Source organism: Longispora sp. NPDC051575, from assembly GCF_040681875.1.
Classification (GTDB): Bacteria; Actinomycetota; Actinomycetes; order Mycobacteriales; family Micromonosporaceae; genus Longispora.
Genome location: NZ_JBFAZP010000019.1, coordinates 1 through 55,037 on the forward strand (window position 1 = coordinate 1; position 55,037 = coordinate 55,037).

60 protein-coding genes and 3 pseudogenes are annotated in these 55,037 nt (G+C 68.3%); 27 read left to right on the forward strand and 36 right to left on the reverse strand.

The window, feature by feature from the left end; all coding sequences use genetic code 11:
* Nucleotides 1-977 precede the first annotated feature (977 nt).
* Nucleotides 978-2,102 (reverse strand): serine hydrolase domain-containing protein, encoded by a 1,125-nt coding sequence (locus tag AB0M43_RS37040; RefSeq protein ID WP_363731956.1) that lies wholly within the window; start codon nucleotides 2,100-2,102, stop codon nucleotides 978-980.
* Nucleotides 2,099-2,689 carry a TetR/AcrR family transcriptional regulator gene (locus AB0M43_RS37045; protein ID WP_363731958.1) on the reverse strand — a complete coding sequence of 197 codons (591 nt, stop codon included), beginning with the start codon at nucleotides 2,687-2,689 and terminating at the stop codon, nucleotides 2,099-2,101. Before AB0M43_RS37045 ends, AB0M43_RS37040 begins: the two co-directional genes overlap by 4 nt.
* A gap of 47 nt (nucleotides 2,690-2,736) precedes the next feature.
* Between AB0M43_RS37045 and AB0M43_RS37050 the strand changes: the two genes are divergently transcribed.
* Nucleotides 2,737-3,882 carry a YbfB/YjiJ family MFS transporter gene (locus AB0M43_RS37050; RefSeq protein WP_363731961.1) on the forward strand — a complete coding sequence of 382 codons (1,146 nt, stop codon included), beginning with the start codon at nucleotides 2,737-2,739 and terminating at the stop codon, nucleotides 3,880-3,882.
* Nucleotides 3,883-4,472: 590 nt separating this feature from the next.
* On the opposite strand, the gene AB0M43_RS37055 is transcribed toward AB0M43_RS37050, so the two are convergent.
* From AB0M43_RS37055 to AB0M43_RS37090, 8 genes are all read right to left on the reverse strand, one after another.
* Nucleotides 4,473-4,685, reverse strand: coding sequence for a hypothetical protein (locus AB0M43_RS37055; RefSeq protein WP_363731963.1), 213 nt, complete (start codon nucleotides 4,683-4,685; stop codon nucleotides 4,473-4,475).
* A gap of 166 nt (nucleotides 4,686-4,851) precedes the next feature.
* The gene (locus AB0M43_RS37060) at nucleotides 4,852-8,223 is read right to left on the reverse strand and encodes a trypsin-like peptidase domain-containing protein (protein WP_363731965.1); all 3,372 of its coding nucleotides are present in this window, start codon (nucleotides 8,221-8,223) and stop codon (nucleotides 4,852-4,854) included.
* Nucleotides 8,202-8,555: a CU044_2847 family protein gene (locus AB0M43_RS37065; protein ID WP_363731967.1), complete on the reverse strand. Its 354-nt coding sequence runs from the start codon at nucleotides 8,553-8,555 to the stop codon at nucleotides 8,202-8,204. The genes AB0M43_RS37060 and AB0M43_RS37065 overlap by 22 nt, the downstream gene beginning before the upstream one ends.
* A 640-nt stretch (nucleotides 8,556-9,195) precedes the next feature.
* Nucleotides 9,196-9,732, reverse strand: a complete 537-nt coding sequence (locus tag AB0M43_RS37070) for an SMI1/KNR4 family protein (RefSeq protein WP_363731970.1) — start codon at nucleotides 9,730-9,732, stop codon at nucleotides 9,196-9,198.
* A gap of 789 nt (nucleotides 9,733-10,521) precedes the next feature.
* Nucleotides 10,522-10,953, reverse strand: a complete 432-nt coding sequence (locus AB0M43_RS37075) for a hypothetical protein (RefSeq protein ID WP_363731972.1) — start codon at nucleotides 10,951-10,953, stop codon at nucleotides 10,522-10,524.
* Nucleotides 10,954-11,092: 139 nt separating this feature from the next.
* Complete coding sequence (locus tag AB0M43_RS37080; protein WP_363731975.1) at nucleotides 11,093-11,536, reverse strand: SMI1/KNR4 family protein; 444 nt, start codon at nucleotides 11,534-11,536, stop codon at nucleotides 11,093-11,095.
* Nucleotides 11,533-12,000 (reverse strand): HNH endonuclease, encoded by a 468-nt coding sequence (locus AB0M43_RS37085; RefSeq protein WP_363732079.1) that lies wholly within the window; start codon nucleotides 11,998-12,000, stop codon nucleotides 11,533-11,535. The genes AB0M43_RS37080 and AB0M43_RS37085 overlap by 4 nt, the downstream gene beginning before the upstream one ends.
* Nucleotides 11,997-12,515 (reverse strand): DUF6244 family protein, encoded by a 519-nt coding sequence (locus AB0M43_RS37090; RefSeq protein WP_363731976.1) that lies wholly within the window; start codon nucleotides 12,513-12,515, stop codon nucleotides 11,997-11,999. Before AB0M43_RS37090 ends, AB0M43_RS37085 begins: the two co-directional genes overlap by 4 nt.
* 393 nt (nucleotides 12,516-12,908) lie before the next feature.
* Between AB0M43_RS37090 and AB0M43_RS37095 the strand changes: the two genes are divergently transcribed.
* Nucleotides 12,909-15,452 carry an FtsK/SpoIIIE domain-containing protein gene (locus AB0M43_RS37095; RefSeq protein ID WP_363731978.1) on the forward strand — a complete coding sequence of 848 codons (2,544 nt, stop codon included), beginning with the start codon at nucleotides 12,909-12,911 and terminating at the stop codon, nucleotides 15,450-15,452.
* On the forward strand, nucleotides 15,449-16,078 hold the full coding sequence (locus AB0M43_RS37100) for a hypothetical protein (RefSeq protein WP_363731981.1): 630 nt from the start codon (nucleotides 15,449-15,451) through the stop codon (nucleotides 16,076-16,078). Before AB0M43_RS37095 ends, AB0M43_RS37100 begins: the two co-directional genes overlap by 4 nt.
* A 36-nt stretch (nucleotides 16,079-16,114) precedes the next feature.
* Here AB0M43_RS37100 and AB0M43_RS37105 read toward each other — a convergent pair whose 3' ends face one another.
* Together AB0M43_RS37105 and AB0M43_RS37110 are read right to left on the reverse strand one after the other, a co-directional pair.
* Nucleotides 16,115-17,137 (reverse strand): NUDIX domain-containing protein, encoded by a 1,023-nt coding sequence (locus AB0M43_RS37105; protein WP_363731984.1) that lies wholly within the window; start codon nucleotides 17,135-17,137, stop codon nucleotides 16,115-16,117.
* Nucleotides 17,134-17,376 carry a hypothetical protein gene (locus AB0M43_RS37110; RefSeq protein ID WP_363731987.1) on the reverse strand — a complete coding sequence of 81 codons (243 nt, stop codon included), beginning with the start codon at nucleotides 17,374-17,376 and terminating at the stop codon, nucleotides 17,134-17,136. The genes AB0M43_RS37105 and AB0M43_RS37110 overlap by 4 nt, the downstream gene beginning before the upstream one ends.
* Before the next feature lie 278 nt (nucleotides 17,377-17,654).
* Between AB0M43_RS37110 and AB0M43_RS37115 the strand changes: the two genes are divergently transcribed.
* Nucleotides 17,655-18,344: an NUDIX hydrolase N-terminal domain-containing protein gene (locus AB0M43_RS37115; RefSeq protein WP_363731990.1), complete on the forward strand. Its 690-nt coding sequence runs from the start codon at nucleotides 17,655-17,657 to the stop codon at nucleotides 18,342-18,344.
* 230 nt (nucleotides 18,345-18,574) lie between these two features.
* Here the strand turns inward: AB0M43_RS37115 and AB0M43_RS37120 are convergent, their stop codons facing one another.
* The 4 genes and pseudogenes from AB0M43_RS37120 to AB0M43_RS37135 all read right to left on the reverse strand — a co-directional run.
* Nucleotides 18,575-19,204, reverse strand: coding sequence for a hypothetical protein (locus AB0M43_RS37120; RefSeq protein WP_363731992.1), 630 nt, complete (start codon nucleotides 19,202-19,204; stop codon nucleotides 18,575-18,577).
* Entirely contained in the window at nucleotides 19,201-19,761 is a 561-nt protein-coding gene (locus AB0M43_RS37125; RefSeq protein ID WP_363731994.1) for a CYTH domain-containing protein, read from the reverse strand. Before AB0M43_RS37125 ends, AB0M43_RS37120 begins: the two co-directional genes overlap by 4 nt.
* 9 nt (nucleotides 19,762-19,770) lie before the next feature.
* On the reverse strand, nucleotides 19,771-20,187 hold the full coding sequence (locus tag AB0M43_RS37130; RefSeq protein WP_363732085.1) for a hypothetical protein: 417 nt from the start codon (nucleotides 20,185-20,187) through the stop codon (nucleotides 19,771-19,773).
* Nucleotides 20,188-20,255: 68 nt separating this feature from the next.
* A pseudogene (locus tag AB0M43_RS37135) lies at nucleotides 20,256-20,969 on the reverse strand (radical SAM protein); the annotation flags it as partial.
* A gap of 424 nt (nucleotides 20,970-21,393) precedes the next feature.
* On the opposite strand from AB0M43_RS37135, the gene AB0M43_RS37140 reads away from it, so the two are divergent.
* The 5 genes from AB0M43_RS37140 to AB0M43_RS37160 all read left to right on the forward strand — a co-directional run bounded on the left by AB0M43_RS37140 (nucleotide 21,394) and on the right by AB0M43_RS37160 (nucleotide 26,340).
* Nucleotides 21,394-22,740 carry a helix-turn-helix transcriptional regulator gene (locus AB0M43_RS37140; RefSeq protein WP_363731996.1) on the forward strand — a complete coding sequence of 449 codons (1,347 nt, stop codon included), beginning with the start codon at nucleotides 21,394-21,396 and terminating at the stop codon, nucleotides 22,738-22,740.
* Between the two features lie 18 nt (nucleotides 22,741-22,758).
* Nucleotides 22,759-23,442: a 2'-5' RNA ligase family protein gene (locus AB0M43_RS37145; RefSeq protein WP_363731998.1), complete on the forward strand. Its 684-nt coding sequence runs from the start codon at nucleotides 22,759-22,761 to the stop codon at nucleotides 23,440-23,442.
* A 329-nt stretch (nucleotides 23,443-23,771) separates the two neighbouring features.
* Nucleotides 23,772-24,932 carry a radical SAM protein gene (locus AB0M43_RS37150; protein WP_363732001.1) on the forward strand — a complete coding sequence of 387 codons (1,161 nt, stop codon included), beginning with the start codon at nucleotides 23,772-23,774 and terminating at the stop codon, nucleotides 24,930-24,932.
* Entirely contained in the window at nucleotides 24,929-25,534 is a 606-nt protein-coding gene (gene tmk, locus AB0M43_RS37155) for a dTMP kinase (protein ID WP_363732002.1), read from the forward strand. The genes AB0M43_RS37150 and tmk overlap by 4 nt, the downstream gene beginning before the upstream one ends.
* A gap of 347 nt (nucleotides 25,535-25,881) precedes the next feature.
* On the forward strand, nucleotides 25,882-26,340 hold the full coding sequence (locus AB0M43_RS37160) for a hypothetical protein (protein ID WP_363732005.1): 459 nt from the start codon (nucleotides 25,882-25,884) through the stop codon (nucleotides 26,338-26,340).
* On the opposite strand, the gene AB0M43_RS37165 is transcribed toward AB0M43_RS37160, so the two are convergent.
* The 3 genes from AB0M43_RS37165 to AB0M43_RS37175 form a co-directional block, all read right to left on the reverse strand.
* Nucleotides 26,337-26,891, reverse strand: a complete 555-nt coding sequence (locus AB0M43_RS37165) for a class IV adenylate cyclase (protein ID WP_363732007.1) — start codon at nucleotides 26,889-26,891, stop codon at nucleotides 26,337-26,339. The two genes, AB0M43_RS37160 and AB0M43_RS37165, sit on opposite strands and share 4 nt — an antisense overlap.
* A 90-nt stretch (nucleotides 26,892-26,981) precedes the next feature.
* A complete protein-coding gene (locus AB0M43_RS37170; protein WP_363732081.1) occupies nucleotides 26,982-27,884 on the reverse strand; it encodes a phosphotransferase in 903 nt (300 codons plus the stop codon).
* A complete protein-coding gene (locus tag AB0M43_RS37175) occupies nucleotides 27,884-29,140 on the reverse strand; it encodes a hypothetical protein (protein WP_363732008.1) in 1,257 nt (418 codons plus the stop codon). Before AB0M43_RS37175 ends, AB0M43_RS37170 begins: the two co-directional genes overlap by 1 nt.
* A gap of 515 nt (nucleotides 29,141-29,655) precedes the next feature.
* On the opposite strand from AB0M43_RS37175, the gene AB0M43_RS37180 reads away from it, so the two are divergent.
* The 9 genes from AB0M43_RS37180 (at nucleotide 29,656) to AB0M43_RS37220 (ending at nucleotide 35,610) form a co-directional block, all read left to right on the forward strand.
* Nucleotides 29,656-30,423, forward strand: a complete 768-nt coding sequence (locus AB0M43_RS37180; protein WP_363732010.1) for a GPP34 family phosphoprotein — start codon at nucleotides 29,656-29,658, stop codon at nucleotides 30,421-30,423.
* Nucleotides 30,424-30,466: 43 nt separating this feature from the next.
* Complete coding sequence (locus AB0M43_RS37185; protein WP_363732013.1) at nucleotides 30,467-31,969, forward strand: APC family permease; 1,503 nt, start codon at nucleotides 30,467-30,469, stop codon at nucleotides 31,967-31,969.
* A 34-nt stretch (nucleotides 31,970-32,003) separates the two neighbouring features.
* Nucleotides 32,004-32,630: a GNAT family N-acetyltransferase gene (locus tag AB0M43_RS37190; protein WP_363732015.1), complete on the forward strand. Its 627-nt coding sequence runs from the start codon at nucleotides 32,004-32,006 to the stop codon at nucleotides 32,628-32,630.
* On the forward strand, nucleotides 32,612-32,887 hold the full coding sequence (locus AB0M43_RS37195; RefSeq protein ID WP_363732016.1) for a hypothetical protein: 276 nt from the start codon (nucleotides 32,612-32,614) through the stop codon (nucleotides 32,885-32,887). The genes AB0M43_RS37190 and AB0M43_RS37195 overlap by 19 nt, the downstream gene beginning before the upstream one ends.
* A 9-nt stretch (nucleotides 32,888-32,896) precedes the next feature.
* Nucleotides 32,897-33,496 (forward strand): GGDEF domain-containing protein, encoded by a 600-nt coding sequence (locus tag AB0M43_RS37200; RefSeq protein ID WP_363732018.1) that lies wholly within the window; start codon nucleotides 32,897-32,899, stop codon nucleotides 33,494-33,496.
* Between the two features lie 35 nt (nucleotides 33,497-33,531).
* The gene (locus AB0M43_RS37205) at nucleotides 33,532-33,891 is read left to right on the forward strand and encodes a hypothetical protein (protein ID WP_363732019.1); all 360 of its coding nucleotides are present in this window, start codon (nucleotides 33,532-33,534) and stop codon (nucleotides 33,889-33,891) included.
* Complete coding sequence (locus tag AB0M43_RS37210; protein ID WP_363732021.1) at nucleotides 33,888-34,613, forward strand: hypothetical protein; 726 nt, start codon at nucleotides 33,888-33,890, stop codon at nucleotides 34,611-34,613. Before AB0M43_RS37205 ends, AB0M43_RS37210 begins: the two co-directional genes overlap by 4 nt.
* The gene (locus tag AB0M43_RS37215; RefSeq protein WP_363732023.1) at nucleotides 34,610-34,954 is read left to right on the forward strand and encodes a hypothetical protein; all 345 of its coding nucleotides are present in this window, start codon (nucleotides 34,610-34,612) and stop codon (nucleotides 34,952-34,954) included. The genes AB0M43_RS37210 and AB0M43_RS37215 overlap by 4 nt, the downstream gene beginning before the upstream one ends.
* 62 nt (nucleotides 34,955-35,016) lie before the next feature.
* The gene (locus tag AB0M43_RS37220) at nucleotides 35,017-35,610 is read left to right on the forward strand and encodes a hypothetical protein (RefSeq protein ID WP_363732024.1); all 594 of its coding nucleotides are present in this window, start codon (nucleotides 35,017-35,019) and stop codon (nucleotides 35,608-35,610) included.
* An 85-nt stretch (nucleotides 35,611-35,695) separates the two neighbouring features.
* Here AB0M43_RS37220 and AB0M43_RS37225 read toward each other — a convergent pair whose 3' ends face one another.
* On the reverse strand, nucleotides 35,696-35,926 hold the full coding sequence (locus AB0M43_RS37225) for a hypothetical protein (protein WP_363732026.1): 231 nt from the start codon (nucleotides 35,924-35,926) through the stop codon (nucleotides 35,696-35,698).
* Nucleotides 35,927-36,001: 75 nt separating this feature from the next.
* Here AB0M43_RS37225 and AB0M43_RS37230 point away from each other — a divergent pair, with 75 nt between their 5' ends.
* From AB0M43_RS37230 to AB0M43_RS37260, 7 genes are all read left to right on the forward strand, one after another.
* A complete protein-coding gene (locus AB0M43_RS37230) occupies nucleotides 36,002-36,364 on the forward strand; it encodes a hypothetical protein (RefSeq protein WP_363732028.1) in 363 nt (120 codons plus the stop codon).
* Between the two features lie 4 nt (nucleotides 36,365-36,368).
* On the forward strand, nucleotides 36,369-37,199 hold the full coding sequence (locus AB0M43_RS37235; RefSeq protein WP_363732030.1) for a Scr1 family TA system antitoxin-like transcriptional regulator: 831 nt from the start codon (nucleotides 36,369-36,371) through the stop codon (nucleotides 37,197-37,199).
* A 38-nt stretch (nucleotides 37,200-37,237) separates the two neighbouring features.
* On the forward strand, nucleotides 37,238-37,864 hold the full coding sequence (locus AB0M43_RS37240) for a hypothetical protein (protein WP_363732033.1): 627 nt from the start codon (nucleotides 37,238-37,240) through the stop codon (nucleotides 37,862-37,864).
* Complete coding sequence (locus AB0M43_RS37245; protein WP_363732036.1) at nucleotides 37,861-38,583, forward strand: hypothetical protein; 723 nt, start codon at nucleotides 37,861-37,863, stop codon at nucleotides 38,581-38,583. Before AB0M43_RS37240 ends, AB0M43_RS37245 begins: the two co-directional genes overlap by 4 nt.
* Before the next feature lie 44 nt (nucleotides 38,584-38,627).
* The gene (locus AB0M43_RS37250) at nucleotides 38,628-38,753 is read left to right on the forward strand and encodes a hypothetical protein (protein ID WP_363732039.1); all 126 of its coding nucleotides are present in this window, start codon (nucleotides 38,628-38,630) and stop codon (nucleotides 38,751-38,753) included.
* 334 nt (nucleotides 38,754-39,087) lie between these two features.
* Nucleotides 39,088-39,624 carry a hypothetical protein gene (locus AB0M43_RS37255; RefSeq protein WP_363732042.1) on the forward strand — a complete coding sequence of 179 codons (537 nt, stop codon included), beginning with the start codon at nucleotides 39,088-39,090 and terminating at the stop codon, nucleotides 39,622-39,624.
* Between the two features lie 78 nt (nucleotides 39,625-39,702).
* Complete coding sequence (locus AB0M43_RS37260) at nucleotides 39,703-40,260, forward strand: hypothetical protein (RefSeq protein WP_363732044.1); 558 nt, start codon at nucleotides 39,703-39,705, stop codon at nucleotides 40,258-40,260.
* Between the two features lie 1,255 nt (nucleotides 40,261-41,515).
* Here AB0M43_RS37260 and AB0M43_RS37265 read toward each other — a convergent pair.
* From AB0M43_RS37265 to AB0M43_RS37315, 11 genes and pseudogenes are all read right to left on the reverse strand, one after another.
* Entirely contained in the window at nucleotides 41,516-42,721 is a 1,206-nt protein-coding gene (locus AB0M43_RS37265; RefSeq protein WP_363732045.1) for an ABC transporter permease, read from the reverse strand.
* Nucleotides 42,718-43,383 carry an ABC transporter ATP-binding protein gene (locus AB0M43_RS37270; protein WP_363732047.1) on the reverse strand — a complete coding sequence of 222 codons (666 nt, stop codon included), beginning with the start codon at nucleotides 43,381-43,383 and terminating at the stop codon, nucleotides 42,718-42,720. The genes AB0M43_RS37265 and AB0M43_RS37270 overlap by 4 nt, the downstream gene beginning before the upstream one ends.
* A complete protein-coding gene (locus AB0M43_RS37275) occupies nucleotides 43,380-44,633 on the reverse strand; it encodes a peptidoglycan-binding protein (RefSeq protein WP_363732048.1) in 1,254 nt (417 codons plus the stop codon). Before AB0M43_RS37275 ends, AB0M43_RS37270 begins: the two co-directional genes overlap by 4 nt.
* Nucleotides 44,634-44,638: 5 nt before the next feature.
* Nucleotides 44,639-45,493, reverse strand: a complete 855-nt coding sequence (locus AB0M43_RS37280) for a hypothetical protein (protein ID WP_363732049.1) — start codon at nucleotides 45,491-45,493, stop codon at nucleotides 44,639-44,641.
* Nucleotides 45,494-45,596: 103 nt separating this feature from the next.
* Nucleotides 45,597-46,028, reverse strand: a complete 432-nt coding sequence (locus tag AB0M43_RS37285; RefSeq protein WP_363732052.1) for a hypothetical protein — start codon at nucleotides 46,026-46,028, stop codon at nucleotides 45,597-45,599.
* A gap of 213 nt (nucleotides 46,029-46,241) precedes the next feature.
* A complete protein-coding gene (locus tag AB0M43_RS37290) occupies nucleotides 46,242-46,685 on the reverse strand; it encodes a hypothetical protein (protein WP_363732054.1) in 444 nt (147 codons plus the stop codon).
* A gap of 111 nt (nucleotides 46,686-46,796) precedes the next feature.
* Nucleotides 46,797-47,201: a hypothetical protein gene (locus AB0M43_RS37295; protein WP_363732057.1), complete on the reverse strand. Its 405-nt coding sequence runs from the start codon at nucleotides 47,199-47,201 to the stop codon at nucleotides 46,797-46,799.
* A gap of 371 nt (nucleotides 47,202-47,572) precedes the next feature.
* Nucleotides 47,573-47,785 carry a hypothetical protein gene (locus AB0M43_RS37300; protein WP_363732060.1) on the reverse strand — a complete coding sequence of 71 codons (213 nt, stop codon included), beginning with the start codon at nucleotides 47,783-47,785 and terminating at the stop codon, nucleotides 47,573-47,575.
* Nucleotides 47,782-48,603, reverse strand: coding sequence for a hypothetical protein (locus tag AB0M43_RS37305; RefSeq protein WP_363732083.1), 822 nt, complete (start codon nucleotides 48,601-48,603; stop codon nucleotides 47,782-47,784). The genes AB0M43_RS37300 and AB0M43_RS37305 overlap by 4 nt, the downstream gene beginning before the upstream one ends.
* Nucleotides 48,604-48,651: 48 nt before the next feature.
* Nucleotides 48,652-49,454: pseudogene (locus AB0M43_RS37310) on the reverse strand (error-prone DNA polymerase); the annotation flags it as partial.
* Between the two features lie 27 nt (nucleotides 49,455-49,481).
* A pseudogene (locus AB0M43_RS37315) lies at nucleotides 49,482-49,671 on the reverse strand (transposase); the annotation flags it as partial.
* A gap of 580 nt (nucleotides 49,672-50,251) precedes the next feature.
* Between AB0M43_RS37315 and AB0M43_RS37320 the strand changes: the two are divergent.
* Complete coding sequence (locus tag AB0M43_RS37320; protein WP_363732062.1) at nucleotides 50,252-50,596, forward strand: ankyrin repeat domain-containing protein; 345 nt, start codon at nucleotides 50,252-50,254, stop codon at nucleotides 50,594-50,596.
* A gap of 594 nt (nucleotides 50,597-51,190) precedes the next feature.
* Here the strand turns inward: AB0M43_RS37320 and AB0M43_RS37325 are convergent.
* The 5 genes from AB0M43_RS37325 to AB0M43_RS37345 form a co-directional block, all read right to left on the reverse strand.
* Nucleotides 51,191-51,379, reverse strand: a complete 189-nt coding sequence (locus AB0M43_RS37325; protein ID WP_363732065.1) for a hypothetical protein — start codon at nucleotides 51,377-51,379, stop codon at nucleotides 51,191-51,193.
* A gap of 210 nt (nucleotides 51,380-51,589) precedes the next feature.
* Nucleotides 51,590-52,000 carry an STAS domain-containing protein gene (locus tag AB0M43_RS37330; protein ID WP_363732068.1) on the reverse strand — a complete coding sequence of 137 codons (411 nt, stop codon included), beginning with the start codon at nucleotides 51,998-52,000 and terminating at the stop codon, nucleotides 51,590-51,592.
* A gap of 224 nt (nucleotides 52,001-52,224) precedes the next feature.
* A complete protein-coding gene (locus AB0M43_RS37335; protein ID WP_363732071.1) occupies nucleotides 52,225-52,590 on the reverse strand; it encodes a hypothetical protein in 366 nt (121 codons plus the stop codon).
* Nucleotides 52,591-52,593: 3 nt separating this feature from the next.
* Nucleotides 52,594-52,932 carry a MerR family transcriptional regulator gene (locus AB0M43_RS37340; protein ID WP_363732073.1) on the reverse strand — a complete coding sequence of 113 codons (339 nt, stop codon included), beginning with the start codon at nucleotides 52,930-52,932 and terminating at the stop codon, nucleotides 52,594-52,596.
* Nucleotides 52,933-53,083: 151 nt separating this feature from the next.
* Nucleotides 53,084-53,566, reverse strand: a complete 483-nt coding sequence (locus AB0M43_RS37345) for an Hsp20/alpha crystallin family protein (protein ID WP_363732076.1) — start codon at nucleotides 53,564-53,566, stop codon at nucleotides 53,084-53,086.
* A 406-nt stretch (nucleotides 53,567-53,972) separates the two neighbouring features.
* Between AB0M43_RS37345 and AB0M43_RS37350 the strand changes: the two genes are divergently transcribed.
* A complete protein-coding gene (locus AB0M43_RS37350; RefSeq protein WP_363732078.1) occupies nucleotides 53,973-54,200 on the forward strand; it encodes a hypothetical protein in 228 nt (75 codons plus the stop codon).
* The last annotated feature ends 837 nt before the right edge of the window (nucleotides 54,201-55,037 follow it).

Consider the following 55,037-nt stretch of genomic DNA (forward strand, 5'->3'; position numbering starts at 1 on the left):
ACTCACCCCGATCGAGTTTGAGACACTACACAAGGCCACTCAACCGGCCTGAACACCGCTAACCCCGCGAGTCAACCAAACCGGGGGCAGTCCCCCACGGTAGTTCCACAGACTGTGACCACGGTAGTCACACCACTGGTTCCGCCACGGAACCACCGTAGTCACAATCAGTCCGCCAGCAGGGGCGTCGGTAGTACCGACGTCGGAACTCCACCATTAGAAGAACAACCATCCATCTCGTCACCATCAGCGACCGTCCGCCCCGCAGACGTCCGCCGCGTCGCCGAGGCCACCGGAGCAGACGAGGTCCAGGCCACTGCGATCATCACCAAGATCCGCGACGAGAACCGGATCACCCGCTCACTCACCGCCTACCTGCGCGCCATTCCCGATAGCGACCTACGCCGACACCACACGGTCCTGCACGGCGACGACGACAGCACAGCCGCCTTCGAAATTGAACGCCGCAGAGCCCCCGAATGCGTCCACGGCACCCCCGCCGGCGCGCTCATCCGCCCCACCACCGGACGCGCACTTTGCCCACTTTGCCAACGAGGTCGACCTCCCCTTACACCCGACCGGGGCAAGCCCGCACGACTGACAGAGCGCCACATCCTCTAACCACCAAAGGTTGCTGCCTCGGGGGGTACGCCATCAGTTGGCCCAGAGACGCGCCGAGGCCCGGCGCAGGATGCGGGGAGACGGCGGCAGGGGCGGCCCGGGGTAAGTAGGACGGTGCACTGCCGCCGCATCGCGGCAATGTTGGGTGGCTCCATAGGCGGCGGGGTGAGGTGGTTGTGACGGCGGTATCTGGGCCCATTTGGCATTGATTGCTGGCGCTATTGGTGACGGTCTCGGGTGGCCCCCCGCCGTGTGGTGCGGGGCGCGGTGACGGTGCTATCTGGCCCCGTGGTGAAAGGCGGGCCGCCCGGAGCGCGCCGATCACCAACGCGCTCCAGGAATTGGCCGCGTACCCGTTACAGGGCTAGATGGAGGGCTGCGAGCAGGCCGAGTGGTCGCGGGTCTGGATACGCCGACCGGACCTGGCTCATCACATATGAGAAGCCGACCCGGGCCGCCGGCCAGGCCGCGTGCCGTGAACCGCCGAACCCGGCGTGGCCGAACGCGTCGGGTGCCGGGCCGAAGACGTCCGGGGTGAGCTCGAAGCCGGTCGCGTAAGCGAACTCGCTTCCCCACAGCGCCGATTTCCCGCGCCGCCGCTCCCGGCAACCAGCATCCACGGTGGCCTCCTCGAGGACCCGGACGCCGTCGAGCTCGCCGCCTCGGGCCAGACAGGCGTAGTACCGGGCCAGCGAGCGGGCGGTGCCGAACGCGCCGACGGCGACCATGCCGGCCCGGCGGTACTCGGGGCTGTTCCAGATCTCGGGGGCGCCGTCGAGGACCAGCGGGTTACGGAGCACCGTCGCGAGCAGTTCGTCGTCGGGCGGAGGCAGACCGATCAGCGCACCGGGAGCGGCCGTCATCACCGTGGCGCGGTGGTGCAGCTTGTCGGGGAGTCCGATCCAGACCTCCAGGCCGAGCGGCGCCGCGAACTCCTCTGCGAACAGCTGCGCGACGCCGCGGCCGTCGACCCGCCGGACCAGCTCGTCAACCAGCCAACCGAAGGTAAGCGCGTGGTAGATGAAGGCCGCGCGCGGATCTGCGGTCGGCGGCTGGGCGGCGAGCACGACCGCCATGAACCGAGCGTCGAGCATCTCCGGCACGGAGAACGGTCGAACGATCCCGGGCAACCGGGACTGGTGGGTGAGCACGTCGGCCACTGTGATCCCATGCTTGCCGGCCGCGCCGAACTCCGGCCAGTACCGGGCCACGGGCGCGTCCAGGTCGAGCCTGCCGCGCTCGACCAGCCACAGCACGCAACCGGCTGCCAAACCCTTGGTGCCGGAGAAGATCAGCTGCAGGGTGTCGCGTTGCCAGGGCTCGCTGGGCGAGGCCGTACCGCCCCACAGGTCGACGACCAGTTCGCCGTCGCGGTAGGCGGCGAAGGCGGCGCCGACCTCGCCGTACTCGGTGAAGTTGCGGCCGAACGCCTCGGCCACGGCCTCGAAGCCGGGCGCGCTGAAGCCTTCGATGTCAGTCATGGTTGGCTCTTCTCGGTCGCGTGTAGCAGGGTCAACGCCGCCCGGCCGGCCAGGCGGGCCACTCCGTCGGCGCGGTGGTGATCGGCGACCACGGTGGCGCCTTCCAGCAGGATGAGCAGTTGCCCGCCGAGCTCGCCCGGCTCGGCGACCCCGGCCCGGGCGGCGATGTCGGTGAACATCTCCAGGTAACGGTCAAGGTGCCGGACGGCGACCAGCCGGGCCGGCGGGCTGTGCCGCTGGGTGGCGGCGTTCACGATCGCGCAGCCGCGGAACTCCGGCTGCTCGAACCAGCCACCCAGCGCCTCGAACACGGCGTGCAACTCAGCGGCCGGGTCCGGGGCGGTGGCCACGGCAGTGCTGATCCAGGCGTGCACCCGGTCGCTGCGCGCTTCGAGGACCGCCTGGATCAGGCCGTCCTTGGAGCCGAAGTGCCGGTAGAGGGTCTCCTTGGAGGCGCCGACGGCGGCACACAGCTCGGCGACGCCGACGCCGTCGAGACCACGGCGGTAGAGGAGCTCGGTGGCAGCGGCCAGGATCGCTTCCCGGGTGCGGGCCGGGTCCAGGGCGGTGCCTTTGGTGACGGGCATACTGAGATAGTACCGATCGGTTCGATCTCTTGCTAGGTTCTCGAACCATGATCAAAATTCGCGCCGCACTGCTCTCCCTCGGCCCGGCCTCGGCCGTCGGGCTGGCCCGGTTCAGCTACGGCCTGTTCGTGCCCGCAATGCGCGCGGACCTTGGGTGGAGCCTCGCGAAAGCCGGCAGTCTGACCGCCGCCAACGGGCTCGGCTACCTGGCCGGAGCGGCGCTGACCGGGCTAGTCGTCCGGCGGCTCGGGCCCGGGCGGACGTTTCGGACCGGGATGGTGCTGACCGTCGTCGGACTGGCCGGCGGGGCGCTCGGCGGGTATCCGGGGCTGCTCCTGACCCGGGCACTCGCGGGGATAGCGTGCGCGCTGGTGTTCGTCACCGGGAGCGTGCTCGCCGCCCGGCTCGCCACGGCCGCGGGGTCGGCCGCGCCGATCGCGATCTACTTCGCCGGGGCCGGGCTGGGGGTCGCGGGGTGTGGGGCCGTGTTGCCCGTGCTGCTGGACGGGCACCCTGAACGGTGGCCGGTGGGGTGGCTGGTGCTCGCTGGCGGGGCGGCGCTGGCGACTGTCGGCAGCTGGCGGGTGGCCGGAGCCGGGACCGGTGCGGAAGTCGGGCCGGGCACAGGGTGGCAGGGACTGGGGCGATGGTGGCCGCTCGGGGTGGTGTATCTGCTGTTCGGGGCCGGATACATCGCCTACCTGACGTTCCTGTCGGCCTATCTGGCGGCTCGACAATCGTCCATGGCGGTCCTGGTGGGCGCTTGGGTGCTGCTCGGGGTGGCGGCGGTGTCCGCGCCGGCGGTGTGGAGTCGGCCGCTGGCGGCGTGGCCGGGAGCCCGACCACTGGCCGCGCTGCTCGCGTCGGTCGCCACCGCCGCGGCGCTGCCGCTGGGCTGCCTGTCGGTTCCGACTCTGGCGCTGTCGGCAGCCGGGTTCGGGCTAACCTTCATGATGGTGCCGGCCGGGGTGACCACGCTGCTCCGGGCAGCTGCGCCCGGAAAGGATCCGACCAGCGTGCTCGGCGGGTTGACGGTGCTGTTCGCGACCGGGCAGATGCTCGGGCCGTGGCTGGCCGGGCTGATCGCCGACCAGACCACGCCGGCCGCCGCCCTGGCTTGGACAGCGGTGCTGTGCGGGCTCGCCGCTGGTTGTGCACTATGGACGACGTGTTTGCCGCGCGGGGCCGGATGATCGACTGGGGTTGAAAGTCGGCGGGCAGCCGCCTTCAGTGTGATTGGCGGCCCAAGGAGGAGATGGGGTCAGGACGCGTGGGGCGCGGCATCGAATCTGGCGCAAGTTGCCGCGCGGCGGCTACTGGATTTGAAGGACGACCGGCTTCATATTGGTGATCGCGATACTGGCAACCCCGGATATCAGAACATGCGGAATGGTCAGGCATTCCGACCAGCCTCTTCGTGTACGTGACGTCCAGCGTGAGCTCGGGCATTGATCTTGTCTCGCGCATAACCTTCCATGATCTCTACGTGCGTGATATAGGGGATGTGAGCGGGTTTTGGACGGCAGACGTGTTGTGGACCAGATACGGGTCCAGGAGGTAGTCCTCAGCGGAGGCTGACGATCATGGACGACTCTGTGGCCGGAGGGCGCGGTCTACGAGGAGGCTGACCGCTACCTGCGGCACTACGAGGGCGAGCCGGGCACTCAGCGGACGTACGCCTAACTCCCAGATCCGGCACCTGTTTCTCCACGGCGACGGAACCGAGGGAGAGGGCTGCGCCAGCTGCGCGAAATACGGGTTCGACCCGAACGCCCCGGCCTTCCTATACCTGCTCTACGCGATCAAGATCGGGATCTCGAACAAGCGTGACAACCGACTCGCAGACCACCGCCGCCAGGGATGGCACCTGTGGCACCTCGAAGACGACAGCCCCTGCATCTGGAGAACCGATCAGGGCTACCAGGCACGGCGGATCGAACGGGACATTCTCCGCTGGTGGCGAGACGACCTCGAGGCGCCACCAGCCGTAAGACACGACCAGATGCTGTACGGCGGGTTCACCGAAACGGTTTCGGCCTCGATCGTCCCTCCCGGGCTTGCATCGGCCCGAGTTGCCAACCTGGTCACCGGACTCTGAACCTAACGTCGACGAGCACAACCACCGGTTTGGGTGTCCACGATTGCCCACCGTCACGCCGGCCTCAGTTCGGCCGCGTGCCACGCGCCAGCGGATAGCGGCGGCGCGTCGGATCGCGCCGGGTCTTGAACAGCAGCGCCGCGCGGCGGGGTCCGCGGTGCCCGCGCCGATCGTCGAGCAGAGTCAGCGCCTCCAAGGCGAGGCGGTGGCGGGCAGCGCTGGTGCGAGGATCGTCGGCGATGGTCGCGAGCTGGTCGGCGGCGGACCGGTCGATCCTGGCCTCGGCCATAAGCTGCGCGAGCTGGTCGGCGGCCCAGCCACTGACCCACGGCTCGGATGGCCGGGTGGCGAGGTCCACGAGGTGCTCGACGCCGCAGGAGTCGCCGATGGTGGCCAGGTCGGTGGCGGCGTTCATGGTCGCGAGGCTGTTCCCAGGCTTGGAATTGACGGTTCGGAGGAGTTGCTGGTGGCCCCGGTCGTCGCCGAGCTTGTGCAGCAGCATCGCGGCATCGCGGGCGGCCCCGTAGTAGACGGTCGGCTTGGCGGCGATCTCGGCGAGCCGGTCCAGGCCGCGGGCGTCGCCGCGGTGGGCAAGGGCGGCAGCTGCGGGATGGTGCAGGTCGGTGCCCGCGGCTGGGCTTCGGGATAGTTCGGCCAGCCGATCAGCGGCGGCCGGGTCGTCGCAGTGCACGAGCTTCTCCAGCCATTGGCGCCGGTAGTTGCTGGCGATGTCGTTCTCTTCGATCAGGCCGGCGAGGAGATCGATGGCGCGCCGGTCAGCGAGGTCGGCGAGGTTGGTGGCCGCGCCAGCCCGCCGGTACGCGTTGAGCGCGGGGTCGACGGCCAACTGGGCAAGCAGGTCAAGGCCGCGTGGGTCGCCTACCTTGGCGAGCACCCAGGCGGCGTCTATACGCGTGTCGTCTGCGAAGCCCGGGTTTTCGGCCTGGGCGGCGAGCAGGTCGGCGCTGCCCGGGGCGCGCAGCCAGGCGAGTTCAACCGCCGCGCCGAGGGCCCGCAGGAGGTCGACGCCACGCGGATCGTCCAGGCTCCACAGCTCGCGGGCGGCGTTGACTCGGGTCACGTACGCGAAGCGGGGGTTGGTGGCTATCTCGGCGAGCCGGTCACCACCGCGCGGGTCACCCATCCGGCCGACTGCGGTGGCGGCCGAGTACTGCACACTCCACCAGCCGGGTCGACGCGAGGTCGCAAGGAGAGTCTCGGCGGCCGTGTCGATAACCCGGCGGTCGGTGACTACACCGTCGACTACGAGCGCGGCGATGAACTCGCCTCCCTCCGATCCGCCGCGCCGGGCGACCTTGAGCAGCGCCTCGGTGAGCCCGGGCCGGTCGTGCCAGGTAGCGACAAGGAAGGAGGCGAAGGACATGTCACGGGGGCGCCTCCACCGACTCGCGCGCCCGCCCCACGAGCTAGCCCATTCCATCGCGCGTGCGTCCGGGTACAGCCGCCAGTGAAAGATCGTACGGAACAGCTTGGCGCTACGGCGGCGGTCGGCGGCCAGGTAGGCGGCGGCGAGGAACTCGCCGACGGTCTGGTGGAAGAAAGTAAAGTCGTCGCCGTGCTGCACCATCAGCCCGGTGCGCCGCAGCAAGTCCGCAATCGACGATCGCCAGATCGGCTCCGGCACGTGCGCTGGGCGCAGCCCGCCCGCCCAGCCGGCCAGCAGGTCCAGCGCCGGCGTCAGGTCACCGTCCTGTCGGGCCGATGCCAGCCGCCCGAGCAGCTCGTCGAACTGGTCGGCGAGCTGGCCGGCGGCATCGACCGCCGACCGGCCGTAGCGGTCGAAGGCCCGTTCCAGCTGGGGATGGATGCCTCCGTCTAGGGCGAACCGGCGCTCCCGCAACAGGTCCACGAATGAGCGGTAGGCGCCGGCGCGCCCGTGCGGTAGCTCTCGCTCCGGGCGCAGGGCGAACAACTGGCACAGCATGGCGGCGAGCAGCGGCGTGCGGGCCAGCGAGGCGAGCGACGAGCGGCGGGTCATCTCCGTGAACCGTGCGGCAGACGCGGCCGGGTCGGGCAGTGCGAGGGCGGTGAACCACCCCTCGGCGAACCCGGCCAGCTCGGTGGTTGCCAAGGGCAGCAGCTCGAACCGCGGCCAACGGTACTCGGGCAGTTCGCCATCGGGCAACGGTCGGGTGGCGAGCACGAACCGGTACGGCGAACGGGGGTCCTCGGACAGCGCGGCGAGCTTGCGCACCAGCCCGCGGCGCCGCTCAACGTCGATCACCTCGTCCAGACCGTCCACAAGGACCAGCCACCGCGCGCCGGGGCACGGCTCGGCGGCGAAGAACTCGGCCGGAAAGTCGGTCAGCGACCCGACCGGATCCAGCTCGGCCCGGACGCTCGCGGCGATCGCCTCCGGCACGGGCCGAGCGGCGACCAGGTCGGCGGCGAGCACCCGTACCGGCACCGCATTGCCGGACCGGGCCTCCAGCCAGCCGCGGGCCGCATCCAGCAGCCCGTACCGCAGCAGGCTTGACTTGCCCACGCCGGGGCCACCAACCAGCACACAGTCGCCGTTCTGCGCGAGGATCGCCGCCGCAGGCGCGTCGCCGCCCGCCTTCGACGGGCGCGCCCGCTGCGCGACGTAGACGGCGTCCAGCGGAGGCGGTTCGACACCGGGCACCATTCCCGGGTACGGATGCTGCCGCGCGGCCCGTGACGCGGTCTCCAGAAATGCGCGCAGCCGTGGCCCGGGATACGCCCAGCCGCCGGTGCGCAACTGCCCATCGTCCAGGATGGACAGCCACCCGGCGGTGGCCGCCGCGTCCACCTGCGCGGACCGCACTTGTGCACTGCCGGCGATGATGTCGGTGGCGGAGACCATGTGCGCGCTGCCGCGCTCGTTGGAGTAGACGAGCATCCCGCAGACCGCGCCGCTGCGCTGGTTGAGGACCGGGCTGCCGCTGTATCCGCCGGTCACCGGGGTGCCGGCGACCCGTAACGGATGCCAGTCCCCGTCCTCATGGTGCAGGCGCGACGGACCCTCGTACCGCAATGTCGCCGACTGCCCGGCCCGGAACATCCCACTCGGATGCCCATACGTCAGTAACGGGTCGCCGGTGACCAGCGCCGTGGACAGCAGCGCGTATCCTAGGTCCGCCGCCCCCGGGCAGCGCAGGAACGCCAGGTCCAGGGCAGCCGGCGTGTCGCGCAGGTACCACTCCGGCACGGTCTCGCACTCAAGGTCCCGACCGGCCACGACGAACCGGGCGGACACCCGAGCTGGCAAGTCCTCCCGCCGGTCGGCAAGGACGTGCGCGCAGGTGGCCACGATGCCAGGCGCGACAAGAAAGCCCGTGCCCAGCGACGAGGCACCGCCACCCGCGCCGGGGACCTCCAGGGCAACCGTGGCGGCGCGGAGCAGGCCCTCGTATGCCGCGTTGCCGCCGCCGGCTACTGCTCGGGCTTGGTCCACTCCAGACCCACCTTGAACGTCGAACGGGCTGAGGCCTTTCCGATGACCGCGACGAATGACCCCGACTCGACCGCGAACTCGCAGCCGAACTCCAACGTCACCCGGGAGGCATCCGTACGTTGGAGGCGGCCGGAGAACTGTTCCACGAAATCCGTCAGCCCGGCCACCACGTCGACCAGCGCCGGCCCGCGGGCCGCGATCTCGCGTTCGTCGCCTGGATCGACTGGCCCGCCGATCTGCTGGACGGCAAGATACACCTTGCGCCCACCAAGGCTCACCGGCACCAGGACCCGGTCCTCGCCGCCGCTCGGGCCTAGCTCATTCTCAGACATTGTCGCAGGATATCGCCAACGCCGGGCCGCCTCAAGCGCCGTCGAATGGCTGTTCAGCTGTCGGCGCCACGGCCGCTCCCTTCTTGCTGTCGGTGCGGTCTGAAACAGAATACGTGTGCTGCGATCGGGCCTCGACTACTTGCGGATCATGATCGCCGATGACTCAGGTCTGACTGTCCGCAACGCTCGCTGCAGGGTCATATCCGCTGGGCGGAGTTGGCGGGGCTATTGACGGCGGCGCGGGTGGTTCCTGCTCGCGGTATTGGACGATCACTGCTGGTCCTGCCTGTCCTCCCGGATGACAACGTCTCTCGCGCCGAGGGCGTAGGCGCTCACGTCACAGTGTCGATCGTGAACGACCGCAGAAGTACGCCGGGGAGGTTGGAGTCCAGTTCCGCGATCTTGTTCGCAGGTGCGGGGTGAGCGGTTCGGCGGTATTCGACGATCACTGGTCGTTGCCTCTCGCGATCGCGACGCCACCGGCGTGGCTTGCGGCGTCATGTCGGCGGATGCGAGTTGCATGGTTCGCGGAGGCTTTCGTCCGCGCCGGGTTCGGCACAGGTGCCCAGATGACGTTTTCAATTCTTTGGACAGTCCCGGACCCCGGTCGGCGTGGACGCGACCTGCATCCGTGCCGAGGCTATGAGGCGGGCTGCGTGAGCTGGTGGACGCGGCGCAGAACGGCGTCGCGCATCGAGGCGATGAACTCGCCGAAGTCGGGGTAGCGTTCGATTTCCTCACCGTCGATCCAGGAGACCTGCCCCTGCACGGGGGTGCCGGCGCGTCCGATGACGAACAGGTCCCGCATGCCCTCGCCCGCGCCGACGGGGAGCGCGTCGCCTGGGGGCCAGTCCATGTCGTCGAACACGCCGGTGTCGGTGTAGACGTCCATCAGTTCCGCTGCGACGGCAGCGCTTGCGGACCCTTCGAGTTCGGGCAGGCCGAACAGGTCGGCATCCATGTAGAACTGCGGCCAGCCGTTGGCGTGAAGCAGGAACTGCCGGTAGGCGGACGGCAAAGCACCGTGGACCGTTTCAAAGGCCGCGAGAGCGTCTTCGGTCGCTGCGACCTTGGGTAAAGTGTACGGCTCAAGGTGCTTGGGGTCGGCGTCGTCCAGGGCACTCTTGGCCACGATCGTGTCGCCCAGCAGCGCCTTCCAGCCAATGGATTGGCTCATCGGTGTCCTCCGAGGGTGCTGGTGGTGTTGCTGTGGTTTCGAGTTCGAAATTTTCGGGCGTGTATCCCACAGGGTCTTTACCGGACAGCGACCCGATGAGGCTGTTCACCCGGTTGGTGTGTCGTCCCCAGCCCTCGGGAGGGGCGGCCGTGCCAGACCAGGTGGTATCGGGCAGGTGAGCGGCGACCATCGGGCCGTAGGGTGTGCCGGCTGCGGCGGCGCGGTCGCGTTCTTCGCGCGCCGCGCGGTCCTTCGCGGCTTTCAGGTCCCCCTTTATCGCTTGCCTCCCCGTTGACGACAGAGTACCGGCGGTCTTGGAACGGTTGCTCGCGTCCACGTACTCCTGTGCCTGGGCCACTTCGTCGGCTGTGTAGTGGTTGGGGATCTTGAATTTGACCGGTCCTTGCATAGTGCCAGCCCGGCGCATCTGCGTGCCGTGGCTGACCTTGGGATCTGGTGTGACCGCGGACGCCGGCGTGGTGGTGCTTGAGCCGGCGTCCGCGCTAAGTTTCCCAGAGTCGACGCCTGGGGCATGAGCTTCTGGGCTTTGGTCTTAGCGTTGCGGGCTTGGTTGCGGCCTTCGGTGGCGGCGGTGTTCTTGACCGCCGCCTTGTTGTCTTCGCGCGACCCGCAGTCACGCTCGGACAGGTAGTCGCGACAGGTGCCGGGAAGTAATCGTGCGATGCGGGCTTCAAGCTCGGAGATTCTCTCGGCGGGCACAGGGGGGTTTATGCTCGCGGTAGTCGACGATCACTGCTGGTCCTGCCTGTCCTTCATGATGACAACGCCTCACGCGTCGGGGGCGTAGGCGCCTACGTCGCAGTTGTCGATCGTGAACGACCGCAGCAGTTCCAAGGCGCGGTCGGAGACGACGATCTCGCCCTTGCTGGTCGTGCCGAAGTCGTCCACGCAGGCAGTTCCGGTCGCGATCAGCCAGCGAAACGCCGGAAGGGTCGCGTCTTCCAGGAGTTCATCGGCTTCTGGTGACACGCTCACGTCGACGTGGTCGAAGCGATAGCCGGTGACGTCTGACCGCTCGATGGCGTCGGCGAGACGTTCGCTGGCCAGGTAGCAGGGAAAGCTCTCTAGGAGGTCGTCGCCGAGCCAGTCGGTGAACACGTACTCCAGCACCGAGACGCGTGGCGGGTGCACGGTGGTGTCAATGACGGTGCCGGGGCCGAGTTCTCCGGCGACTTCGGGTTCAAGGAGATGAAACCTCACGGGCTCCCCGTTCCGGCATTTCAGGACGGATCTGCGGGTTGAATCGGTGTCCGTTTCGTGGACCTGCGGCTATTCGGAGTGGTCGTCGAGGAACTCTTCGGGGATGCCAGGACCCGATCCCGCGACGTCGCCTCTTATCTCACTCCTCGAGCTGGAACGGTTGAAGTCGATCCAGGAATTCCTGCCAGGACCGTGCCTTGAAGGTCAGGTTCTCCTCGGTGGGAGTGTCGTCGTCATCTTCGGGTTCACCTTCGTGGTCCCAGAACCAGACGGATCCGTGGTCGGTGCCGCGTAGCGACAGGCAGAACAGGTTTCCGAAAGCGTCGCTGGCAACGGGCACCAGCCAGGTCGGTACCCGCCCTTCGTATACTTCGAGTTTGGCCCAGATGCTGGCGTGGTCTGGTACGTCGCCGACGCCGAAGATCTCCTTGATCGCCTCGTCGTTGCTGGTGAGGCGTCCGCCATCTTGGTGGCGAAGGTAGGCGCGATAGTCCTCGGGCAGCACGCCGGGGAGTTGGGAATCCAGTTCCGCGATCTTGTTCGCTGGCGCGGGGGGAGCGGTTCGGCGGTACTCGACGATCACTGGTCGTTGCCTTTCACGATCGCGACGCCACCGGCGTGACGTACGGCTTCATGAATATCGGTGGGGACGAGCTGCAATGTGCGTCCGTCCTGGTGATGATGCCAGGTGTAGCCATCGGGTGTGTCCTCGATGCCCGCCTTGCGGTTGGCGATCGCGTCGTCTTTGGCCCGATCTCCCGTGAAGGTTGGGTCGAAATCCACTTGCGGGATGCCCACCCACTGGTACGGCGAGAAGTTGGGAAATCCGTCCGGGGTGAAAGTGACGCCGGCGGGGTACTTGGCCGCTAACCGTGGCGTCCAGCGCGGGCCGTCGTACTTGTCGCCCGCGAAGGTAAAGTTCGCGGGCAGTCGACCACTGGGTAGCCGCTGGACTTCGGGCGGGATGACCCGGCCTTTGGAGTCTTTGCGGATCGGCTCGGAGTCTGCGGGCGCGGGCGCGGTGCTGGTGCCTGCGCCCGTGCTCAGTTTCCCAGGGTCGAAGTCTGTGGCATGAGCTCCTGGGCTTTGGTCTTGGCGGTGCGGGCCTGGTTGCGGCCTTCGGTGGCGGTTGTGTTGGCGTTGCCGATGAAGGCCAGGAGCGGGGCGGGGTCTCCGCCGTCGAGGGCTTGTCGGATGACGGGTTCGGTTTCGTCGAGTTCGTCGAAGGCGGCGCTGATGGAGGTGATCGCGGCGTCGATGCTGCCGATGGACGAGGTCAGGCGCGTTTTGACCTCGGCGGGGGTGAGGCCGGGGGATATCTGGCTGACGGGGCCTCGGGAGTCACGTACCGAAGTAATCGCCGCTGCGAACGCGTTCAAAGCGTCATCCAGGCAGGTGATGACGCGGGCCATACTGTTGGCGACCCCACTCAGGCCCATTGCTCGGGCCTGGGCGAACACTTTGTCGGCGTGGTCGCGGGCGCCGGAGACCTGGGTGCGGGCCTGGTCCAGGCCTGTTTCGGCTCCCGTGAGGGCGGTGAGGATCTCGGCGGGTGTGCTCATCGGTGACCTTTCAGGACAGTGACGACAAAGCCCGGCGAGCATAAGGCAAGTTCCACCCTGCCGAAAGACCCCATCACAGCCCGTAAGTGGCCAGGAGTTGATCGACGCGTCCTCGAGGTTTCAGTGCCGATTCCTACCAGTGACGCCAGCACGGCCTGACCTGGCGATCCGCACCCCAAGGTCGGGAGGTGCTACGGCAGGCCCGAGCTGCTTACTCGTTGGGCACGCTACGGCTGTTAGTCACGTTGTGTGGTGACTGCTGACAATTCAGGGCATCGTCGGCTAACCTGCGGCGGACGCGCGTTGAGATACGGGGGGATCGTGGGCAGGGTCGGGCGGCATTTCGAGGCGGCTGTCGAGGCCTACCGGGCGGGCCGCGCGCAAGTGGCCGGGGTGCGGGCTCTGCTCCGCGATCAGGACTCCGAGCGCAGTGTGGACGTGGCGGGGCAGGAGGTCGCGGTGCGGTCTCTGGTCGCGGAGCTGAAGGCCACCGCCGCGTTGACCACCCCGGGCTGGCTCGGGGTGGACGTGCGCAAGCTGACCATCCCGCTGCCCGAACTCGGCACCGCTGGCACGCCTGGTGACGCGGCGGTGCCGTTGCATGTCGCGATCTGCTGGGTGACCGAGGACGACTGGTTCCCGGTGGTGTTGCCGCTGCTCGGCGAGGGTGGCGGGCATCTGGTCATCGATGCGGGCCTTCGTACCCGTGCGGCGGGGTCGCTGGTGCGGGCGGTGTTGACCCGGCTGCTGGGCGCCGTACCCCAGCACCTCCTCGACGTGCGCCTGGTGGACGGGGCGACAGCGGGCGGGGCGTTCACCGGGTTCCGGCAGCTGATCGCCTCCGGCGGGCTGGCCCCGGCCGTGATCGACACCGCTGGACTGGCCGCGGTGTTGGACGAGGCGCAGGAGCATGTCCAGCACGCCCAGGCCATGGCCGCCGCGGGGCGTTTGGAGGAGGTGCCGTTCCTGGTGGTGTGCGGGCAGCTTCCCGACAGTAGGGCGGAGTACGCCCGGGTGCAGGCCCTCGCCCACGCCGGCCCCGCTTCCCGCCTGCACCTGGTCCTGGCCGGCTGGCCGACCGAGGAAGGCCGACCTGTGCTCGACCACGCCTACACCGTCGTCGTGGACGGGCAGTACGCCCACGTCAAGGACCCGGCGGGGCGGCCGGCGGTGCTCCGGCCGAGGCGGGGGATGCAGGTGCGGGTGTCCCTGGACGATGACCCGAACCCCGAAGCCGTGGCGGAGCTGTGCCGTCTGTTGTCGGCGGATGCGAAGGCGGCGGCGACGTTCACGTTCGCCGACCTCATCGGCGACGCCCTGTGGACCGGATCGTCGGCGCGCGGGTTGAGCACCGTGGTCGGGCGGGAGAAGCACACCGAGGTCGAGTTGTCGTTCGATGACGTGACCCCGCACTGGATGATCGCCGGGCGCAGCGGGTCAGGCAAGACGGTGTTCCTCCTCGACGTCCTCTACGGCCTCACCGCCCGCTACTCTCCGGCGGAGTTGGCCCTGTACCTGCTCGACTTCAAAGAAGGCGTGTCGTTCACCGAGTTCACCCCCACGCCGGTCGACCCGTCGTGGATTCCGCACGCCCGCGCGGTGGGGGTGGAGTCTGACCGGGAGTACGGCATCGCCGTCCTGCGTGACCTGGTCGCGGAGATGGGCCGCCGGTCGGTGGCCATGAAACGGTTCGGTGTCACCACCCTGCCCGCCCTCCGCGCGGCGGAACCGGAGGCGGCGTGGCCGCGGGTCGTGGTTGTGATCGACGAGTTTCACGTCCTGCTGTCCGGACCACCCCGCCAGGCCGCGGTGGCGGTCGGGTTGTTGGAGGACCTGGCGCGCAAGGGCCGCTCCTACGGCATCCACCTCGTGCTCGCGTCACAGACCATCAGCGGTGTGGACGCCCTCCTGGGGAAGAAGGACGCGATCTTCGGCCAGTTCCCGCTCCGCGTCGCCCTCGCCGGCGCCACCGGCGTCTTGGACCCGACCAACACAGCCGGTGCCGACCTGACGGTCGGGCAGGCTGTCATCAACGACGCCGCCGGGGCCACTGGTCGGGATCGGATCGTCCGCTTCCCCGACGCCCACGCCTCCCCGACCGCCGTCGCCGACCTGCGGCGCACGCTGTGGTCGATGCGCGAGGCGGGCGACCGGCCGCCGCATGTGTTCTCCGGCTTCGCCGAACAGCACATCACCACCGCCCTGCCCGACATCCCCACCGATCAACGCCGACGTCGGCTCCTGGTCGGCCGGGCCGTGGACATGACCTCCAGCCTCGCCGGCCCGGCCTTGGACGCCACCCCCGGCAGACACCTCGCGGTCATCGGAGCCTCACCCATCGGCGCGGACGTTCTACACGCCACCACCACAGCCCTCGCTCACCAGCATCCACCCGGCACCGTTCGGTTCCTCCTCGCCCCACTCGTCGGCCCCGGTGAAGACCCCGCAGCCGAGCTGACCGCCGCCCTTGACCAGGCCGGCCACCCGCACCAGACGCTCACGGCCGCCGACCTGCCCCGGATCCTCGCCGAGCTGGCCCGGGCCGACGCGCGGGACACCTACCTCGTGCTGTTCGGCGCCGACGCCGCCAGTACCCAACTGGGAGCCCGCGACCCCGACACCCGCCGCACGCCCCTCGACGACCTGCACACCGTGCTCGCGGCCGGCCCTGCCCGGGGTGTGCACGTGCTGGGCTGGTGGCGCGGCGCGAAACGACTCGTCGAGGACCTCGGCGGATCCGGCGGGCGGGACCTCATCGCCTGCCTGCTCGCGCTCAACGTCGGCGCCGACGCCCTCGCCTCGTTCACCGGGGACGTGATGGTCGACTGGCAGCCCCGCCCCAACCGGGGCCTGCTCCTCGACCGGCACGAACACACCAGCCAGCTCATCGTGCCGTTCGTGCGCCCCGGCCGCCACGACCAGGACGGCGCCTGGTGACCTCCCACTCCGCGTACACAGCCCTGGTCCGCCAGCTCGACCAGCAGCTCGCCCGGCAAGCCGATCAGGCGCACGGCGGCGACCACCACACCGCCACCACCGAAGCGGCCCTCACCGACCTCGACCGGCGCCTCGACGCCCACGCCGACAACCTCACCACCACCGCCACCCGGCTAAGACTGCCCGCACCCCGCCTCGAACCCATCGGCCGCGCCGAACCCGCAAACACCGACGCAGGGCTCGCCGCCGCGCGCAGCGCCGAACACGCAGTCACCGTCGAGCTCGACCGGGCCCTGGAGTACGCCGCCCGCCCGCCGCTGCTTCCACACGCCCGCAGCCGCACCCGCGCCGCCGCCATCTACACCGCCACAGCAGCCGCCAGTGCCATCGCCGCATGGACCCTCATCCTCACCGGCGTCGACACATTCACCGCTCTGGCCTGGGGCGGAGCAGGTCTACCCACCCTGGCACTGTTCACCGGCTACCTCGCGCTCGCCTTCGCCTCCCGACCCCGCCTCGGCACCGCAACGAGCGAACGCCACCAGGCGATGGGCGCGGTCCTGTGCTTCGCGGCCCTGCCGGTATCCTACGTGCTGATCATCCTGGTGCGAGGCCTCGCGGACTGAAGCCGCTGGGAGTTCAGGGCTGGCCCGCAGTTCAGGTCACCTGCTTGTGCTGTGCTGGGTGTCTGGGATCTGCGGGAGCCAGCCGACCGCGTCGTCGCGGAAGGACTGGTTGACAGGGACGAGTCGGGGGTCGTGCTGGTCGTCCAGGGCGGTGAGGTTGATGCCGATGAGGGTGTCGCCGTAGTCGTGGGCGGCGAGGTGGCTGCCGCACGTGCCGCAGAATCCTCGGGTGGTCGTGTCCGGGAAGGTGTCGTACCACGTCGGCGCACCGTCCTCGCCGGTCCAGCGCAGCCCGTCCAGTGGGAAGCTGACCCAGGACTGCAGCGGCCCGCCGGCCCGCTTCTGGCAGTGCCCGCAGCTGCACACGTGCGGGTAGTCGGGCTCGCCGCTGACGGTGAACCGGAGTCTCCCGCACAGGCAGCCACCGGCAACGCCATCCGGGCGGAGGCCGGCCGCAGGGCCGGAGCCTGTGGCCGTGATCTTGCGGGTGAAGCGGTGCATGCACGGGTCCAACTGCCCGACGGCGGTGGCCAGGACTTCGTCCGGGGACAGCCACCGTATCCGGGTGAACTCCTCCTCGTCGAAATAGTCGACCTCAGCGCGGCGGGCGTGGATGACGTGCCACAGCGACACATCCACGTGCCGGTCAGTCGCAGCGCCGACGGTGGAGGTCACGGAGACGAATGCCGGATCGGTGCCGAACCGCGACGACGCCCGGGCGGTCAGCCGTAGTTCCTCCGCGCACTCGCGGGCCACCGCCTCCCACGGGGTCTCGCCCGGTTCGACGTGCCCGCCGGTGGGCAGCAGGAGCCCCGCCTTGTGGTGCTCGCCGAGCAGCAGCGAGCCGGTGTCGGGGTCGATGACCTGGAAGTAGGACACCAGGTGCATCGGTGGGGTGGCGGGCTTGGCGAGCCGGTAGAGCCCGGCGCCGGAGGTGATCCACTCCATCACGCGCCGCTGGTCGTCGGCTTCGGTCTGGTCGTGCGGGTGTATGGCTGCGACCTGGTTGAGGGTCGACCAACGGGCACGGCTGGCCGCGGCGAGCTGGGCGCTGTTCATGTGCGAACCGGCACGTCGGCGCGTTGCCAAAGGCCCCGGGCGGCCCGGCGGATGTCAGCCGCCAGAGCGAACGCGTTGGCCTCGGTGAGCTGCTCCTGCAGCCTAGGGACACCGTGAGTGCGGACTTCGACTTCACAGGTTCTATTGGGGTTGCGGCGCACGATCACCGCCATCGCCTCCGAGCCGGTCCGTCCGTTGTGCCATGCGGCGAGATCTTCCACCGGGGCATCCTCGAACATGTGGACTAACGTTGGCAACGCGACACGCCCGCCATGGCCGAACCTGGCTGTGGCTCAGCGCTCAGTTGGCCAGCGAATCAGCAGGCACGGCCTCAGCCGTGCCTGCTGCAGGGCGGGCATCGCCAGGACGGCTTCGCACCAGTTCGCGTGCCCGGGCTGGTGATCGGACCGAAGTGCTTCACCGCGAACTACATGGATGAGGGCGGTGTCTCGCCGAGCTACTGGAAGAGCCTACGCTCACCCCTTGACCGTTTCGACTCGATTCAAGGAGTTTGATCGTGAGCAGTCGTGCCGCTGACATGACCGTGACCACGATGGACGTCGAGCCCGCCCGCTGGCCGAGGTTCGCAGCCAGGCTGCATGCTCTGGCCCAGCAGAACCTGCTGTACGCCGACTCCGACTTCGCCCGCGAGCGCAACAACGAGGTCCTCGACATCGTCGCCGAGATGATCGCCGACGGTGCCGGGGCCCCGGTCGCTGAAGTCCGTCCGTTTCTGGGTGCGGAGTTGGGTTGGCCGACGCCGAAGGTCGTCGTGCGGGCCGTGATCTTCAACGACGCCGGCGAGTTGCTGCTGTGCCGGGAGTCCGACGGGTGCTGGTCGGTGCCAGGCGGCTACCAGGGTGTCGACGAGTCGATCGCCGCCGCGGTGGTGCGCGAGGTCGCCGAGGAGGTTGGCCTGACGGTGACCGCGACCCGGATCCTGGGCGTCTTTGACCGCTCGCGCCGCAGCGAGCACCAGCCGCCGTTCCCGTACGGGGTCAACATCGTCTTCGTTGGCTGCGACGTGACTTCCGGGGAGGCTGCGGCCTCGACGGGCGTCGGCTCGTACGGGGAGATCAAGGAGGTCGGCTGGTTCGCCCCATCTGACCTGCCGGCGGATCTGTCTGTCACGAGGGTCATCCGCGACGAACTGGAGGCGGTGTGCGCCGTGCACGCCGACCCGAGCGCTCCCGCCGTCTTCGACTAGCTGGGAAGTGCCCCGATGAGCCAGAGCGCCGCACGCCGCCCCCTGGACGCCGGCTGCCACCACCGGACCTGTGGTCGTCTTCGACCTGGTCGGCACCTCACCGACGCCGCGGTCGCGGCGACCAGAGCAGTCGTTCCACGGGCGGGGGACTCGGCGCGGGTTCTCACCGGCGGCTCCTGTGCCGATGGGCGACGCGGACGGCAAGGGGCACCGCGCCGTCCTGAGGCGGGCTAGCGGCTGGGGCCGATGGCAGTGAATGCCTCTGTGGCCACTCGGCTGGCTGGCTGGTCGGTGTCGAGATCTATCGCGGGGATGCGGGGATCTGCGGCGAGGTGCTGGATGGCTGCGGCATTGGAGCGGTGGGTATCGAGGCGGTCGTGGAAGGCTTCATGATCGTCATCGGCGCGGGTGGTCAGTGGGCCGCCGCATGACTGGCAGGTTGCCTCACCGGTCGCTGGCTTCGGGTAGCAAGTGGCGCAGAACATCCGTTGTGAGCGTCGTTGGTGAAGGATCGCGGTGGGTGCCCGCAGACGCAGGATCGTGAGTTCGCCTCGGGTGTGTTGGTGAAGGTCCGCGAGTTGGAAGGCATCCCAGGGTAGCCCTTCCAGGATCACGGGTTCGTCGAGGCGGGCGAGGGTGATCCGGAGCGCGAGGCCGAGCGCCGGGTCTAACACCCAGCCCCGGTTGTCGCGAGCGAACAGCGAACCTAGCCCTGGGTCTTGCTGAAGTGCGAACGCGATCGCGTCGCGAGGGCGAAGGACCGGGGAATGGAACTGGTTGTGGAGGTAGGTGGTGAGGGTGGTCTTGCCGGCAGCCGGCGGGCCGATGACGCAGGTCATCCGTGGGAGCCGGTTGGTCATGGGAAGGTGACCTCCTTGAGTTGGGTGAGGTCGATGCCGTATCGGGTGTAGATCTTGGTTGTGTTTTGGCTGGTGAGCTGGGACGGGTCATAGCCCAGTAGCGCGGCGACGCGGTGGACCTCATCGGGGCTGTCGGCTTCGATCTCCAGGTACGGCGGGATGAGCGGCCATTCGTCGATGTCGAGGTGCGCGCCGTCGAGCAGGAAGCTGGTGCGCCGGTTCTCCTGGTAGCCCTTCGGCGTGAACCCGAGCATCCCGAGCAGGGTGTTCGTGTCGGCGAAGGGGTCACCGAGCGTGGTTGCCGGGGACGTAACGGCGACCTCGACTTCCTGGACGCCGTCGATGCCGTCGTGGGCGATGTGCTTGGTGGCAAGGGTGGTCTCGGTCCCGTTGGAGCGCAGCCGGATCCACCGGCTGGTGTCGCCTTCGGCGATGTCGTAGACGTGGCGGCGCTGCAGGGTCGCCTCGGTGAGCTGCTGGCCGCCCTTGGACAGGATCAGCGCGGCCATGGTGGCGGGGTCGATGTCGAGGATCTTGGCCTCGTACTCGGCGGGCACGGACGTCTCCTAACGGGCGTGTTGGGCGGATAGCTGACGGTACTCGTCGGCGCGCAGCGCAAGCACCTCACGACACAGGTCGCCGGTGACGAACTCTTCCAGCGGCACGCACAGGTCCATGCGCTGGATGCACACTCCGACCTGGAAGACGCCGGTGGTGTCGAGGTAGAGCCGCACCCCGTAGAACCCCTCGTGGCAGTCGACGCCGTTGTTGTACGAGCACCCGACGCAGGTCGTGGGCAGCCGGGTGGGCCGCAGCTGCTTGACGATGATCTTCCGGCCGTTCGGCATCTGGTAGACGGTGCGGGCCGCAGACACTCCGGCGATGAGGTGCCGGGCGACGGGTACGGCGTCGAGGTCCTCGAGGATCGCCTCGATGGCCTTGATGGACTCCTGGCCGTGCTCGAGGGAGTTGAGGAGCCGCACCGACAGGGTCTGGGGAAGTCAGTGAGGAGTCGGTGGACGCGGTCGCAGTGGCTGCGGTCGATGACGACGATGTTGGCGCTCGCCGGCACCCCGTGACGGCCGGCAGCGGCGATGGTCTCTCGCAGCGCGGTGATCTTCCGGTCGGCGAGGGCGGCCTGGGCCAGGCGCGGGTGCTGCACCTGGGCGAGTTCGGCGGCGGTGGTGCCGAATACGCTGAGGTTGACGCGCGACAGGCCGGCTTCCGCGCAGGCGGCCATGACATGTGCTCCGCGCTCCCCGTTAGACGTCACGCCCACCCGCAGTCCGCGGTTCCGGGCGATGGCGATGAGTCCGGGGAGCTGAGGGTGCAGGGTGGGCTCACCGCCGGTGAGGTGTACCTCGGTCAGGTCGAGGGCTACGGCCAGGCGGTCCAGTGCCTGGGCGAACCGCTCGTCGGCGAAGATCGGGGCGGCCAGGAACCGGGCGCCATTGGTCTCGGCGTAGATCGACACCCGACCGGACCGACCCGCCGCCCGATACCCGCCAGGGACGGCGCGGTCGAGGTTGTCCTTGGTGACCGGGGTGCCCTCGTTGTGGCAGAAGCGGCACGCCATCCCGCAACTGTCGATGATCTTCACCCGGAGGGTCTGGTCCGCCGAGACCATGACAGGCGGGACCTCTGTGCCCGGTGCGCGACGGCTCGCCGGGGGCCCGCTGGGGTGGTGAGTGGAGGTGCTGGGGTGCTGCTGGCTGTGCATGGGAACCTGCCTTTCGCGACCCGAGCGCAAGCGACGGCGGGTCATAGGCCGGGCGCGAGGCCGAGCTGTGGGGGTTGCGCGTGGGCATGCTGTCTGAACCGGCTGGATGGTGCGGAGCCGCTGGCCGGGCAGTCCTCGGCGATGCCGCAGCGGCGGATTTCCGAAGTTCGCCTAGTAGATCCGACAAGGGGATGTGTCGGACATGCGTTCGAATCACTTTTGACAATCCGCCGACAATTCGACGGCGCGTGCGGGACGCGCCCGTGGTCGGAGGGTTGCGGGAATGTCGGCGCGTGCGAGTGGCCCGGGAGCTGTGCGCGGCGATGTCAATGGATTGTCAAAACGTTCCGACAAGGCATGACAGCGTGTTGGTTGCGTGACACCCTGCGCTGCATCGACTCTGGTAGACATCTAACGTCGGGTGACGCAGCCCGTTGGCAGGCGTAGGACGAGCAGGACGGGGTAGCCGATGGCCGATCCGCAGGATGCACGCGACGCTCGCCAGGCTCTCGGGCGAAGCCTGTCAGCGCTTCGGCAGGCGAGCGGCCACACCCAGACGACACTGGCCGGGATCGTCCACTACGGCCGATCCACCATCGCCAACGTGGAGACCGGTCGCCAGAACGTCCCTCGTACCTTCTGGCTCAACTGTGACGACGAGCTTCGCGCCGGCGGAGCGCTGGTCGAGGAATACGACCAGCTGCAGGACCTTCTCAACGCCGCCCAGCGCCGAGCCGCACTGGGCGCCGCGAACGTGACCGTGTCCGCCATGGACAGCGTCGTGTCGAGCGGCTCCGCGTCACAGCTGCTCGGACACGGAACCAAGCATGCGCTGGGCCTTGAGTCGATCACTGAGATCGCGGCCAGACTGCTGTCGGTCAAGCCCTACCCTGCCGAGGCGGTTTTGGCAGTGCTGGAACTCGGCATCGCTGATGTCGTCGGGCGGTACGAGCGGGAAGGGCCCACCGGTCTGGTGCACGAACTCGTCGTGCTCCGGCGCCTTCTGGACGATCTCTATCGGGATGAGCCCCCTGCGCGCCTACGTCATCGGCTGCTGCGCGCTGCGGGGCAAGCCTGCGGGCTGTTGGCGTACGTGGCGGTGAACCTGGGGCGGCCAGCGAACGCCGATGCCTACGCCGTCGAAGGCTTCGCCCTCGCCCACATAGCATCCGACACCGATCTGATGGCCTGGGTCCGGGGGACGCAGAGCTTCAACGCCTACTACCAGGGGCGTTTCGACTTGGCGCTCGCGTTCGCACGCGACGGACTGGCCCACGCACTCGACGGGCCGCAAGCGATACGCCTCAAGGTCAACGGTGAGGCGCGGGCGCTGGCAAGTATCGGTGGCCGTGCACGGGAGGCGCTGGCCGCCGTCGACGCCGCCTACAGCTACGGCGAGCGGCATGAGGCACCGGTGGGGATTAGTCCCTGTATCTCGTTGGGCATCTACGGTTGGGGCCGCATCGTCGCCAACGCCATCACCGTCAACCAGGTGCTCGGGCGTCCACAGCAGGTGATCACGCTGATCGGAAAGATCGGCGAGACCGTCCAGGCATCGGACTCGGATTGGAGCAGATCCCTCGTCGGCCTCGACCACGCCACGGCGCTACTGCAGAAGCCGTTCTGCGACGTCGAGCAAGCAATGGCTGTCGCGACACTGGCGACGGTATCCGCCACCGACAACCCGATCACGTCGGTCATCCAACGAGCGCATGCTTTGGTGGCCGCCGCCGCGCCCTGGTCGCAGTACAGCGCAGTGGCAGAGTTCCGTGAAAGGATGCAGGGCCTGACACACTCCCGGGCTGCTGGGAGGTAGCCCCGGAGACGATTAGCCATGACCTTCCCGCCCCGGGCGCCGCAGTCCCTCACCGACCGGGACGACATCGTCGCCAACGACTGGGCTGCTTACTCCGCGCTTCGTGACCTTGTCGACCACTGGGCACGCCCCGCATGGCCTGATGGCGCCTCGGCCTACTACTGGCTTCTCGACCTCGGCGATCAACTATCTCTTCGCCAGTACGCGCACAAACTGCAAGAAGGGCTGCACGACGACCCGGACCTCTCCCTCGTCCCGCTGGACCTCCTACATATGACGATGCTGAGAGTCGGTGAGGTTGATGCCGTCCGTGTGAGGGAGTTGGCGGCTCTGGCTGCGAACGCGGACTCCCGGCTCGCTGGAACCGGGGCGATTCGCCTCGTGGCAGTACCGCTCGCAGGCTCGCCGGGCGCGATCCGCTTCTCCGTCACCCCTTGGGACCGGCTACTCGACGTCGTCGAGCGGCTGGGTTCGGCAGCCGAGGCCGTTCTCGGGCAAACGGCAGTTAGCCAACTTCGCCCTCACATCAGCATCGCCTACAACGGCAGGCCGCGAGCCGCCCAGCCTCTCATCGAAACCATCCATGCCCTTCGCGACCCCGGAGCCTCGATCGAGCTGACCGTCACGCGGGTGCGCCTGGTGAGGCTGTGTCGGCTAGGTAGGCAGTACTCGTGGACCACCAAGCACACCATAGGTTTGTAGGGCGTAACCGAGACTGCCAGTCGGATGGTGCTGCTGCCGTCGACCACGGCCCCGAGCATTCGATGACCTCCGGATTGATCATCTGAACGAGAGGATCCTCCGGGCGATCGGGGGAAGATATCGGTCCTGCGCACCTCACTGATGGTCACCCGGAAGATGCGCGAGGGCCGCCGCAGGCTCGTCCTCCGGACTGCTCGCGAACCCGCCCCTCGTTGTCAACGGATTGTCGGAGCTTGCTGCCAGGGCTATCCGACACGGCGTGTGCTGACTTTAACTCGGCCCTGTAACCGAAATACAACCCCGCATCGCCTGCCCCGAAGGAGCCCGCGGTGATCGTCAGCGCGCCCGCAAGTACCACCTCGTCGAGTGTCGACCGGCCGCCGGCGAACACGGGGGCGAAGCGGTTGATCGTGGAGTCATCGGCTAGCAGCTGCTATTTCCGCACCTCCGTCGGCGGTGACGGCCGTAAGGCCCTGGTCCAGATCACCGAAAGGTGCGACCTCCATTGCGCGCATTGCTTCGTCTCGTCTACGGCCGTCGGTCAGGATATGTCCCTCGAGCAGTTCCGGGACGTGGTGCTTCCCCGACTGGTCGCCTCTCGGGTCGAGCGGGTCACCCTAACCGGCGGTGAGCCGACGATCCACCCCGAGTTTCTCGCGATCTGTGAGTCTGTGGTGGTTGCGGGGCTGCCGTTGGCGGTGTGTACCAACGGTGCGGCCGTCACAGCGGAGATGATCGCCACGCTGGCCGGGCTGGGTGATGTGCACGTCAACATCAGCTTTGACGGATTTCGGACCGATACCCACGGCAAGTTCCGAGGCAATCGGGCGTCGTTCGACCGCACCGTGGCCACTGCCCGCATGTGTGCGGACGCGGGCATCCTGCAAGGGCTGCTGTCGACTCCGAACCTACTGACGGAGCCGGGCGAGTTCGCGGAGTTGTGCGACTTCGCCCTCGAACTCGGCGCGAAGTACGTGCTGATGAACCCGCTGTCGAGCTTCGGGCGGGGCGTTAAGTCCAAGGGAAGGCTGGCCGCGCCGGCGGACATGATGCGTGCTATCCGGGCGGCGACCGACCGGTTTGCCGATCAGCTAGACCGGGTGCTGATCCGTTTCCCGAACGAAGGGCTTCCGTTGGGAGGCTGCGACGCCGGAAAGTTGGTCTATGTTTTCACCGACGGTGAGATGGCGGTGTGCCCGTACCTGGCGTTCGCCGCCCGCACCCCGATTTCCCAGCACGCCGACAGAGAGTTCATGGTTGGCAACATCCTCGCTGGAGACGTCGCCGGCGCGCTCGACGGCTACGACTTCCACGCCCGCTACCCGAGCGGAACGAACCCCACCTGCGGTTCGTGCGCGATCCACTCCTCCTGCGGGAAGGGGTGCCCCGCGGCGGTGGTGGCCAACGGCGGTCGGATCGGCGAGGTCGACGCCGAGCAGTGCCCGACCGTGGACGGCAGAAAGTTGCTTCCGCTGGCCGTGGCGTCGTGATCGGCCCGCTGTTCATCGCCATCGAGGGACCCAATGGCGTCGGCAAGACCACCGTCGCCGGCCTGCTCGCCGACGCCCTAGCCGCACGCACCGGCCGGCGGGCGCACCTGACCAGCGAACCGACCCGCTCCGAGCTCGGCCAGCTCGTGCGCCGCACCGAAGCGACCCTGCAAGGCCGGGCGCTGGCATTGGCGCTGGCGGCCGACCGCGCCGAGCACGTCGACGGCGAGATCCTGGAAATGCTCAACGCCGGACTGCACGTGATCACCGACCGGTACGTGCCGTCGTCGCTCGTGCTACAACGCGTCGATGGCCTGGACCTCGACGAGATCTGGTCCTACAACAAGTACTTCCTGCCGACCATCACCTTCTACCTGATCGACGACCCCGACGTGATCACCGGCCGGCTGGGCAGGCGGGCGTCGCTGTCGCGGCTGGAGATGACCGGCGGCTCGGCGAAGGAGTTGCGCTTCTACGCCGAGGCAAGGGAGTTCCTGGTTGCGGAAGACTGGAGACAGCACGAGGTCGACTGCCAGGGCCGCACGCCCCAAGAAGTCACCGAGACTATCCTGAGCCTGCTGAAACTGACCGATTCACATTAAAAGGCCGGGTGCGCGGTGCTGTCGATCCTGACGATCAACATCCAAGCCGCCGCCCTAGACCGCGCCGGTGCGCTCCTGAAGTGGCTCGCCGGACGAGTCGAGGACGTGTTCGTGCTGACCGAGACCAGTAATGGCCCTGGCACCGCCCTGCTGCTCGACGCCTACCGGGCCGCCGGCTGGAGGGTCCTACACACCCGCAGCCCTGACAGTGACCGAGGATGCGCAATCGCCACCCGCCTGCCTGCCCAGGCACGCCCGGAACTGGTCGCCGACCTCAGCCTCCCCTGCCGCGCCGTGGCCGTCGACGTCGCTGCCGAGGGGGCGTTGACTGTGCTCTGGGGGTCTACGTGCCGTCGAATGACCGCACGAAACTGGAACGCAAGAAGAACTTCGTCGCCACCCTGCTCGCCGCCGTCGAGCAAATCCCCACGGCGCAGCAGGCGCGGCTGGTGCTCGCCGGGGACATCAACTCCGTGCGCCGCGACCACCAGCCCGCGCACCGATTCCTGCCGTTCGAGTACGACTTCCACGACCGCCTCGAAGCGCTCGGTCTCACGGACCTGCACCGGTTGGTGAACCCGGGCGTCCAGGAGCACTCGTGGTTCGGACGCGGCGGAGCCGGCTACCAGTACGACTACCTCTACGCTGGCACCGCTCTCCACGACGCCGCCCGAACATGCGCCTACGACCAACAGCCCCGCCTGGACCGGCTCACCGACCACGCGGCGCTGTCCGCAGCCCTGGACCTGCCGATCCCGGCCAGCCAGATCGCACCACCGGCGAACCCCGCCGCGACCTTGTTCTAAACGGCGACGCGCCGCAGCAGAGAGTCGTACGTGTCGGTCACCCGCACCGCATCCACACCCAGCGACTCCGCCAGCTCGGCCAGCTCGGCTTGCACTGCCGCTCCGGGTCGGCCGGCGGCGACCATCACCTCCAGCTCGAGAAACGTCCCGAGCCCGTCAACGACGTCAACGCACAAAGCGACGCCGCGCCAGGCGCCGCCCTGGCGGGTCTTGGCGATCCGCACCGTCGGCGCCCACCCCATCAACAGCAGCGCCTGGTGCATCGCATCGCGGTCGAAGACGACCGTCTCCTGCTCCAGGCACGCCAGTTCGTTGTCCACGGGTTTCTTCACCGTGAACAGGTGTCCGTCCAGGCCGGTCTGGGTGCGCAGTCGCGCGAACGGCACCCCGATCTTGGACTGGTCGTAGTCCCAGCTCGCCGGCGCGTACGCCTGATCGTCCTGGCGAACTGCGGCGCGAAGGGAAACGCCGGCGCGCTTGAGTGCGCCCAGCAGCGCCTCGGTGTCGGTGACCTGGTATTTCACTTCGATTTCTTGCGAGTCGTCGTTCACGACCAGCAATCTACCGACGCCGGACCTCGTAGGTACGCGGTGCCGCGCGTTTGGCGTGTCAACGGATTGTCAATGACACTCAGGCCCCTGTCACAGCCTGCGCCAAGGCGTGCGGGTGTCCTGGTCACGGACCTGGATGATGCGACGGTGGACCTCGGCAGCCTCTGGCGAGCCCGGGGGTGACTTGCGGGCGTTGGTGGAGATCATGCGGAGTTCCCGCAGGTCGCGGTAGGTTTCGAAGCCGGTCCAGTTGCGGATGTCGAGCCCGTAGGCCGTGCTGAACCGCTCGGACTGCCCGCTCCCCGAGTAGAAACGTCGGCAGTGGACTTCGATGGTGACTAGATCCCACTCGGGAGGGCCGAGGCAGGCGGAATCCCAATCGATCAGCAGCGTCGTGCCGCTCGGGGTGGCAAGAGCGTTGGCGTGATGGGGGTCGGCGTGGATCAGACCCGTGGGCAGCGCGTGGTGGACGCCTGCGAGTCGGCGGGCCAGGTCGTCGCAGCGGGCTTCGAGGAACGTCCGGTCGGCGGGGGCGAGAATGCGGCTGGCGGCGAGGGAGTGGCGGATCGCGGCCACCGCAGCGAGCCTGGGTAGTCCCATCGGCGGGTGCAAGGTGTGCAATGTGCGTAGCGGGTGCCCGAGGTCTGCGGCCTGCACGGGTGGCAACCCATCCTGCGGGAGATAGGGCCATATCGTGACCAGGCACCCGCCGACGCGCTGCGGCTCTAGCATCGTGGGAGCAAGCGCTGGGAAGTCTTCGGCTGCCAGCCACCCCGCGAGTGCCAGCGTTGCCCGTTCCCGGTCGGCATTGGCCGCGGGCCGGCTGATCTTGACGATCAGGCCGCGAGCGGCCAGTAGCCATACCGCGTTCGTCTGGTGCCGCAGCAGCCGCGCGCCGGTGGAGTCGATGCCGGCGAGCTGACATGCCTGTTCGAGTACCAAGCGGGTGCCGGCCGCGGCGAACGTCGCCTCGGTCAGGACCGGGACGGCCATCACGCGCCCAACGCTATAGGCGTGGCGGCGGGCGTCGCCAGGAGTTCGGCCAGCTCCTGCGCGGCGGGGGTCGTTCTGGCCTGCGCGGGCAGCGCATTGAGGATGTCCGTGCCGCGAGTGGTGACGATCTTGGTGAAGTGCCCGCCCGGTACCTGCTCGATGGTGGCGCGGGTGTGCTCGATCGCGCTCGAAGGGTCGTGGGTGGCGAGCCCGGAGGCCTCGTCGAAGCGGATCAAGGTCGGGTCGAGTGTGAACACGCCCGACTCGGCGTGTAGCCGCCGCACCTCCGACTGCGCCGCTGCGGCCTGTGCCTGGTCTCCGAGGTAGGTCCATGCCCCCGACAGGTACAGCGCTAGACGCTGCGCGGGGAACGCGAACGCGTCACTGTCGTCGGCGTCGGGGAGCTGCTCGAACCACGTGACCGCGCGTGCGATGGCTTCGTGTGCGGCCTCGCGATGTCCGAGCCTGGCCTCGGCGCGGGCCTCGGCCGCCGCCGCCAGGCATACGGCGGGGGAGATGTGGCCCTGCCCGACCTGCTGGGCGTCGACGGCGAGGGCGACGGTGCGCCGTAGGTCGCCGTAGTAGTAGGGCAGCATCGCAGCCTGGGCGCGCGCCTGAGCGGCCAGCCACGGAAGCCCGGCGTCGTCGGCGGCTGTGCGGGCCGTGCGAAACCACCCGACGGCCGGGTGGGTGGCGCCGAGCTTCATCAAGCAGTCTGCGGTCAAGATCGCCAGCTGCGCCGCGCACGCCGACAGCCCCCTGCGAACCAACGCGGTCTGCCCCTGCTGGGTGGCCTCCAAGACAGCCCCGAGTTCCGGCATCAGCATCCCCAACATCGCCTCCGGGGCACTGACGATGTGCGTGCGTCGCAGATGCTCGACCGCCTCCTCGAACAGCCCGAGGCGACTGGCCGACACCGTGCCCGCCGTTAGCACGCCGTCAGCCTCCCGCCGTAGCCGCTCGGCGAGACCCTGCCAGTCGTCGGGCCTCCGGCCGGCGCGCGCCGGCGCAGCCGCCGACCCGAGCAACTCCTCGGCCGACGCCCCGAACACCGCCTTCAACACCCTGCACACCACAGGTCGGGGCAGGGTCTTCACGCCGCTGGCGAGCCAACGGTCAAGCGTGCGGGTTGAGACCGCGAACTGCTGCTCGCCGACGTGCGCGGCATGTCGCTCCAAGAGGTCTACGACCTCGTCGCGGCCGAGATCGCGTTCCTGCATGAGCTGACCCAGCAGCGTCACCGGCTCCTTTCGCATGCCCACCGCCTCCTGTCAGCGCACCTGCACCCTTGCTACCCGCCGAACCATAAACCTCGCAACCCGATCAAGGCACCAACTTCCAGTTATGGGCACCAATGGCGCGCAGGTGACGCGAATTGGCGAATCTGTGACATGTCGATGACAGCCGTGGTGCCTCCAAAGTGAGGTGTGTCAGCCCGGCCGTGACCTGGGGTGCAGCGTGAGTCCTCCCCGGGCAAAGCGCGGCACTGCACGGTCGGGCCGACGCCGATCGGACCGTTGAGGCCTTGTCAACGGATTGTCACCGCCCGCGTGTGCGCCTGTCCGACACATCAGGCACAGCCGTTAGGTGGGACATCGACGCAGGCAAACCGCCTGCGCCGGCGTCGAGCTTCGGATGGAGGACTACTCGTGCGCACCCCAGCTTCAGCCCGGACGGCGACCGGCACGCGGGCTCGCCCGCGCCACCGGCCGCTTGTGCGGGGCGCGGACTCCCCGAGGCGCGCCCTGTGGCACATATGGGGGTGGCGACGATGAAGGCACTGCGGCTCGAACAGGTTTCCCGGCCGGGGCGCGCGCCGGGTCCCTACGCGCGTGGGCACGGCGAAGTAACGGGTCGGCATCACCGCTCCTCGTCGGACTGGCAGTGGCCGGGGACAGACCCGATTTTGACAGGCAGCCTCGGATCGAGGCTGGTCGAGGATCTGTACCTGATCGCCCACCATCCTGACTCCGGTCGAGCGCAGCTCAACAACGTGGCATTGGGCGTCGGTGTGGTGGCGGCGTTGCTCGTCGCGGAGGTGGACTGCGGGCGGGCGGTGTTGCGCGCCGGGCTGGTGCAGTCGACGAACAACGGTCAGGCGCACGGTCCGGCCGGACGGTTCGCGGACGCACTGCGTTGGTCGGCTCCAGCGGAACCGCAGGTGTGGCTGCGAGCGCTGGCCGGTGAGGCGGCCGGCTGGGTACGCGACGACCTGATCGAACAGGGAGTCCTTGCCCGGCCCGAGCCGTCCTGGCGTTGCTGGTGGCCCGCTGTGCAGTCGGTGGATCCGACCGAGGCTGAGCGGCGTTCGGTGTTGGCCCGAAACCGCCTTCGCCCGGGCGCCGAGACTGCCGCGTCAGATGTGGTGCTGGCGGGTCTGGTCCAGGCGATTGGTCTGCACCGCTGGTGGCTGCGCGACTACCCCGACCTGCACGGCCCGCTGCGTGCCCTGGTGCGCGGCCTGCCGCCTGAATTGTTTGACCTGCTCGGTCTGGTCGAGCACGCGGTCTCCTCCAGGGCCCTGGCCCCCCGAGCTTGACCCTATCCCTTGCTTGCCTCGCCTCACTCTCCTTGGAGTTGCCGTGTCTTCCCCGCCCGTGCACGCCCAACGTCTTCTGGGCAGCAACCGTGCTTCCTCGACGCTGCGCTCCGGTCAGCTCGGTACCGCGACGCTGGTGTGGATCATGCTCAGTGCCGCCGCGACGCTGACCGTCACCGCCGGGGTGATTCCCACCGGCTTCGCGTCCACGGGTCTGGTGGCGCTGCCGTTGGCGTTCCTCGCGGTCGGGGTGGTTCTGGCGGTGTTCCTGCCGGGCTATCTGGCGATGGCCCGGCATCTGCCGTCGGCTGGTGGGATGTACACGTTCGTGGCCGCCGGTCTGGGGCGGGTGCCTGGTGTGGGTGCGGCGTGGTTGGCGGTCGTCTTCTACATGGCGGTGCAGACCGCCGCCTACGGGCTGATCGGCGCGGCCGTGGTCCCATTGCTCGATGGCTGGTGGGGTGTCTCGCCGCCGTGGTGGACGGCGGCGCTGGCGTGCTGGGCGGTCGTCGGGCTGTTGGGGGTGCGCAGGATCAGCCTGTCGGGGCGTGTCCTGGCGGTGCTCTGTGCCGCAGAGTTGGCGGTTGTCGCGGTGACGGCCTCGTCGAACGTGGCCACGGCCGCCACCGACAACCACCCGATGCTCCAGCCGTGGGCGGGGCTGGATCCGGCCCGGATGCTGGTGCCGGCTCTCGGCGCCGCGCTCGTGGTGATCGTCCTGGCGTTCGCGGGTTTTGAACACGGGGTGGTCTACGCCGAGGAGGCCCGGCCGGGCGCGGTTGCCCGCGCGACCTGCATCACCTTGCTGGTTCTGACGGTGCTGTATGCGGGCGCCTCGTGTGCGATGCTCCTACCGGCCGGGCCGGTGGCGTTCATGGACCGGGCGGGTGAGCTCGGCCCGGATCTGGTCGCCACCGTAGCCGGTGAGCAGCTGGGTTCGGGGATGGCCATGGCGGTGCGGGTGCTGTTCGTGTCGAGCCTGCTGGCCGCGATGATGGCCTTCCACCAGACGTCCAGCCGCTACCTGTTCTCCCTCGGCCGTGAGCACGTCGCCCCTGCCCGGCTGGGCCGCCTCGGGCCCCGCTCCGGCGCCCCGGTGGCCGCGTCGCTGGTACAGACGGCCGTGATCGGCGCGGTCATCCTCACCTACGCCGCGGGCGGCTGGGATCCGGTTACCCGCCTGTTCTACATCGCGGGCACGGCCGGCGGGTTCGGGGTGCTGGTGCTGCTGGCCGGTACGTCGGCGGCGGTGATCGGCTACTTCACCCAACGCGACGACCGACCCGGAGTATGGGCCCGACTCATCGCCCCTGGCCTTTCCGGTCTCGGACTCGTGGCGATGGTGTGCCTGGCCGTGGCGAACTTCGCCGCAGTCCTCGGCGTCCCCGGAGACTCGCCGCTGGGGTGGGCCGTCCCGACCGCGCTGGCCCTGCTGGTCGCGGGGGGCTGCGGGTGGGGCCTGACCCTGCGCCTGACCGCGCCGCACGTCTACCGCCGCATCGGCCACGGCGTACGCGCTGGCCTGGACACCACAGCCCTCGACTAGCCCAGTCCCATCTCTTCCTGAGGAGAACCCCGCCATGGCCACAGATCTGATCATCACCCGTGCGACCTTCGCAGACATCAAACCCGCGACCAGGCTGATCGCGACCGCGTTCGAACCGTTGGACGTGTGCCGCTGGCTCGTGCCCACCGACAGCGACCGTCTCGACGTTCTGGAGCGGTACTTCACCATCTTCACCGAGCACGCCGTCGCGCACGGCAACCTCCACCTGGCCGGTGACGGGCAGGGCGCGGCCGTGTGGCTCCCGCACCGCGGAGCCAAGGGCCGCACCGCGCCCGAGGTCGTCGACTACGACCTGCACCTCGCCGCCGCCGTCGGCGAGCACCTGGACCGGTTCGCGGTACTTGAACAGCACTTCGACGCCCGCCACCCCGACGGCGACCGCACCCCGCACGACCACCTCGCCCTCCTCGCCGTGCACCCCGACCACCAGGGCCAGGGGATCGGCGGCGCCCTGCTCGACCATCACCACGCAGAACTCGACAGCGAACACCTGGGCGCCTACCTGGAAGCCGCGTCGAAAGACAGCCGCCGCCTGTACGAGGAACACGGCTACGAAGACCTCGGCACGCCGATCACCCTGGCGGGCGGCGAGCGGCTGTGGTCGATGCTGCGCCCGGCCGGATGGCGGGCAGCGCGGTGACGAGCTCTAACGCCACGGCGCTGGTGGATCCGGATCTGGCCCGGGCCGCCGATCACCTCGCCGCACGCCACACCCCGAGCGCGGCGGATCCGGCCCGGTGTTCGGCGCTTGGCTGCGCGGAGGCCTTCCCATGCCTGGTGGCCCGCTTTGCCGCCCGGGCGGCGGTGGCTGCGCGCGCGAGTCGCCGCGAGGCGTGGACGGCCCGGCTCGACGCGGTCACCGCCGGGATCCAGCTCACGCTGCCGGCCCGGGTTTGAGGTTGCGTGGTGTGCGGAGCCCTGGTGTGGATCGCGGCCGGGGGCTGGGCTGGCGTGCTCGGGCTCGGCGGACTACTCCTGCGCACCCGCGCCGCGTTGGGACGGGAGCGGTGGGCCGCGTCGCGTGACCCTTTGACCGGGTTGTTGGGTCTTCGAGGTTGGCGGCGAGGCCTGAGCGTCGCGCGCCGCCATCCGGCTCCCCGGCTCCTGGTGAACGTCGACGTGGACCGGTTCAAGGAGGTCAACGACGGGTGGGGGCATGAGGTCGGGGACCGGGTGTTGTGCGAGATCGCCGATGTCATCGCCCAGATCTGCGGGCCGGGCGCGGTCGTGGCCCGGCCCGGCGGGGATGAGTTCGTCGCCCTGCTCGCGGCTCCGACGTCAGCGGAAGCGGTGGCAGAACTCGTCGACCAGCTCCGGAACGCGCTGGTAATCCGCCGCCGATGGCTTCCCGGGCACACCGTCACCGCCTCGGTCGGCGCGACCGTCCTGCACGGTGGCGCGGACCTGGACGCGGCGGTGATCGCCGCCGACCGGGCCATGTTCGAGGACAAGAACCAGCGCCGCCGACCCGTGCAACACCCGCAGTGGGTTCGTGCGGCCGTATGAGCACAACAGATCGAGATCATAAGGAGGTGGGTGCGGTGGGCCGACATGCCAGTGCGTGGGACCTGGACGTCACCGGCGTCGATCGCCAGACGGGGCGTGGCCGGATCGTCGGGGTGACCCTGCGCCACGCCGACGGCACCGACACTGCCGACTGGCTGCCCGTGGGCGCAACGATGCTGGTCCCGGACGGCGCCGGATGGACTGCCGACTTGTCCGGAATCGCAGGCGAGTTCCCGCTCTGCGGAACGCTGTGGTCTGGTCGGTCGGCAGCCCGTGGTCTGGTGACCGAGGACCGTGCCGAGGTCACCTTCACCGCAGGGATCACCTACCTGCTCGACTACGACGGGCAGACCTGCTCCCTGACCGCCGTCTCGCAGCCTGGAGTCGCGGCGTGATCGGGCAGCCCACCAACGTCACCGTCGACCGCACGCTCACCGGAGCCGTCCCGGGCAGGGGACTTGTCACCATCACCGACCCCGAGCACGGCACCGCCGGTGGGCGGATTCTGCGGGTGCGGGCGGACGGGTCACACGTGCGGTGGACACCAGCAGCCGACGGCCACACGGCGGCCCTGCTCGCCGTCTGCGCACCGTCGGGCGTGCTCGCGATGGTCATTGCCCCGTCGCCGGCCCAACCGGGAGGCGCGGGACCGCAGGTCGCGATCGCCCTAGCCGTGTCAGAGGCGCTGACCGGATGGCGGAAGGCATGGCTGGGCCTGGGCCGTTCGACGGCGAACATGAGCCCCGCGCCCCTGGACTGGGAACCCCCGAAGGAATGGCTCTGCGTTCCGCACCTGGTCACCGTCACCACCGGCGACCAGGACGCGCACGACCGGGTCGTGTGGGAACTCGTCACCCGGGAGCTGGCTGTCCACGGCCACGGCCTGCCGGTGCCCTCTGACCGGATACGCGCCGACATCCACGCCAGGCTGGCGGACCTGCTCCTGCTGCGTACCCGCGCCCGGCAGCACGCACTGCCCCACACGGCCGCGGGCCGGCTGGTCGGCGACCTGTGCCTGGACGGGCCGTTGGGCATCCAGACCATCTACGCCCACGCCGCCGACCTCCTCGCCGCACTTCGCCGCGACACCACGCTGTGCGACAGGGACTGCCGATGACCGTCCTCGACCAGCCCCTGCACCCAGCACCGTTACGCCTGACGATCGCCGCCGACCGCACCCGCGCCGGACTGGACGGCCTGCGCCTGGAACAGCTCTCCACAGACCGGATCTACACCTCATGGCTGGACCCGGACGACGCCCCGATCCTCGCCCACGAGAACCGGCACTGGACGGTCGCCGCCCTGTCCTGGGCGCAAGGGGAGGCCTTCCTCCTCACCCGCGACGGCGAACCCATCCACGCACTACCCACCACCGGCGCCGACGTCGAGGTCGATCCCGCCCGCCCTTACCAGTTGCGCTGGGAGCACGGCTGGTGGCTGTTCGGGGTGAAGCCATGACCAGGATCAACAGGCGTCCAGCGCGGCGGGACCGGTGTGGCTGTGCGAGGGTCAGTCTGCTGTTGACCCGCGCCCAGCTCCTGCACGCCTGGGCCGCCGACCAGCTCGCAGCCCTCGCGCCGTCCCCGCAGGTCGATAACCTGCTCGCGGAAGCCCGTGCAAACCTCGCCGCCGTCAACGCCACAGACCAGGCGGTGACACGAGCCTGCCGCCGGTCGCGGGCCGTGCTCCCCGCCGGGGTGTGCGCCATCACGGCCGTGGGATGCGCGGCGGCGGCCGGAACGCTGCCCGGCACCGCCCGAACCGCGACGCTGTGGCTGCTCGCCGCCGTGATCTTCGCCGGCCTGTACGCGGTGAGGCTCCTGCCCTGGGCGATCGGCCTCATCAACGCGGCCCGACGACACGACCAGGTGGTCGCCACCGTCACCGACCGGCTCGCCGCCCACGCAGAGGCGATCGACACCGGCATGCTCGGCGACGGCAGCACGATCACGGCGGTCCTAGACATCACCGACATGGCGCACCAGGCCCACACGCTCGCCACCGAAGCCATGGCCACCACCGGACCAGGGGCAATCTGCCGCGCAGCGGGCTCGCACCCGGTGGCGGTTGAGCCAACCGCCGCCGGGAGCGGCGCGGGCGGGGTGATGAGATGAACGTGTACGTCGCCCACGAATACGGCCCCGACACCGGCCGCCTGATCAGCACCGACCCGCGCGGCTGCGGGGTGATCGAGGCCGTTCACCCCGGCACCGGCGACGGCCACACGCTGGTCGGGTCCAGCCCCGGGCAGGCCGACCTGTGGTGGACCCCGGAGACCACCAGCCGCCGCGCGGTCGCCCGGGCGATGCTCAGCCAGGGCTCGCAGCGCACCGACGTGACCTTGTCCTCCGTCATCGCCCCTGCGGCCGGGCCCGGCGCGGCGGTGAGTTCTGCGGCGTTGTCCCTGGCCGCCGTCACCGCCCTGGACATCACCATCAGCCGGGCGCGCGCCGGCGCCGGGACGGCACGGTCATCGTGTGCCCGGACCGGCCGATCGTGCAGCACGTGCCGGGCTGGACATGGGTACCGCACCTCGCCACCCTCCACACCGCCGACGACGCGATTGACCTGGCGGTGTGGGAGATCGTCTCCGACACAGCCCTCGCCGGAGCCCACGGCGGGCACCTGCCTGACCTGGCCATCCGCCGCAGCAAAGGCGAGCACGCCGACGGCCTGCTGCGGATGCGCGCCTGGGCCCGCCGTGGTGACCTGCCCGCAGGGTCGTTGGAGTCCGCGGCCGGCGAACTGGCCCGGGCAAACGGCTGCGACCGGCCGCTGGACATCCACACCGTCTACCGGCACACCCGCCAGTTCCTGCCCGTGCTGGCCGCACTCACCAACGCCCACGCCGGAGCCCACAGTGCCTAAGCCCATGCCCGCCCGATCACAGACGCCGGCGCGCCTGGGGGAGACGGGCCGCCTGCTACGCCACGCGCGCAAGCTCGCCAAACTCACCCAGGCGGAACTGGCGGCGCTGCTTCGCTGCTCGGTGTCGAAGATCCTCCGAATCGAAAGCGGCCAGCACGGGGTGTCCTGGGCCACCGCGCAGGCGATCCTCACCGCCTGCGCGGCCAGCGCCAACCTCCGGGCACAGGTGGAGACCGCCCTCGAACCCGCCGACGGCGGCGACCCGTGGGCGCCGTACCCGCTGGAGCTGACCGGAACACTGCGGCGGATCATCACCGTCCAGGAGACCGCGGCCCGGCTCAGAGTCTGGTCCATCCCACCCCCGGAGATCCTAGCCGCCGGGACCATCGCCGCCGGCTGGACCAGCGACCCCGACCCCGACACCGCCGCCCGCCGCGCCGACCTGCTGCGCCTGCGCCAACACCGGCTATGGGCCGACGCGCACCGCACCATCGACGCGATCGTCTGCGAAAGCACCGTGCACGCGGCCCTCGCGTGCGCCGAGCAGATGCGCCACCTCGCAGACCTGCAACGCCACCACCGGCTGACACTGCGGGTCGTGCCGTACGGGGTCGGCGCTCACCGGGGGATGAGGGGCGGACTGATGCTGGCCGACCTCGACCCGACCGGACGTGTCGCACACCTCCTCGACGCGCGCGGCGGGGTCCTCGTCGACGACCGCGCCAGCCTCGACTACGCCGAAGCGGTGTGGCGCGATGTGACCCGACACGCCTTGCCCCCGCACCACGTGCACCCCGCATGGCCCACCCCAACCGGGACGCCTGCCCGGCAATGAACTCGACACCCGCCCCGCGCTCACCCGAAGGAACGCCCGTGACCACCCCCGAACCACCCGCGGCCACCACCAGCACGGTCCCCAGAGTCCAGCCACCCGGCGACCACGACCCCGCCGCACCGGTCGACGCGGACGCTCAGATCCGCCGCCTGCGACGACCAGACCGCAGGATCCTCGACGCGGTCGCAGTCGTGGTCGCGACTGCGGCTGTGCTGCTGGTGGCTGGCGGGTCCGTGGGGGCGCGGTGGTACGCGCGCACCTCCAGTGAGAACACCGCACGTCAGCAGCTGCTCGACCTCGGTGTGCATCTATCCGAACCGCCGACCGTGATCACCCGCCCGACCGGACGCGGGAACCTGACCACCGACGACCAGCAGCCCGGGAAAGCGGTCCTGCGCTACTCGGTGCGCTACCTCGACGGCGCGCAGGCTGACCGCGCGCATTATGTCGTGGCCCGCGCCGCTGAAGACGCCGGCTGGAAGTTCACCACCACGGGCTGCCCCGGGCACGACTCCTGCTACCGCAAGGGCCCCAACACCCTGACGGTGCGGTCATCGGAATGGGAGTGCGCCACCGGCCCGTGCACCGTTCGGTTGTCCATCACCGCCCCGCGCCCGTCACTGTGGCCCCTGGCCGACCTTCCCGCCTCGGACGCAGCGGCATGACGACGCCCACCAATCCGACACCGACCGCTGATGCGTCCGCTCCCGTGTCCGCATCCAGGCGGTCACCTATCCGACGGACAGAGCCAGGCGACCTTCTGCAGCGGTTCTGGTTGACAGCCAACGCACCCGAGCTGGACAAGCACCGAACGCTGATCGTCCTGGACACGGCCCCAGTCCTGTGTGAAACCCTGGCCCGCCATCACCGCGACCAGCCGCGCCGCGCCGACGCGACCCGCGCCGCCGTCCGGCTGACCGCCATCACCACTGACGTGGCGCACCTGCGCGCCATGCTGCGCATACGGAGGGCTGGGCTGTGGTGGCTGGCCGCCGTCGCGACTCTCATTTTCGCCTGGGTCAACGTCGTCGCGTACTTCGCCTTCGCCGTGACCTTGTCCATGGCGTGGAATGTGAGCTGGGGCTGGTGGTTCCTCGCCCGCTGGCGGCGCGCCAAACTGCGCCTCATCACCGCCTCCCTGGCCGTCGACGATCCTGTATCCGACGCGGTCGACGCGCTCACGGCGGTGACCGACGGACTCGATGACAAGTTGGGTCCGCCCTGTCGTCTGATCGCGGCCCTGACCGCCAGGCGGAGGCCATGCTGGCCGAAGCCGTGGGGAAGGCCAACGCCGCCGTGGTGGGACACCCTGCCCGCCACCCTCGGCAGCATCTTGCAACCCCTGACCACGTCCGGCACCGACCGCACGCGCGGGCAGCGGTGAATTCCCTGGCGGCCCGCTTCCTCGCTTACCTACTGCCACGGACCATGAGCGGCGGCCTCGGCAACGACCAGATCAACGTCCATGACGGCACCGGCGGCGACACCGCCAATGGCGGCTTCGGAACCAACACCTGCACCGTCGACGCAGGCGACACCACCACCAGCTGCTGACCCCGGCGGGGCGGACTGGACCCTTCCGCCCGGCCCGGCCCCGTTCGGCATCCCTCCCCACACGCACCACCCGTCGAAGTGAGGCCCCATGCCCATCACACCGCCCGCCGCCGCGACCCCGCCCGGCTCCGCGTCGACGTACTGCAATCTCGATCTGCATCTGCATGAGTGAACTCCACTCGATACCGTGAGTGGCATTGTGATCACGGTCGGCAGCCGGTTCTACTGGTGGCGGTCGAAATATCAGCCGCAGCGCCGCCTGCTGAACCCACCACTACCGTCATCGTCGCGGCCGGCCAGACCCCGGTGTGGTTGGCCGGAAACGGAGCACCCCATGCGTACCCGACCCGTCCTGGCCACGTTTCTCAGCGCCGCCGTCTTCGCCGCCGCCAACCTGGTGGGCGCGGCACCGGCCACCGCGGGAACCCTCGACCTCACCTGTCTCGGCAGCTCCAGCGCCACCTACTCCACGGCTCTGACCGCGACGTCGCAGACCGTGGCAACCTCGCGCGTTTTCGATTACCAGCCGTGTGTCTCGACCAACGCTCCGGCGGTCATCTCCGGCGGGCTCAGCTTCGGCTACACCGCCCCCGGCTTCTCCTGCATGAACCTGCTCGGCAGCGGCCCCGTCACGAAGACGATCACCTGGAACACCGGCCAGACCTCGACCATCACAGGCCAGCGCGTCTCCAGCATCGTCGGGGCCACCAGCATCACCGTCATCACCGGCGAGATCACCGCCGGACTGTTCACCGGAGACACCGTCGTCGAGACGGAAACCGGTGCTGCGGCGCCCATCCTGACCTGCAACCTCGGTCTGGGCACGGTCTCCGCGCTCACCTACACCCTGCTGCTGGAGATCACCTCGTGACACCCCCCACCAGCGCCTGACCAGAGCCCAGGCCCGCCCGCTACCGCGTAGCCGGGTCAGTCCGCCCCCCTGTCAGAGATGAGGCATCATGCCCACCCCGTCCCCCGGCTACGGCGCGTTCTCGCCACCGTCCTCGGCTGTGCCATGGCCGCGGCCACGACCCTGTTCATGGCCGGCCCGGCCCACGCGGCCTCGTCGACCACCTGCACCGGCACCAGCAACGTGACCTACAGCCCCGGCCTGACCCTCACCCCGCAGACCATCGCCGTCAGCGAAACCGACACCCTCACCTCCTGCACCTCCACCGACACCACCCTCACCGCCGGCTACATGGGGCCCTACGCCTTCAGCGTCCCGAACGCCGGCTGCAACTACCTCCCCGGCGTCGGCAACGACGGCGTCCGGATCCACTGGAACAACGGCCAGACCTCCGACGTGCCCCTGACCATCGTCCTCACCGCCACCGGCGGCATCGTCCAGGAAACCGGGACCGGAACGGTCGCCGCGGGCGAGTTCACCGGCGCCACCGTCGTCATCACCTGGATCTACCCCGTCGTCAACCCGCTGCAATGCCTCCTCCCCGGCGGCGTGACCGCCCACAACGGGACCATCGTCGCCCAGATCACCGGCCTGTAACCGGACCGCCGGCGCACGCAACCCGCTGCCGCCGGTGGCGGCCCGGCTCCAGCCGGGACCGCCACCGGCGGCGTGAAACCGTGAGATCTGGCGGCTCAGATCAGTCCGAAGTGCCTGCCGCCACCGGCGAAGGCGACCCGGACCGCGCCGAAGGTCACTGACAAACTCCGCGCGAGCACTAACGTCAACTCTGCGCTCAACAGGCACTGCGGATTTCGTGTCGGCACCACTGCGGGTTTCATGTCGTTCAGCTCAAACCAAGATCAAAAGCTAATCGTTGTTTCTACGCTGGAAGCTATGGGCGGGCCTGCCGCTGTGGACCGCACTCGCCGACGCGAACAACTCCGCGGTGCCTCTGGTCTCCATCGCCGGCCGGGGCAAAAGAGATGGCCGGCAAGTTGGGTGGATGTCGTCGGGGTCGCGGAGCTGTACATGGGCTCCACCGCCGAGGCCGTCGACCCGCGAGAGACCCGCCAAACCATCACCCTGCACGGCGGACCCGTCTGCCCTCCGACCGCGCGAGCGCCCCGATGACGACGACGGGCGTGCCCCGTTTTCTGCGCCTTGATTGGGTGCTAGTCGGTTCACTTCTCCGGGCCTAGGTGTTGCGCGGTGGTTGATGCCGGGCTAGCGCTAGCAACTTTCTGGCTGGTTGAGCGTTCCATCTGGCCAACGGCGCCGACCTACTAACTCGGTGTGTCACCGGAGCCAGTCGAGTAGGTCCGTTTTGGGATGCCCGTCCCCTATCGCTGGCGCGAGTTGGACGTCAGCCGTGCGGGCCGGTCGTGGGCGGTGTGGGGCTTGGTGCGCTTGACCACTGCTCTTTGTCGGTTTAGGGGGAGCGAGGCGCCGCCTCCATGCGACCGCTGCGACCCAGCAGCAGAGTGCCGCTACGGTGAGGACGACCAGGAATCCCATCATGTGTGAAGTGTAGAGGTCTTGCTTCCCTGCTCAAAGGCCGCCTATCGAGCACGGTCACCCTATGTTGAGGGTCATGCAGGGCAAATCCAGCGCGTTCTGGTGGGCTGAGGTGCTCAGCTGCATGCACCTGACTTCAAGCGATGTATCACACAATAAAATGACTTCAAGGTATATATCAGCGAAAAGCGGTTGTCGATGGCAACTGGGAGACGGCGTGGTGCCTTTGCTCGGGCTGGATATAAACGGCATCCTCTTGCGAGGAGGGACGATCGTCCGGCGCGCCGCGATCGACCTCCATAAGGTTGGTCGGTCTAGTGCGGTGTGCTTCGTGCGACTACCGGCGAAGCGCCTCGACAGGTTCGACCTTAGCCGCCCGGAGCGCGGGGTAGACGCCAGCGAGAAGGCCGACGAGCGTACCTGCCAGCGGTGCGGGTAGCACCGCCCATGGCTCGAGAACGGGTGTCCAATCCCTGGTGACGGCAACTGTGACCACAACCCCGATACCGAGACTGGTTCCGGCGAGGCCGCCCAGAGTGCCCAGAGCTGAACTTTCGGTGAGAAACTGCAGTGCCACGTGTCGGCCTCGGGCACCGAGTGCTCGCCTGAGACCGATTTCAGGTACCCGTTCCAAGACAGCGACGAGTGTGGTGTTGGCAATGCCAACGGCGCCGATGACCAAACACACCGCGGCGAGGATAAGAAACAGGGTGTTTAGGTCATCGCCAATGTTGTCTTGGAGGCTTCGCGGGTCAGGGGGTGCGGTGACTTTGAGACGTTCGGGGGCGTCGGGCCGCAGGGCCAGGCCAGCTTGGCTCGCGACCACTTGGGCGGCGCCGAGTCTGGTTGTGATGAGCATTTTGGGGTCGAGGGTCTCGCCTTGTTTGTGGGGCCACAAATCTTCCGCGGTCCTGCGTGGAACGGTGATCGAGAGGAGCAGTTCGGGCCTGCGTTGCACGTCGTCGATGAGTCCTATGACCGTGAATGGTATGTCGCCAATGAAGATCGCCGGCTGGTCCTCGATCCGAGTAACACCGAGTCGGTGAGCGACGGATGTGCCGAGTACGGCGACGTGGTCGGCTCGCGTGTCGTGTCCGGAGTCGAAGACACGGCCATTTGCGAGGTGGACGCCTGATGCGGGTAGGAGTCCGGGGCTGGCGGCGATGATCTGTTGGGTGTCGGGGTTTCGTCCCGGTAGTGGGACGCCTGCGACTGAGCCGGTCCGCCCGGCGGGGACCGTCCAGTACACGCCGCAATCGACCACGCCGTTGATCGCGTTGACGCGTTGTTCAGCGTCGGAAGGAAACGGTGGGTCGGTGTGAGCGGAGGGGTCGGAGTCTGTGACAGTGACTTCCGTGGCGGCTTGGGCCGTGAATCGCTTGCTGATCTGCCCGGTGGCGGTCGCGGTGAGTCCCAGAACGGCGACGAACGCCCCGACACCCAGGACCGTGCCAAAGGTGGTCAGGAGCGTGCGTGCTGGCCGTTGGAGAATCCCGGAGACCGCCTCACCGAGCAGATCGGTGGTTCTGAGTTTTGATCTCACGTCGTCAGCACCCCGTCTCGGATGCTGACCTGGCGCTGGGCGCGTGAGGACACGGCCTGGTCGTGCGTGATCATGAGTACGGTCATGCCTTCGCCGTGCAGACCGTCGATCAGGTCGAGAACGTTTGCTGCGTTGGCGCTGTCAAGGTTGCCAGTAGGTTCGTCGCAAAGGAGAAGGCTCGGGTCGGCCGCCAGAGCGCGGGCGATGGCCACACGTTGTCGTTCTCCGCCCGACAGTCTACTGGGCTCAGAGTCCAACCTGTGGCCCATCCCGACCCGGTGTAGGGCTTCTCGCGCGCGGGCAGTGCGCTGTTTGGCTGGCACGCCACGGTAGAGTTGCGCCAAGGCGACGTTCTCAACCGCTGTGCGTTGTGCCAGTAGGTGGAAGGCTTGGAAAACGAAGCCGATGCGGTGGGCGCGTAGTGCGGTTCGCTTGTGATCCTTCAGTGACGCTGTGTCTACCCCGTCGAGCAGAAACCTACCTTCGGTCGGCCGGTCGAGCAGGCCGAGTACGTTGAGGAGTGTGGATTTGCCGGACCCTGAGGGGCCGACGATGCTGACATATTCGCCGCGTCGCACAGTCAGGTCCGCTGGCCGTAGTGCTGGGACAGGTGGTGGGCCCGGGTATGTCAGTCCTGCGCCACATAGCTCGATGACCGTCATCGTGTCGGCACGCCGATGATGACCCTGTCGCCTGGCGTGAGGGCTCCGCGTACTTCGACGTAGCCGTCGGCGCTCATGCCTGCGGTTACCTCCAAACGCTCCCTGGCACCGTCGGCTCCACGGCGGACCACATGCACCTTGCCGTCAGCTGAGGCGAAGAGTGCTGACAAGGGCACTACCAGTACTTCTCCGGCGGTGGCGGCGGCAGTCACGGTCACCCGGACGTTCTGGCCGGCCAGGGTCGCTGCGAGCGGTGTCGAGGGCGTGATCAGCATCGGGTAGCCAGAGGTGCCTTGGGCTTTGTCGGTTTGCAGCTCGCCGACTGAGGTGACGGCGCCGCGGGCTGTCGCGCCTTGGGTCTCTGCGAGGATTTCCACTGGCATGCCGGGTTTGACTCCGGCCTGTTGAGCCTGTCCAAGGAGTGAACGTACTCGCAGTTCCCCACTGGACAGCGTGATCAATGGTGCGGAGACTTCACCACCGATCTCCGCTTTGAGCCCCTCGACACGCGCAGGGAAGCTGGGCAGGAACACATACTCTGACATCGGAAGGATCGGCCCGGTGCGTTGGCGAAGTTCTTCCCTGGATTTCTTGGCTTCCTTTAGATCTTCGACCGCTCTGGCCTTGAGTACGGGGTCGGTCGCGTCATCGACGCCGCGCTGGGCCTGGAGCACCTGCTTGTCGGAGGCAGCCAGCTGCTTGTCGTCGTCTGGACCTGTCGGTATGACGAGATACCCCAGCGCGGTGTAGTGCGTGGTCAGTGCCCGCTTCGTGCCTTCGCCGAATACGCCGTTGGACTCTTGCGGATCGCGTCCCAGAGCCTTGAGCGCTGCCTGCAGTTGGGCGACGTCCGGTCCGGTGTAGCCCGGCCGGAGATCCCGGTAGGCGGGCTTGGCTCCTGGTAGTGCAAATAGCGGCCTTCCTCCCACTTCCAGGAGCACGGTGCCTGCCTCGACCAGTCCGCCTTGCTTGACCTTCAGGCCCGTGACCACGGCCTTGCCACCGTCTCGGGGTGCGGGAGTGACGGGGAATGTCTGGCCGGCAGCTACGTCACCCCGGAGCACGACGGATTGTTGCAGCACTCGCTTTTCCACGGGAGCGGTCAGGTCTGTGGCTGCCGGAGCTGCGGCCTCGGCGGCTAGTTGCTGCGGTGAACGGACCCACCAGGTTGCGGTGAACCCGCCGGCCCCAAACATCAAGGTGGCGACCACGACACCGATCAGAATGTTACGTCGTCGTTTGACTGTCACCGACTTCACCCCGCGGTAAGGATCGTGGCGGCATTTTTCAGGTGGGTGTCGTTTTCCGCCTTGTACTGCCGCAGCTTCTCGGAGTTGGTCTCCTGAGATTTCTTCTGGAACTCGACGTTCACCGACACCCAGGTGTCCAAAAGCCCGGACTCGTTCTTGCACCGTACGTCGGTCAACGCCGCGTCGATCTCTTCCTGGTTGGGCTTGGGGGTGCCGATCGACTTGTTGCTCCAGTCGACCCGAACGTTGTGCGGGGTGCTCCACTCGTAGCCGGCCTTCTTGCCGCACTCCTGCCACTTCTTGATCAGCTTTTGTACCCGGTCGTCAGCTGTTGATCTCTTCAACGCGTCGCGGATCAGGTCCTCGGCGAGATCACCGTTCGCGGACTCAGATGCCGTGCCGGCGAAGAGCGCTCTGATACCTTCCTTGCGGCAACCGCCTGCCGGAACGCCTCGGGCGTCGGTGGCAGGGATCGGCTGACCGGTGGTCGGGTCAACGCCCTGCAGCACCGCCGTGGCCTCCAGCGGGAACCTGGACTCGTAGGTCACCTCGACCGGTGTCGGCTTCTTGTCGTGGTAACCGAGCGTCCGAGCGTGATCGGCGTCGGCGAGCCCGTAGCGGTCATCCATCCCCTGGAACTTGCCGTTGCTCAGGTTCGCTGGGACCGGTACATCGAACCCGAACCGACGCATGCACTTTTGCGTCACGACTGCGACTGCGCGGGTCAAGGTTGTCAACTGTTCGTAGCTAACCCGGTACTGGTCGAGCGGGTAGACGGCCGTCTTGTAGCTGCCCGCCGTGACGACGTCTGAGTTCTGCGACTGGCTCGTGCAACCGCTCACGCCTACTGTCAGCCCCACACAGGCGACCATCAGCCACCGTGTCCACCGAACTCTCATCAGTACCCCTCCCACGGTTGGTGGCGGTCGAGTATCGACCGCCACCAACATCCCGACTAGTTACCTAGCAACCACGAGTGTTGTCGTAGTGATCCGCTTTGTCATTGAACTGGTTGCCGACGTAGTCGACCTCGGTCTGTCCGCTCATGGTCCACAAAGGCTCGTAGTCGGGGAACCTCGTCCAGCTGATAACCGGCACCGTCGGATTGCCTGTCTGGTGGTGTGTCCAAGAGCTCACGACGTCCCACCAACCGGAATAGAGGTCCTGATTCTTACACTCCTCGACCATGAAGAACTTCCACTTGGAGTTGTTCTGGTTCATATACGCGGCGTCATAGAGGCAGAAGTATCCGGTATTTGCAGACCTGCAACCCGGCTGGTTCGTTCCTCCATTGCCCAACCAGTCCCAGGCGAAAGCGGGAGTCGTGGCCGCCAAGGCGGCGGTCAGGCCCAGTACCGTCGCGACGACGACCCTGCCGACCTTGATCTTGAACATCTCTCTCACATTCTGCTCGATCAAAGGCGGCCGAGGGGCCAAGCGCTGGCTAAACACCCCGGCACACTGTAAATGCTTCGTCCATGCAAACCGATCACGCCTTTAAGGCACAAGTCGCCTATTGAAGGCCAGTGGTACCGGAAAGTCCCGACAGTGGACTTCGGCAGTCCGTGACTTCAGCAACACTTTGACTATCGCCGCGACTTCGCTGTCTCAGCAGCCGTGCGTGTTGTCGTAGTGGTCGGCCTTGTCGTTGGCTTGGTTGCCCACGTAGTCGCTTTCGAGTTGACCGCTCATGGTCCACAGCGGCTCGTAGTCGGGGAGATGCCTCCAACTGATCACCGGCACAGTCGGATTCGGACCGGTCTGGTGATGGGTCCACGAGCTGACAACATCCCAGAACCCGCTAGGCAGGTCAACGTTCTGGCACTCATCGACAGCCTTGAAGCGCCACTTTTTCAGGTCGGAGTTCATGTAGGCCGCCTCATACAGGCAGAAGAACCCGGTATTCACATTCCGACACACGGGCAGATGCGTGCCATTCGGCTGGATGGGGAGGTCTGCCGATGCTGACCCGGGAAGCGCGAACGCCCCCAGCAGGCCGGCGAGACTCACTGCTACCGCTGACGTGACGCGCCCGACTCTTACTTTGAACATTCTTTCCACATTCTGTGATTAACGAGCATTGACCAGCGCAACTGGTGGCTCTGCGTCCTGGCTGCGAGATCAAGAAGGGTTGCAGCCGCGGAATTTGAAATCTTGGGCGCTTCAGCAGCCGCGCGTGTTGTCGTAGTGGTCGGCCTTGTCGTTGGCCTGGTTGCCCACGTAGTAGCTTTCGAGTTGGCCGCTCATCGTCCACAGAGGCTCGTAGTCGGGATACCGAGTCCAGCTGATCACCGGCACAGTCGGATTGCCCGTCTGGTGATGCGTCCACGAACTCACAACATCCCAGAAGGCGACGGGCATGTCGATGTTCCGGCACACGTCTACGGCCAAGAACCGCCACCTCTTCAGGTCTGCGTTGTGGTCCGCCGCCTCATACAGGCAGAAGAAGCCTGAGTTGGGCTGTCGACACAGATCCAGATGCGTACCGTTGACTCCTAGGAAGTCTTGGGCTGACGCTGAGCCGGGCATGGTCACGGCCCCCATCGCGCCGGCAATCGCCAAGGTCACAGCTACCCCTAGGCGGCCGAGCTTGTTATGACGCATGTTTCCCCATTCTGTGACACGGAGCGGGGGAAGACGCGCATGCGTTCGTCCAAGGCCCCCGCCCGAAACGCTGTTGCGGCCCGGAGCGTGCCACGACTCTGATGGTGCGCGCAACGCCCATTCCAGTTCGCCGTAGCCGTACCTTCAAATTGATCGACGGTGGTCACGTGACGAATCGGTCAGGCGTCATTCCCGGGCCCTAAAGTGGGTTACCCTAAGGGACGTGAATTGCATCACAGGGCGTTCGATTTGGTCGGGTATTGGTGGCGACAAAGCGAACATGACGAGTGGTGCTGTAGCGGTGAGCGGGGGCCTGTCGGCGGCTATTTGCCAGGTCACCGGAAGTCCCGTGAGGTGCTGGCGATCGGTAGGCCCAGGGCGGCGACGTGCTCGGCCGCTAAGCTGACGGCCCCATCGGCGGACTGAAGCTGGTCCCGGATGATCAGACCACCCGAGCGGCGGATGATCCGGCCCTGCCGGGCCAGAAGCCCTGTGGAGCAGATGATGTTGAGGATGCCGGTCTCGTCCTCCAAGCTGAGAAAGATCACGCCTCCAGCGGTCTGGGGTGCCCGGCGGTGGGTGACCTGCCCGGCGACGGTGATGCGCGCGCCGTTGCGGTGCCCGGGCACGTCGGCGACCCGGCCACGCCCTGCTGGGCGAGGCTGGCGCGGAGGAAGTTGAGTGGGTGGTCGGTGGTGATGCCGGTGGCCCAGGCGTCGGCGCGAGCGACGTCGAGGGCGTCCATGCCCGGCAGCATCGGCGCGTCCGCGCCGGGTGTGGTGCCCGGCAGAGTTCCGGAGTGCGCGCGGGTGGCGGCTCCGGCCGCCCACAGCGACCGTCGCCGGTCCTGCCCGAGCGACTCGAGCGCCCCGGCGGTGGCCAGGGCCTCCAGTTGGGGGCGGGTGGCTTCGGTGCGCCGCGCGAGGTCGGTGATGGAGGCGTACGGTGCGCCGGCGGTGATCCGCCCGGCGAGGTCGTCGCTGATGCCGCGGACCTGGGTCAGGCCGATGCGCACCGCCGGCCCCGGCAGCCCCCACCGTGCGGGAGCGGTACGGTGGGCGGCGACGGCCCCGGTTCCTTCGAGGGACGCTTTCGGCAGGCTGGCCTGCACGTCGGGCCCGTGAACGGTGACCCCGTGACGGCGCGCGTCGGCCACGAGCGTGTGAGGGGAGTAGAAGCCCAACGGCTGCGCCGCGAGGAGCCCGGCGAGAAACGCGGCGGGGTACCAGCGTTTGCACCAGGCGGACTGCCACACGATGTGGGCGAAGCTGATGCTGTGTGCCTCCGGGAACCCGTACCCGCTGAAGGCTGCCAGGGACTCGAACAGTTGCTGTGCCTGGCTGTCGGGAATCCCGCGGGCGGTCATCCCGTCGAACAGGCGGGCCTTGAGTTTGGCGAGCTCGACCTCGGCGTTTTTCGCCGACTTGGCCCAGCGGAGCTGGTCGGCCTCCGCGCCGGTCAGGACGCCGAGACTGATCGCCAGCATCTGGACCTGTTCCTGGAAGACGATGATTCCGAGGGTGCGTTTCAGGGCGGGTTCGGCGAGCTTGTGCGGGTAGGTGACGGGCCCCTCGCTGTGGCGGCGACGCACGAACGGATGCACGCTGCCGCCCTGCACGAGCCCGGGGTGGACAAGGCCACGGAGCACACCAGGTCATAGAAGTTCTCCGGGCGAAGCCGGGGGAGCAGCGACATCTGCGCCCGGCTCTCGATCTGGAACAAGCCGATGGTGTCGGCGTCGGAGATCATCCGGAACACGTCTCGGTCGTCGGCCGGGAGCTGTGCGAGGTCGAGTGGGGTGTCGTAGTGGGTGTTGGCGAAGTCCCTGACGTAGTGCAGGGCGGTGAGCATGCCCAGCCCGAGGAGGTCGAACTTCACGAGCCCGGCGGAGGCGCAGTCGTCCTTGTCCCACTGCAGGACGCTGCGGTCGGCCATCGTCGCCCACTCCACGGGCACGACATCGATGACGGGCTTGTCGCAGATCACTATCCCGCCCGAGTGGATCCCGAGATGACACGGGTGCCCGCGAAGCTGTTCTGCGTAGACGGCCACGTCCTGGGGCAGGGCTTCTGCGGGGTCTGTCGCGGCCGGTTGGTCGGTAAGTGGGGTGCCGCCGTGGCGGGGCCGGTCACGTGACCAGGCGTCGGCCTGTCCGACGGAGTAGGCCAACGCGCGGGGGACGTCGCGGATCGCCGACCTAGTCCGGTACGTGATCACGTTGGCGACCAAGGCCGTGAGCCGGAACAGGACCTCGCGGGCGGCGTCGCGGTCGGACATGGAGGCCGGGGTGACCATCACGAGGAGCGGCAGGCCGCAGGTGTCGACGACCAGATGCCGTTTGCGGCCGTTGATCTTCTTCGCCGGGTTCGAAGCCGCGGGTGGCCTTGCCGACTGTCTCGGACGCTTTCACCGACTGAGAATCGATGACGACCGCGACGGCGTCGGGGTTACGGCCCGAGGTCGTGCGGACCTGCTGTCGGAGCTCGTCGCGCAGGACGCCGAGAACACCACTGGCGGCCACCAGCAAGGGAGCCCGACACGTGAGTAGCGACGGCATCCGTCAATGATAAATACATCACAATAGAAGCGGCTATGGGGTGATATAAGTCAACAGTTGGTTGATTCACCCTGACGGCGCCGCCACGCCCTCGTCCGATACCGTGCCAAAAATAACACCGCCGACGCCCGCCGATCCAGACCCACAATCCAACCCGACCGACACTCCGGACACTCTGCCGTCGGCATCTCCGCAACCAACGCGACCCCGACCCGCAACCGGCGTGCCAGACGCCAATGCCGCGCCCGACACGACGCCGAACAAAACACCCGACCCCGACCCACCCGAACCGGCAGCACCTCACCACAGGCTCGACAGCACCGACGATCCGGGACCGCGCCCTGAAGGCCTCCCCGACCTGGCGTCGGCAGCAGTCGGCCACCCATTCACCCAGCGTAGATCCCCCGGAAGGTACGTTGCAGTAGGCAACGTCGATCAACCCCGAGAAGGAACCGCCATGTTCGACTGGTCGCCCGCCCATCAGGCCGTCGAACAGTCCGACATACCCCGACTCAAGGAACTACTCGACGCAGGCCACGACGTCGAAGACGACGACGGCCACGGCTGGACACTGCTCCGACACGCCCTCGACGTCGAACACGACGGCCACTGCCAGACCGGCCAACCCCTAACGGCAGACCTCACCGCCTACCTACTCGCCCGCGGCGCCGACCCACAACGCCCCTGCAACGGCATGCCCGTCGTCGTCGAGGCCGAGATCCGAGGCCACTGGCTCGCCGCCGAAATCATGCGCGCCTGGATCAACCACACCCAACCACCGAACGCACCATACCTCAGCTAGCCCAAACCAGATCAATTCATTCCAGGTTCCGAGACGGGCACTCAATGACACTCCGCCACGCCAGGCCCTGATTGCTGAGACACAGCCAGATCCACCGGGAACAGACACCGACAAGTGCACCCGGACACCCGATAAGCAGCCCGACACCTTCATCCGGACACTGACACGCTCAAGCGGACCTGACACCAGCCGAGCGAGTGCTGCAACAGGTGAACCTGCCAGCAGTTGCGGCCATCGACCACAGGGCAACCACCCGATGCTGAGACCCCGGCCTGACGTCACTCCAGAGGAAGACGTCGGACCGGTTCACCGTCCGTGGCGGGACAGCCGACGGGCCAGAGCGACCACGATCGACACCGAAGTGAACCCCGGTATGGTGCTCAGCCCCGGCCCGCGCGGTGCACGGGCCGGGGCTGCGGTGTCTGATACCTCTCTTGGGTGGGTTCAGCGGTTGATGTAGGCGGCGAGGCCGCCGAGTTTCTCGCTGGCGATGAACACCGATCGGACGTAGGCCGGCTAAAACAGGTTTGTCCCTGGGGCTCCGACACAAGTACTGGGCCTTAACGTGCCCTGGACCAGCCGGCCAGCAACCGACTAACCACTCGCGGTGCTGTCAATAGCGGCTAACGCCAGCGCGACATCTGCTTCGCCTCGTGCATTCAGGTCGATCTGATATCCGAGGTTGCCAGAATTGAAGTCCTTCTCCCCGGAGGCGGGTGCGGCGTGCACGGGGATGGTGACCAGCCCGAAGCTGATCGATCCTTTCCACATCGGCCGCGGCATGTCCCCAGGATGCGCTCCGCCAACCGTGTACACGGCCATGACCTGGGAAAACGTGAGCCTCGTTCGACCCGGTTTTGGGCGTGTAGCCAATGAACGTCGCGTTTTCCATGGCTGTCCGCCGGTGATGAGCCAGGCGTGGCTCCCACGTCGCGGTCTGCCTGGCGGAGGCGGTCGAGGACCGTGCCGGGGTCCTGGGCGGCATTTGGCGCGTCAACGGTCTGTGGTTGGCCCACGATCGGTGGCCGCCGTGGCGGTGGCGGTGGCCAGGTCGTGGTGGAGGGTGAACGCGTGGGCGATGCCGGTCACGTCAAACAGTCGGGTCATCGCGGGTCGTAGGCCGGTGAGGTGTGCGCGTAGGCCGTGAAGGTGCAGGGCGCGGGCGGCTCCGATGAGGACGCCGAGTCCGGTGGAGTCGCAGAATGTCACCGCGGACACGTCGATGACGAGCCGGTGGCGTCCGTTGCCGAGGAGGGTGGCGAGTTGGCGTTGCAGGAGCGGTGCGGTGGCGATGTCGATCTCCCCGCCCATGGCCACCACTGACACGTTTCCGTGGTCGGTGGCGGTGACCCACGCCGATGGCGTCACATGGACCACCGGGTGCTCGGGCTCGGGGCTGCGCACGGTGTGCTCCTGTTCGCCGGGTCGGTGACGTGAACGCCGATCGTGCTTCCCGGCGCACCTGAACGTCACCCTAGCGGCCCGCGGGAGCTGTGACATCGGCGGCCGCAGCGTGGGATCGGGTGGGGCCGGGTGCCGGCCCGAGCCGGTCCGGGGTGCCGTCGTCACCGGACACCTGCGAGGACGGTCTCGCTTTCGACTGTCTAGACCTGCCCGAAAGGAGGACATCACCACGACACCCGCCAGACAGCCTCGCCGAGACTGTTGCTGTCGGCGAGGCGCGGTTCGCCCGCGACGCCCGGCACCGCCCGCCCCGACGTGTCGCCGCCCGTGACCGCAAACCGCGCGCCGAAGCCCGACCAGTCGTAGCGGGCGGGCTTCCGATGGCGGGGGAGAGCGGGATGCGGGGCCGGCTGGCAGGTGGGGCAGTGGGTCGGCCCGCCAATGGGTGCGTTGCAGACGGGGTTGGCGGCCTCGTCGCAGAGCAGCTGCCAGTCCTGGTAGGTGTCGGTCGGGCTGGGGAGCAGGTCCGACCAGCCGTCGCAGACAAGGTCGTGTGCTTGCAGACCGTCGTCGTGGGTGTGGCGTGCCATTGCCTAGACCGCCTGCCGCGTGTGTTGGGTGGGGAGTTGTTCGCGGAGTGCGTGGATTTCGGCGCGGGCGGCGGCGAGGTGTCCTTCGAGTTCGACGATGCGGCACGCGGCGGCGAGGCTCACGCCGGTGGCGGTGACCTCGTGGACCCGTCGGGCGAGGTCGAGTTCGGCGCGGGAGTAGTGCCGCTGGCCGCCGCTGGAACGGCCCGGGCTGATCAGGCCGTGGTTGCCGAGGCCGCGCAGGAAGGCCGGGGTCACTCCGGCCAGGTCGGCGGCGGCGCTCATCGTGTACGCGGGGTACGCGCGGTCGTCCAACGCACCCCGCACTGTCAGGTCGTTCACTCAGACCTCCTCATCCGTGCTCACCTAGCCTGCCCTGTGTGGAGTCGTCGGTGCCGAAAGGGTGCGGGGCCCGCCCGGAGCAGTCGGGCGGGCCCCGCTGTCGCGCACACGGCCCGGACTCGGGGGGCGAGGGCCGTGCGTGCGTCGCGGGTCAGGCGCCGACGGCGGCCGGCTGCCTGTCGCGGCCGTTGGCGGTGCCGCCGCTGATCACCTTGTGCCCCTCATGCCGGGAGGGGGTGCGCTCGACGGAGATCTGACGGGGCTTGGCGTGCTCGGCGACGGGGATCGTCACCGTCAGCACGCCGTCGGTGTAGCCGGCGGAGATCGCGGCCAGGTCCAGGCCGTTGGACAGGGCGATCTGCCGCTGGAACACCCCCACCGGGCGTTCGGCCACCACGTACGCCGCCCCCTCGGGGCGTTCCGCGCGGCGCTCGGCGCGCACCGTCAGGGTGGTGTTTTCCGCAGTCACCTGCAAGGAGGACTCGTCCACCCCGGGCAGGTCGAAGCGCAGCACGTAGTTGGCGCCTTCGCGGAATGCGTCCAGCGGCATCGGGCGGGGCGTGCGCGCCGTGCCCAACACCTCGCTGGTGAACCGGTCCAGCTCACGGAACGGGTCAAACCGCAACGAGCTCATGATCCTCTCCTCGTGACAACTCGTCTCCAACAACCAACAGAGCACCCCACACGGTCGGCGTCGGTCGCGGCGGTCGGGGACCCCGGCCCGGGTTCCGGACCGCCGTCATTGACGCCATGACCATGGACAGCCGCAACCCGCTTGAAGCGATGCTCGCCATCAGGCAACAGAAATACTAGACCATCGCCTACAGACTTGTGAAGCCTCGGGGGGTAGATACTTGAGTCGATCACGCGTAGCTAAGCCGGCGCCCGCCGGGGCGGCGGCGGTGAGTCAAGCTCTCGGCACCGCAGGGCTCTCGGATACCCGCGCACCGTGAGCCCGACGGCGGCCCCTGGGCGCTCTCGCGGAACTGTGTCCCTACACTCGGGCCGTTCCGGCACCCCAGGAAGAGAATTGAGGCGCCGTGAAGCTGATCGAGGCACTGGCCGACACGACACTTCCGGCCGATCCACCCGAGCGAGCGCTGGTGTATCTCAATCCCGCCACCGTGGGAAAGTTCGTTGTCGTCGCCCACGATGACGGCCACGTGATCATGATGGGCCCGGCAGGCCAGGCTGGTGTCTTGACCTGGATCGTCAACCGACGCTTCCCGTCCCGCGCCGATGCCCTGGATTACCTAGACACCCTGTAGGCGACCCCAGGCCGCGGGGAGCGACCGCCGATCGAGGGGCGCATGGCGCCCGGCCGGGGCTGGCTGGCGCGCCGAGGCTGCCGGCTGCGCGAACGCGCGACCAGGACGGCCTGCCGCTCCTTCCGCAACAGACCCTCGGAACACGCCAAAGAAAATCTGTAGGGGTTGCGGTAGACATAGCCTGGGGCTCGTGTTAGCTTTGCTCTCGTTGAAGCGAGCAAGAGTCCATGCGGGGCGACAGAGACTAGTTGCCCGTTCGAGTGGATAGGCAGGTCAGGCGTGTTGGGGCCGGGTTGGTGCACGGGGCTCCGGGCGGTGACACTGCCGGCGGCCACCAGGGCCGTGAACGGATCAGCAGTACGGCACAGCACTACCGCAAGACGTAAGACAGCACGAGGCGCAAGGAACTGTTCGACCATGCGTGTAGTGCACGCGAGTCAGGGCCGAGTTCGATGTCAGGGTCCTGACCGGTGAGTGGCGGAGAACGCTAGCCGCCCGACAAGCACGTGGCAGCACACAGGTCAGACGTGTCGGGACCGGGTTCGATGTGAGGGTTCCAGCCAAGACCAAGGCGGCCAGTAGGTAGGGCCGTGAGGTGCCGGGGCGGTGTTTTTCCGGACCGCCCGGAGAGAAAGCAGAAGTATCCAGGTCAGGCGTATCGGAGCCAAGGTCGATGTGTGGGCTCTGATCGAGGCCAAGGCGGCCAGCTAGCAGGGCCGTGAACGCGCAAGTGCACGTAGCAGTTCGTGAGGGTCGGGCGTTTCGGGACCAGGTTCGATGTGTGGGTTCCGATCGAGACCAAGGCGGTCAGCACGTGGGGCCGTGTGTGGATGTACC

What these genes read in the sequence shown, in the direction of transcription:
- AB0M43_RS37040 (WP_363731956.1), bottom strand. Translation starts at nt 2,102, where the DNA reads ATGACTGACATCGAAGGCTTCAGCGCGCCCGGCTTCGAGGCCGTGGCC.
- AB0M43_RS37045 (WP_363731958.1), bottom strand. Translation starts at nt 2,689, where the DNA reads ATGCCCGTCACCAAAGGCACCGCCCTGGACCCGGCCCGCACCCGGGAA.
- AB0M43_RS37050 (WP_363731961.1), top strand. Translation starts at nt 2,737, where the DNA reads ATGATCAAAATTCGCGCCGCACTGCTCTCCCTCGGCCCGGCCTCGGCC.
- AB0M43_RS37065 (WP_363731967.1), bottom strand. Translation starts at nt 8,555, where the DNA reads ATGTCTGAGAATGAGCTAGGCCCGAGCGGCGGCGAGGACCGGGTCCTG.
- AB0M43_RS37070 (WP_363731970.1), bottom strand. Translation starts at nt 9,732, where the DNA reads ATGAGCCAATCCATTGGCTGGAAGGCGCTGCTGGGCGACACGATCGTG.
- AB0M43_RS37090 (WP_363731976.1), bottom strand. Translation starts at nt 12,515, where the DNA reads ATGAGCACACCCGCCGAGATCCTCACCGCCCTCACGGGAGCCGAAACA.
- AB0M43_RS37105 (WP_363731984.1), bottom strand. Translation starts at nt 17,137, where the DNA reads ATGAACAGCGCCCAGCTCGCCGCGGCCAGCCGTGCCCGTTGGTCGACC.
- AB0M43_RS37110 (WP_363731987.1), bottom strand. Translation starts at nt 17,376, where the DNA reads ATGTTCGAGGATGCCCCGGTGGAAGATCTCGCCGCATGGCACAACGGA.
- AB0M43_RS37120 (WP_363731992.1), bottom strand. Translation starts at nt 19,204, where the DNA reads ATGACCAACCGGCTCCCACGGATGACCTGCGTCATCGGCCCGCCGGCT.
- AB0M43_RS37140 (WP_363731996.1), top strand. Translation starts at nt 21,394, where the DNA reads ATGGCCGATCCGCAGGATGCACGCGACGCTCGCCAGGCTCTCGGGCGA.
- AB0M43_RS37145 (WP_363731998.1), top strand. Translation starts at nt 22,759, where the DNA reads ATGACCTTCCCGCCCCGGGCGCCGCAGTCCCTCACCGACCGGGACGAC.
- AB0M43_RS37170 (WP_363732081.1), bottom strand. Translation starts at nt 27,884, where the DNA reads ATGGCCGTCCCGGTCCTGACCGAGGCGACGTTCGCCGCGGCCGGCACC.
- AB0M43_RS37175 (WP_363732008.1), bottom strand. Translation starts at nt 29,140, where the DNA reads ATGCGAAAGGAGCCGGTGACGCTGCTGGGTCAGCTCATGCAGGAACGC.
- AB0M43_RS37180 (WP_363732010.1), top strand. Translation starts at nt 29,656, where the DNA reads ATGAAGGCACTGCGGCTCGAACAGGTTTCCCGGCCGGGGCGCGCGCCG.
- AB0M43_RS37190 (WP_363732015.1), top strand. Translation starts at nt 32,004, where the DNA reads ATGGCCACAGATCTGATCATCACCCGTGCGACCTTCGCAGACATCAAA.
- AB0M43_RS37195 (WP_363732016.1), top strand. Translation starts at nt 32,612, where the DNA reads ATGGCGGGCAGCGCGGTGACGAGCTCTAACGCCACGGCGCTGGTGGAT.
- AB0M43_RS37215 (WP_363732023.1), top strand. Translation starts at nt 34,610, where the DNA reads ATGACCGTCCTCGACCAGCCCCTGCACCCAGCACCGTTACGCCTGACG.
- AB0M43_RS37225 (WP_363732026.1), bottom strand. Translation starts at nt 35,926, where the DNA reads ATGTCCAGGGCGGTGACGGCGGCCAGGGACAACGCCGCAGAACTCACC.
- AB0M43_RS37235 (WP_363732030.1), top strand. Translation starts at nt 36,369, where the DNA reads ATGCCCGCCCGATCACAGACGCCGGCGCGCCTGGGGGAGACGGGCCGC.
- AB0M43_RS37245 (WP_363732036.1), top strand. Translation starts at nt 37,861, where the DNA reads ATGACGACGCCCACCAATCCGACACCGACCGCTGATGCGTCCGCTCCC.
- AB0M43_RS37250 (WP_363732039.1), top strand. Translation starts at nt 38,628, where the DNA reads ATGAGCGGCGGCCTCGGCAACGACCAGATCAACGTCCATGACGGCACC.
- AB0M43_RS37255 (WP_363732042.1), top strand. Translation starts at nt 39,088, where the DNA reads ATGCGTACCCGACCCGTCCTGGCCACGTTTCTCAGCGCCGCCGTCTTC.
- AB0M43_RS37260 (WP_363732044.1), top strand. Translation starts at nt 39,703, where the DNA reads ATGAGGCATCATGCCCACCCCGTCCCCCGGCTACGGCGCGTTCTCGCC.
- AB0M43_RS37270 (WP_363732047.1), bottom strand. Translation starts at nt 43,383, where the DNA reads ATGACGGTCATCGAGCTATGTGGCGCAGGACTGACATACCCGGGCCCA.
- AB0M43_RS37285 (WP_363732052.1), bottom strand. Translation starts at nt 46,028, where the DNA reads ATGTTCAAGATCAAGGTCGGCAGGGTCGTCGTCGCGACGGTACTGGGC.
- AB0M43_RS37290 (WP_363732054.1), bottom strand. Translation starts at nt 46,685, where the DNA reads ATGTTCAAAGTAAGAGTCGGGCGCGTCACGTCAGCGGTAGCAGTGAGT.
- AB0M43_RS37305 (WP_363732083.1), bottom strand. Translation starts at nt 48,603, where the DNA reads ATGACCGCCCGCGGGATTCCCGACAGCCAGGCACAGCAACTGTTCGAG.
- AB0M43_RS37320 (WP_363732062.1), top strand. Translation starts at nt 50,252, where the DNA reads ATGTTCGACTGGTCGCCCGCCCATCAGGCCGTCGAACAGTCCGACATA.
- AB0M43_RS37325 (WP_363732065.1), bottom strand. Translation starts at nt 51,379, where the DNA reads ATGCCGCGGCCGATGTGGAAAGGATCGATCAGCTTCGGGCTGGTCACC.
- AB0M43_RS37335 (WP_363732071.1), bottom strand. Translation starts at nt 52,590, where the DNA reads ATGGCACGCCACACCCACGACGACGGTCTGCAAGCACACGACCTTGTC.
- AB0M43_RS37345 (WP_363732076.1), bottom strand. Translation starts at nt 53,566, where the DNA reads ATGAGCTCGTTGCGGTTTGACCCGTTCCGTGAGCTGGACCGGTTCACC.